The organism is Zobellia sp. B3R18 (genome assembly GCF_018860715.1).
GTDB classification, from domain to species: Bacteria; Bacteroidota; Bacteroidia; order Flavobacteriales; family Flavobacteriaceae; genus Zobellia; species Zobellia russellii.
This window is the reverse complement of sequence record NZ_JAHKQG010000005.1, coordinates 211,151-268,821: the sequence shown is the minus strand read 5'-3', so window position 1 is coordinate 268,821 and position 57,671 is coordinate 211,151. Positions and strand designations below refer to the sequence as shown.

The window sequence follows — 57,671 nt, the reverse complement described above, 5'->3', positions numbered from 1 at the left end:
TCATTATTGAAAATATTACTTACCAATCACTGTATTTTTGACTGTGCCTATTGCGTGACTCGTAAAAGCAATGATGTTAAGCGGGCCGCTTTCAAAATTCAAGAGGTGGTAGATTTGACCATCAATTTTTATAGACGCAATTATATAGAAGGTCTTTTTCTTAGCTCGGGCATTTTCAAAAGCCCAGATTATACTATGGAAAGATTGGTTGCCGTGGCCAAAAAATTAAGATTGGAGGAGAATTTTAATGGGTACATCCACTTAAAATCCATTCCCGGTGCCAGTGATGAACTTATGCGGGAAGCCGGTCTGTATGCAGATAGACTCTCCGTAAATATTGAGGTCCCTACCATTTCAGGGTTAAAACTATTGGCTCCCGACAAGAAGCACGAAGACTTCACAAAACCTATGCTAAAGGTCAAAAATGAGATTATTCAATATAAATCAGAGAAGAAAATAATTAAAAGCACACCCAAATATGCTCCTGCAGGACAAAGCACCCAAATGATTGTTGGTGCAACCGGGGAATCGGATAAGGATATTATGTACTCTGCTACCCATTATTATAAAAATTACAATATGAAGCGGGTCTATTATTCCGGTTATGTTCCCGTTGCCGAAGACAGCAGGCTTCCGGCTATTGGAACCCAAGTGCCCATGCTCCGTGAAAACCGCTTGTACCAAACCGATTGGCTTTTGCGCTTTTACGGGTTTGGTGTTCAGGAAATTCTAAATAACGACCACCCTAATCTAGATATGGATGTAGACCCCAAATTAGGCTGGGCCCTACGTAATATGCAATATTTTCCTGTTGACATCAATAAAGCGGATAAGAATGTATTGGCCCGTGTGCCTGGCTTAGGAATGAAATCGGTACATAAAATTATTCATGCGCGTCGTTTCAGAAAGCTAAACTGGGACCATTTAAAGAAAATAGGTGTGGCCTTGAACAGGGCGAAATACTTTATTGTTTGTGACTCCAGTAGATGGGAGCACAAGGATATGGAAGGAGCCAAAATAAAGGGACTTATACTCCAAAACTCCGTTGGAAAATTTAGAAAGGAATATAGTAATCAATTGCAGTTATTCAGTTGATTTTTGGTTGACAGAAACAGTTTACGAACAGAACAAAATATAGAACTATGAATGCTACAAAAACTTTAATTTACGATGGAAGTTTCAACGGATTTTTGACAGCTATTTTTGTAGCTTTTGATGAAAAAGTTCAAATAGCGGATATTCAAAAGAACACAGCTTCACAAAGCGGACTCTTTTCGGAAACTGAGACTATTTTTACCCAAATGGACAAGGCAAAACGGGTCTGGAACGGTATTGACAAAAAGAGCCATACCGCTATTAAAGATGTCTATTTTGCTTTCTTAAGCGAAACCAAAGGAATTGAGCTGTTATTGTACCGTTATATTCGAAAGTTATTTGCTTCCGATAGTTCTGTAGCGTCTGATTATTCGGATGGGGTTGTTCTAAAGATTAGTCAAACTGCAAGGTCCGTTGGTCGCGAAAAGCACCGCATGGAAGCTTTCGTTCGGTTTCAGTTGACAAAGGACGGCATCTATTTCTCCAACATAGAGCCGGATTTTGATGTATTGCCATTAATCTCAAAACACTTCCGGTCCCGTTACGCTGATCAACAATGGTTAATTTATGATGTAAAGCGTAAGTATGGTATTTTTTACGATTTGGACAAAGTAGAAGTTGTATCTTTGGATTTAGAGGACATCTACACGAATAGCTTAAAAAAGAGTGCTCATTTTACTGATATTGAGTATGATTACCAAGACCTTTGGAACATTTACTTCAAGAGCACAAATATTAAATCACGCATCAATTTAAAGCTGCACAAACAACATGTTCCCAAACGTTATTGGAAATATTTAAGCGAGAAAAAAGCAGTCTAATTACACATTCCAATTTCTCAAATGGGAGTAGCTAATGAAATTGGATTCTATCCAATAAAATTTTACTCCATTTACCTATTATCACCTGCAACTGCACGTTCTTCAAGGGTTTCCTTAACATAGATATAAGTAACGGGACTTTCTTTGTTAAAGGTCAAAAACGTACCTTTGCAACTTTGCTATAGAAAATGATAGATTACGAAGAAAATATTGAGGTTCAGGGCGCTCGGGTCCATAACCTTAAAAATATAGATGTTACCATACCTAGAGAGAAACTGGTGGTTATAACCGGTCTTTCGGGAAGTGGGAAGTCCTCACTTGCTTTTGACACGATTTATGCCGAAGGGCAACGACGTTACATTGAAACGTTTTCGGCCTACGCCAGACAGTTTCTAGGTGGCCTGGAAAGACCCGATGTGGATAAAATTGATGGTCTATCTCCCGTTATCGCCATTGAACAGAAGACCACATCAAAATCTCCCCGTTCCACAGTAGGTACAATTACCGAAATTTACGATTTCCTCCGCTTACTTTTTGCACGTGCCGGAGATGCTTACAGCTATAACACCGGAGAAAAAATGGTGAGTTATAGTGATGAGCAGATAAAGGAACTTATCAAAAAAGATTACAACGGCAAAAAGATAAATGTACTAGCTCCGGTCATTAAATCCAGAAAAGGGCATTATAGAGAGCTCTTTGAGCAGATTGCCAAGCAAGGTTTTGTAAAGGTTAGAGTTGATGGCGAAGTAAAGGATATTACCAAAGGGATGAAAGTGGATCGGTACAAGACCCACGACATTGAAATTGTCATAGACCGTCTTAAAGTAAGTGATTCCGAAGAGATGGATAAACGTCTCTCCGAAACCCTAAACACCGCCATGTATAGCGGTGACAATGTGCTTATGGTGCTGGAAGAAGGAGAATCTGTGGCACGGTATTTCAGCAGGGACCTCATGTGCCCCTCAACCGGTATATCCTATCCAGTTCCTGAACCGAACACTTTTTCTTTTAACTCCCCAAAAGGTATGTGCCCCAACTGCAACGGATTGGGTCATGTCTACGAAGTAAACGAGAAAAAGATTTTCCCCAATAAAAAGTTATCCATAAAGTCCGGGGGAATTGCTCCGTTAGGGGATTATAAAAAATCATGGGCCTTTAAGCAGATAGAGACCATTGCACAACGGTACGGATTTGAACTTACGGATCCCATTTCCAAAATTTCGGATGAAGCTATTAATATATTGCTTCATGGAGGGCATGAAAGTTTTGAGGTAGACTCCAAGACGTTGGGAGTTAAACGAAACTATAAAATTGACTACGAAGGTATTGCCAATTTTATCAAAAACCAATATGAAGAGGCCGGTACAACAGCTCTAAAGCGTTGGGCCAAGGAATATATGGATAAAGTTTCCTGTCCTGTATGCGAAGGTACCCGCTTGCGTAAGGAATCACTTTATTTTAAAGTTGATGAAAAGAATATAGCTCAATTGGCCCATTTGGATATTGCCGAACTAGCCCTTTTCTTTAAAGGGTTGGAGAAAAAACTGGAAGGTAACCAACTGAAAATTGCCGAGGAAATCATCAAAGAAATCAAGACCCGAATTCAGTTTCTTTTAGATGTAGGCCTGGATTATCTTTCCTTGAACCGAAGTTCAAAATCCCTTTCGGGAGGGGAAGCACAACGTATACGATTGGCTACCCAGATTGGTTCCCAATTGGTGGGTGTCCTCTATATTTTAGACGAACCTAGCATTGGTCTGCATCAACGGGACAATACCCGTTTGATTCAATCGCTGGAAGCACTAAGGGATATTGGCAACTCGGTAATTGTTGTGGAACATGATCGTGATATGATAGAGTGTGCCGATCATGTTATAGATATTGGCCCAAGGGCCGGAAAACATGGAGGTGAAATTATATCTCAAGGTACTCCGGAAGGCCTAAAAAACGAAAATACACTCACAGCAGACTATATAACAGGAAAAAAACAGATTGCTGTTCCCGAAAAACGGAGAAAAGGAAACGGAAAGAAAATTACACTTTCCGGTTGCACAGGGAACAACCTCAAGAATGTATCCATATCATTACCGCTAGGCCAAATGATAGGTGTTACAGGAGTTTCGGGCAGTGGAAAATCCACTTTAATAAACGAAACGCTCTACCCTATTATGAACGCCCACTATTTTAACGGGGTAAAAAAACCTATGCCCTATAAAAAAATAACGGGCCTAGAACATATAGACAAGGTAATTGATATTAACCAGTCGCCAATAGGAAGGACTCCTAGATCAAACCCAGCTACCTATACAGGTGTATTTGGTGAAATCAGGTCTTTGTTTGCAAAAACACCCGAAGCTGCCATACGAGGTTATAAACCTGGTAGGTTTAGTTTTAACGTAAAAGGTGGTAGATGCGAAACATGTCAAGGTGGTGGCCTACGGGTAATTGAAATGAATTTTTTACCGGACGTTTATGTAGAATGCGAAACCTGTAACGGGAAACGTTTCAATAGAGAAACCTTAGAAATACGTTACAAAGGCAAGTCCATAGCAGACGTTTTGGAAATGACCATCAACGAAGCCGTTGATTTTTTTGAGCTCATTCCAAAAATTCATAGAAAATTAAAAACCATTCAAGACGTGGGTCTTGGTTACATCTCTTTAGGCCAGCAATCCACTACACTTTCAGGGGGTGAGGCGCAACGGATTAAGTTGGCTACGGAGCTCTCAAAACGGGACACCGGTAACACATTTTATATTTTGGATGAGCCTACTACAGGTCTTCATTTTGAAGATATTCGTGTTTTAATGGAAGTTTTGACCAAATTAGTAGACAAAGGAAATACCATATTGGTAATTGAGCACAATATGGATGTCATTAAAATGGCCGATTACATCATCGATATTGGTTACGAAGGTGGTCGCGGCGGCGGAAAAGTCGTAGCAAAGGGAACTCCTGAAGAAGTGGCACAAGACAAAAAAAGCTACACGGCAAAATACTTAAGGCCCGAGTTAAACATCCCCGATTAAGGGAAGATTCAATTATAATTGAGCCTAGTTTACGTAGAATGAAATAAAAGCAATAAATTCATTCGCTGTAATAAAAAGAAGAAATAAAAATAACATACACTTAAATCTCTATCAAAACCGTTAGCTGTTTTGTGAAGTGGATTATTTTAGACAAATAATAGGAATTATACATGAGAAAAGAACAACACCATAAAGGTTGGAACGAAATAAAAACTAACGATTCTTGGGCCATTTTTAAGATAATGGGCGAGTTTGTAATGGGATTTGAAAAGATGGGGAACATAGGTCCCTGTGTTTCCATTTTTGGTTCCGCTCGTACCAAGGAAGGCGATAAATATTATGAATTGGCCGTTAGTATTGCTAAAAGCATAGCAGAAGCCGGATATGGTGTAATTACTGGAGGTGGCCCTGGTATTATGGAAGCAGGGAATAAAGGAGCCCATTTGGCAGGAGGAACCTCAGTAGGTTTGAACATAGACCTTCCTTTTGAACAGCATGACAACCCATTTATTGATTCTGACAAGAGTCTGGATTTTGACTATTTTTTTGTTAGAAAGGTCATGTTCGTAAAATACTCCCAGGGTTTTGTGGTCATGCCCGGTGGTTTTGGAACCTTAGATGAACTGTTTGAGGCCATAACACTTATCCAAACCAATAAAATTGAAAAGTTCCCTATTATTCTTGTTGGAAGTGAATTTTGGACGGGTCTTATGGACTGGATTAAAAACACAATGTTGGAAGTAAAAAACATAAGTGCCCATGACCTGGACCTTATTAAAATTGCCGACACTGAAGATGAAGTTGTAGATATTATTGATGCATTCTACAAGGGCCGAAACTTGAGTCCTAATTTTTAATAGTATACTTGAAAATCAAATCCCTCATATTTTATTTTTGCCTTGGAACCGTTTTGTTTAACGGTTGTCAACAATTGGCGGCACAGCATGAAAATGTCCTGACCGCCACTCTTGACGGAGAAAGCAAGGAAATACAAATTCAACAGGAATTTACGTATAAGAACAATTCCAATGTAACGTTGAGCACCTTGTATTTTAATGACTGGGCCCATGCTTATGCCAGTAAAAATACAGGCTTGGCCAAACGCTTTTCAGAGGAATTCAAGAAAAGCCTTCACTTAGCCAAAAAAGAAGAAAGAGGGTATACGAGCATCATGAGTGCTGTGGACGATGAATACAGAGGTCTTCATTGGAAACGCACCACGGGTGAGGACATTTTAAAAATTGATTTAAACAGCCCGCTACCTCCCGGTGAATCTGCAAAACTCTTCTTAACGTATACGATTAAACTTCCTGAAAACAAGTTTACGCCCTACGGGTATGACAAGAGGAAAAACAGTTACTACTTAAAAGACTGGTATTTAACACCAGCCTATTTTGATGGAGCTTGGCATCTGTACTCCAATAAAAATTTAGAGGACCTATATACCGGCGTAACAGAAACCACGGTAAATTTTGTCTACCCAAACAACTTGAACTTGGCTTCCAATTTTACCGTATTGGGCAATAACTCCATTTCAAACGGACAAATGGCTCAATTGACTGCAGAACAGCAAAAAAACTGCGAAATTTTGCTTAGCCCGGAGAAGCGATTTATGACTCACGTTACTCCACAAATAACGGTAATAACTGATATTGAAGCGGTCAAGTACGAGGATGTTTTTAAGGGGTTGTCCATTAACAGAGTTACTGAGTTTATAGAGAATAATTTAGGACAATACCCTCATCGTCAGCTTTTGGTAAGCCAGCTTGATTATGAGAAAAATCCACTTTACGGTATCAATCAATTACCGTCGTTTATTCGCCCTTATGAAGAGCAGTTTCAATTTGAAATGAAGTTCTTAAAAACGGCGCTTATCAACATTTTGGAAGAGACTCTTTTCTTAGACCCAAGAAAAGAGCAATGGTTAAGTGATGCTATTGCCAACTATCTTATGATAGAATTTGTAGAGCAGTATTACCCGGACCAAAAATTACTTGGAAAATTATCCAAAATTTGGGGCATACGGAGCTTCAATCTAGCTAAAATGGATTTCAACGAGCAGTATCCGTTCTTATACATGCTTACCGCACGTACCAATTTAGACCAACCATTAAGTACTAGTAATGATTCCCTTATCAAATTCAATCAAAAAATAGCCAATAAATATAAAGCTGGGCTTGGTCTCGCCTATTTGGCCAGTTATATAGGAAAAGATAAAGTAGATAAAAGTATAAAGACTTTTTACAAGCACTATAGGCTTAGTCAAGTAAAAACGTTGGATTTTGAATCCATCCTAAAAAGGGCCTCGGAAAAAGATATTGACTGGTTTTTTAAGGATTATGTAACCACGGACCGTAAAATAGATTTTAAGATTAAAAAGGTAGAGAAAACCGAAGACTCTTTGCGCGTAACCATAAAGAATAAAAAAGGCACAAATGTACCTATTTCTCTGTTCGGGCTTAAGAACGATTCTGTAGTGTCTAAATATTGGTTTTCCGATATAGGCGATATCAAGACCGTTACCATTCCTAAAAATGAGGAAAAGCGTCTTGTTCTAAACTACGACCAGAAAATTCCGGAGTTCAACCAGAGGGATAACTGGAAATCTTTAGGAGGTTTTTTCTCGGGGAATAAAAAGCTGAAGTTTACTTTCTTTAGGGATTCTGAAAACCCGTATTACAATCAGGTTTTTTATGTCCCAATTCTAAACTTCAATATTTATGATGGCTGGACTCCAGGGATGCGCCTGTATAACAAAACATTACTGGAGCGCCCTTTCGTATACGATTTTGCCCCCTCCTATTCTTTTAGGGAAAAGTCTTTTGTAGGTTCGGGAAGAGTTTCATACCGTAAATATCTTAGCAAAAGCGGGCTTTATCTAGCCAATTACAGCCTAGGAGGTTCAACGTATCATTTTCAAGAAAACTCCAGGTATTCTACCATAACCCCTTCCATCACTTTTGGGTGGAGACCGGCAAACTTGATTTCCAATAAGCGGGAGTTTCTACGTTTTAGATATGTGAATGTTCTGCGGGATAAGGCCGAAGAATTAGGTGACTTTGAAACTCCGCCGGATTATAGCATTCTTAACGTAAGGTACACCAATAGAAACCCTGGGATTATTGACTATGTTTCTTGGTTTGCAGATGCCCAGCATGCCAGTGATTTTACAAAAGTAGCCTTTGAATTAGAGTACCGTAAACTGTTTGAAAACAACCGACAGTTCAACTTTCGTTTTTATGCCGGTAAATTTATACGTAATAAAACAACGGATTATGCAGACCCTAATTACTATAGTTTTGCGCTAGACCGTCCTACGGATTATTTATTCGATTATGGTTATTTGGGCCGATCGGAAGACTCAGGAATCTATAGCCAGCAAATAATTATTGCCGAGGGTGGTTTTAAATCCTTTCTCCCTGAAGAATATAGGTTTGCCAATGACTATCTAACTACCATAAACACTAGTGTTAATCTTTGGAAATGGATTGAGATTTATGGAGATTTAGGTTATGTTAAAAACAAAGGTCTTAGCGGAAAGTTCGTTTATGATTCAGGGGTTCGTTTAAACCTTCTAACCGATTATTTTGAACTTTACTTCCCTTTATATTCCAATAATGGCTGGGAAGTATCCCAACCATTGTATGGGGAGAAAATTAGATTTATTGTTACCGTAAGTCCAAAAACTCTAATTGGCCTATTTACCCGAAAATGGTTTTAGTATTTGATTGTTGAATTCTTAATATAATCTTATTATATCAAACTTCAATTATCAATATACTATTGGTTTCCTTCCTTTTTTAAATATATTTTGATCAACTAAGTTCTGCAAGCATTGTAAAAATGCTAGCAGTTTGCTATTTTTGTAAAAACTCATACAGCTTAATGGATACATCGCCTAAAACCAGTAATGATATTACGTTTGATGATTTCAAGACCCAAATTATAAGCGATTACAAAATTGCTGTTCTTAGTAGAACATGTAGCTTATTGGGTAGGAAAGAAGTTTTGACCGGAAAAGCAAAATTCGGAATCTTTGGAGATGGTAAGGAACTACCACAGTTGGCCATGGCCCGATCTTTCAAGGACGGAGATTTTAGAAGCGGCTATTACCGTGACCAGACGTTTATGATGGCACTGGGCCTTCTTACTCCAAAAGACATTTTTCACGGACTTTACGCCACTACGGATATTGAAAAGGAACCTATGAGTGCCGGTAGGCAAATGGGTGGGCATTATGTAACGCATAGCCTTAATGAGGATGGAAGCTGGAAAAATCTAACCGAACAGAAAAATAGTAGTGCAGATATTTCCTGTACGGCAGGACAAATGCCCAGATTACTTGGCCTAGCACAAGCTTCTAAAATGTATAGGAACCTGAACAATGTAGACGCCACTAACTTTTCCAACAACGGCAATGAAGTAGCTTGGGGCACCATTGGAAACGCAAGTACCAGTGAAGGAATGTTTCTAGAGACCATTAATGCCGCAGGAGTGCTTCAAGTACCTATGGTAATCAGCATTTGGGACGATGATTATGGTATTTCCGTACCTGCGGAATATCACACTACAAAAGAGGATATTTCCGAAATCCTAAGTGGTTTTAAGCGAACCGAAGAACAGGAAGGCTATGAGCTATTAAAAGTTAAAGGGTGGGATTACACTGCCCTGATGCATGCCTATGAAAACGCTTCGGACATAGCACGAGAGGAACATGTACCCGTTATTATTCATGTAACCGAGCTTACCCAACCGCAGGGACATTCTTCTTCCGGTTCTCACGAACGTTACAAAGACAAAGCCCGACTGGAATGGGAAAAAGAGAATGATTGCAACAAGCGTTTCCGCGAATGGATTTTAGAAACAGGTATTACTACGGACGATGAGCTTAAGGCTATTGAAAAAGCCATTGTACGAGAAGTTAGATCTGCTAAAAGAGAAGCCTGGTCAGAATACTTGGAAAGTCACAAGACTCTTAAAAAACAATTGGCAGCTATACTCGACAGGGCATCGGCAAAAAGTCAGAATAAAAATTTTATCGCCAAAGTAAAAAATGACCTCATAGCGATAGAAGAGCCCATTAAAAAGGATTTAGCCGTTAGTTCAAGAAAAGCGCTTAGATATCTCATAGGCGAGTCCTTTCCTGAGAAACAAGAACTCGTAGAATGGACGAATACCTTTCTTGCCGAAACACAACCCTTATATAGCGCTGACCTTTATAATGATGGGCCTACAGGGGCGTTAAGCGTAGCCGAAGTAAAGCCTAAATATGCGGACAACACCGAAAATGTTGACGGCCGTATTATTCTCCGGGACAATTTTGATAAAATATTTGAGAAATACCCAAATGCCATAGTTTTTGGTGAGGACAGCGGAGCCATTGGAGACGTAAACCAAGGTCTTGAGGGTTTACAGGAAAAATATGGTAAGTTCCGCGTTGCGGATACCGGTATACGGGAAACAACTATTATAGGACAAGGTACAGGCATGGCCCTAAGAGGACTTCGCCCTATTGCTGAGATTCAATATTTGGATTACATATTCTATGCACTGGCAACCTTAACGGATGATGTGGCCTGCTTACGCTACAGAACCTTTGGAAAGCAAAAAGCACCTTTAATTGTACGTACAAGAGGGCATCGCTTAGAAGGTATTTGGCATTCGGGCTCTCCTATGGGAACATTGATACATTCACTTCGCGGTATGTACATTTTATCTCCTAGAAACATGACCCAAGCGGCCGGTTTCTATAATACACTGTTAAAGACCGATGAGCCTGCTCTAGTAATTGAAAGTCTTAACGGCTATAGGCTTAAAGAACCAAAACCGATTAATTTAGGGGAATTCTATACGCCAATAGGAAAAGTTGAAACCATAAAACAAGGAACCGATATTACCATTGTTTCTTATGGATCTACGCTAAGACTTGTGTTAAAAGCTGCAGAAGAACTAAAAGAAGTTGGGATTGATGCAGAGGTTATAGATGCACAAACACTGTTGCCCTTTGACGTGTATCATGATACCCTAGAGAGCATAAAGAAGACCAATAGGGTTCTAGTGGTAGACGAGGATGTGCCAGGAGGATGTTCCGCTTACATACTCAATGAAATCATAGAAAAACAAGGGGCATATGCTTATTTGGATTCTGCACCACAAACGCTTAGCGCGCAGGCTCACAGACCTGCTTATGGTACGGACGGCGACTATTTTTCAAAACCTAATATAGAGGATGTTTTTGAAAAAGTTTACGCTATCATGAATGAACTAGACCCTGAAAGCTTTCCTAAATTACGCTAACCTATTCGTAATCAACAGAGTTCAAATGTGACGTGTTTTGACAAAAATATTTATTGCAAATGTATTTGGGCTAATTCATAAAAAAGAATACTTTTATCTTTAATGTAAACTCAAAATAACATGTCAAATTCCCTTTTGAAAGATATTGGCTTAGCTCTATTACGAATTGCAGCGTCAGCTATGATGGCTGTTCACGGATATGGAAAATTGCAAATGTTAATCAACGGTGTAGAATTTGGTGATCCAATAGGAATGGGCTCCACTCCTTCTTTATTTTTAGCTGTACTAGCGGAATTGGTTTGTCCTATTTTAATCATTTTTGGTTTTAAGACCAGATGGGCTGCAATTCCAACGGCAATTACTATGGCTGTTGCCGCATTTATCGTACACGGTGCGGACCCTTTCCAAAAGAAAGAGCTGGCCCTTATTTATTTTGTGATATTTGTGGCAATTATCTTATTAGGTCCTGGAAAATACAGTGTCGACAAAAGATAATTTAGATAATCTTTACCAGAAGTTCTTTCAGTAGGTCTTCCTGAGAGTTAACATTGGCCCCTACCCCTTTGGCCTTTAAATCCATTTCTCTTAAAGCGGAAACGATACCGCTCACCTTTTTCATAGGATAGTTACGTGCGGCTGTCTGAAATTCCCCCACGAAATAAGGATTAATACGTAAAGCACTTGCTACACTTTTGGGCGAATGATCCTTTAGCCCGTGATATTGTAAAAGCTGAGAGAAAAAAGTATGCAACAAAGTAACGGTCAACACAAAAGGGTTGTCTTTTGGATTTTGAGCAAAGTAATTTATAATACGTGTTGCTTTAAGCACATTTCTTTCGCCAATGGCTTTTTTCAGCTCAAAATTGTTATAGTCCTTGCTAATACCAATATGAGCTTCAATTTCGGCAGGCGTAATTTCACTCTGCTTTGGTAATACCAACTGTAACTTTTCTATTTCGTTGTTTATTCTACTTAAATCCGTTCCTAGATATTCAGTAAGTAATATGGCCGCCTTGTGAGAAATACTATATCCTCTACCCTGCAAGTTTTTCCTTATCCAATCGGAAACTTGGTTTTCGTACAGCTTCTTGCTTTCAAAAAGAACACCTGCCTTTTGTACGGATTTATATAATTTTTTCCGCTTGTCCAGTTTCTTATATTTATAACAAACCACCAATACCGTTGTCATTTGGGGGTTGTCTACATAAGCCGTTAAATTCTCTATGGTGCGCACAAGATGCTGTGCTTCCTTAACGATAACGACTTGCCGCTCCGCCATCATAGGATACCGCTTTGCATTTGAAACAATATCGTCTATACTAACGTCCTTACCGTACAGGACCATTTGGTTAAAACCTTTTTCTTCTTCAGCTAGAACATTTTTCTCAATGTACGAGGCAATGGCATCAATATAATAGGGCTCTTCCCCAAATAAAAAATAAATGGGTTTGATTGTACCGTTCTTAATATCGCTAACTATTTGTTTTGCTTCATCCATCCAAAAAAAATCATCAAATTTGCTATATGGAACCCCTTAATTTTCCGGAGTATAAATTCCGTTTCAAAAGTAGCGAAAATAACGTGCTTATTTTTGACAGTATACGCAAAAAATTTGTTGTGCTACAACCAGAAGAATGGGTAAGGCAACACGTTGTTAATCATTTGCTCTTTGAGAAAAAGTATCCTATCAGCCTTATAAATGTTGAAAAACAACTCACTATTAATAATATTAAGAAGAGATACGACATTGTTGTTTTTAACTCTGATGGAAGTATTCATATTTTAGTGGAATGCAAAGCGCCTAAAATTACCATAGACCAAACTACTTTTGATCAAATAGCACGCTATAACCTGCAACTTAAAGCAGATTACCTAATGGTAACCAACGGGCTCAACCATTTTTACTGCAAAATGAATTTTACTTCAGAAAAATATATGTTTCTCAGGGATATTCCTGATTTTAGCCGTTAATTTGCCATCGTTTTGCGCATTGCTATAGTCATATTAAACTGGAACGGAGAGGTACTTCTTGAAAGATACCTTCCCTCTGTTGTACAGTATTCCCAGGGTGCTGACGTTTATGTTGTAGATAACGCTTCTACTGATGATTCCGTGGCGTTTATAAAAGCAAACTATCCTACCATACAAATTGTTCAGAACAAAGAAAATGGTGGGTTTACCAAAGGGTATAACATTGGACTAAAAAATATAGATGCTGATGTTTATTGTCTTCTAAACTCCGATGTAGAGGTAACCGAAAATTGGTTGCACCCAATATTGGAAGTTTTTTCGAAAAACAAAGATGCTGCAATCATACAACCCAAAATTTTGGATATGATGCGTCCGGAATATTTTGAGTATGCCGGAGCGGCAGGAGGTTTTATAGATAAGTTGGGATACCCTTTTTGCAGGGGACGCATATTTCAGGAATTGGAAAAAGACAACGGGCAGTATGATGATGTTTTAGAAATATTTTGGGCCACAGGGGCATGCATGTTCATTAGAAAAGAGGTCTTTTGGTCTGTTAACGGTTTTGATGAACACTATTTTGCCCACCAAGAGGAAATAGATCTATGTTGGAGAGCCAAAAACAAAGGTCACAAGGTATTTTATGTTGGTGCTTCTAAAGTTTATCATTTGGGCGGATCTACTTTAAGCAATATGAACCCAAAAAAAACCTATCTGAACTTTAGAAACTCCCTTTTTTCCATAACAAAGAATTTACCTCGGAAAAAAGCCCTGACTATTATAGGATTTCGTCTCTTACTGGACGGAATTGCAGCATTACGTTTCATTTTTCAGTTTAAGTTTAACCACTGCTTTGCAATTCTAAGAGCTCATTTAAGTTTCTATAGGAATTTTGGAAAGATGTATAAAGTGAGGGAAAAAGCTAATTTTATCCCAAAGTATTACCTTACGAAGTCCATAGTATGGCAGCATTTCGTACATCATGTAAGGAATTTTAACGATTTAGTAAAACATTAACTAATTTTACAAATACTAAATTTGGCGATTATCTAATTTTGTCGCTTATTGACACTAATTAAAATCAAATAACAATCATTAAATACTTAGTAACTCTCATTATGAAAAAATTAATTTTAGGCTGTTTAGGAGTGACCTTGTTGTTGTCTTCATGCGTATCACAAAAGAAGTATTCGGATTTAGAATCAAAACATAAAGAAGCACAAGATCTTTTGAATTCCGCAACGGTTAAATTGAACGATTGTTTAGAGGAAAAGGCAACTGCTAGTTCTCGTCTAAAAACATTACAAGACCAAAATTCATTCTTAAAAGCTAACAACCAAGAGTTGATCAATAACATGGGCAACTTAACTACTCTGACTTCAAAAGGTGCAGAGAACCTTGAGAAGTCTTTGGAAAGCTTAAAAGAAAAAGATCTTACTATTCGTAAATTACAAGACGCAATCACTAGAAGAGACTCTGTAAACCTTTCTTTGGTTCAGAGCTTAAAAGGTGTGTTGGGTAACTTAGATGACGAAGACATTGAAATTAGCGTTGAAAAAGGCGTTGTCTTTGTTTCTATCTCAGATAAGTTATTATTCAGCAGCGGTAGCTACAATGTTACTAGCAGAGCTAAGGAAATCCTTGGTAAAGTTGCACAGGTTGTGAACAACAAGCCAGATTTTGAATTTATGGTAGAAGGTCATACTGATGATGTACCTTACGGAAGACACGGTGTTCTTTTAGACAACTGGGATTTAAGTGTTAAGCGTGCTACAGCAGTTGTAAGAATTCTTCAAAATGATTACAATGTTGATCCTAAGCGTATGACAGCGGCCGGTAGATCAGAATATGTTCCTGTTTCTACTACTGAAAAATCAAAGAACAGAAGAACTCGTATTGTTGTTCTTCCTAAAATTGATCAGTTCTACAGCATGATCGAAGAAGGCATGAACGACCCTGCCATCAATAACTAAGCAGTTAATATTAGAGATACAAGAACCGCAACTTTAGAAGTTGCGGTTTTTTTTATATCCTTTTTGTAGTTTCGATTAAATATTTAGAAAATATCCAAACTTCCCTTTCCCTCCCTTAAAACAGTAGGTTCCCCGTCTGACAAGTCTATTACCGTAGATGCCACGTTATCTCCATAACCACCGTCAATTACTACATCAACTAAATTATCCCATTTCTCATAAATAAGTTCTGGATCCGTAGTATATTCCAACAAATCGTCATCATCCCTAATAGATGTAGATACTATGGGGTTACCTAAACCTTCTACGAGCGCTTTTGCTATTGAATTATCTGGAACCCTTATACCTACCGTTTTTTTCTTTTTAAAGTCTTTAGGCAGATTAGTATTTCCAGGTAAAATAAATGTGTAAGGGCCCGGAAGCGCTCTTTTCAAAATTTTAAAGGTGGCCGTATCTATTTGTCTGACATAATCCGATAGATTGCTTAAATCAGCACAGATAAAGGACCAATTGGCCTTGGCAAGTTTAATACCTTTAATACGTGCAATTTTCTCCAAGGCCCTAGAATTGGTAATATCACACCCAAGACCATATACCGTATCCGTAGGGTAAATGACCAACCCTCCTTTACGCAAAACATCAACAACCCTCTGTATTTCCTTTGGATTGGGATTTTCCTCATATATTCTTATAAATTCCGCCATAGTCTATCACCTTTCGTTCACTCCGAAATTAATACATTTTTTTTTATCCTATTAGCTATCCTGCTTTACATGAGCGCTCTATTAAAAAGCAGTCAAAATACAGAAAACCGTTGGTCGAATTATTTCAATAAAATCTTTATAACATCGTTCAGGGATTTGACAGATTTACATAAAAAACATAAGTGTATGAAATTTTCCTCCCTAATTGCCCTATCTGCATGTTTTCTGCTATTTTTTGTTTCCTGTTCCAAAGATTCCGATGAGACCGAAGAAACACAATCAAAAAGCGACAAGAATGAACTTCTAGAATTTAGCATAAGTATTCAAGACACAAAAAAACAACTGATAATCAATTCTAACGAAATTCGTCACGCATTCCCTTCTACTGTTGACCTTACGAGTTTAACTCCTGAGATCACCATTTCTGAAAAAGCCACAATTTCTCCAAAATCAGGTGTTGCTCAAGATTTTTCCAAGGAAGTAGTTTATACGGTTACCGCCGAAGACGGGTCTACTAACAGATATAAGGTTATTCTTAAGAATGAAGACGAAGCAGCAGAAAACACACATGTAGCTTTTAGTTTCACGAATCTGCCTGAAGGTAGAAGTAATTTTAATCATGTTAAACAACCGGAAGCTGAGGCTGACTCTATTCAGTTTCGTATTCCGTACCTAAGCAATATTCCTGCGTTGAAGCTTCATCTTAATCTGCCTGAAGGAGCCACTAGTGTTCCTGAGTCTGATGAAACCTTAGATTTTACCAAACCAGTTACTTATACCGTTACTTTTAACTCAGGAGACACTAAAAAATATATTGTTAGCGTAGACAATCGTCTTGATCAGGTTGAATTGCCTCCTTTTAGTATAAATATGTTTGCCGATAAAGCACCTGGCGAAACCATTACTTTTAACGCCTATCCTACTAATCCAGTTTTGGACAGTGTTAAGGTCAATTTGATAAACAGCCATACCCGTGAAAGCATACCATTAATTGTTGAAAAAATTGAAAATGTATCCTATAAAAGTGATGCCGTCACAGCAAGGTTGCCGGAATCATATTTAAATGGAAGGTATGAGATTGAAATTTTTATAGAACATGATAATAGCACAGAAACCAATGATAGCGACCTTCGTTTTACCAAAGGAACACCTAATTTTAGCTATGCTAGTGTTAACGGCGAATTAGACAGGGTTATAAGCCGACCTGGCGCTCATATTTCTGCAAATTTATACTTAGATCATTCTCGCTTAGAAGATTACACTTTTAGCCTCAAAAAAGATGGTATAGTATATGAATTTACGAACGCAACCTATAGCTCTGGGTCCGGTAATGAGAGTTTTGTTCTTACCCTTCCTGACCTGGATACTGCAGACGCGCCCAATGGCACCGATTACAAATTTGCTATTCATCTAGATGGAGAAACGTATGAGTACGATCTTATTGACTACTGGGGAGAAGCCATACCAGTGGTTTCCGGAGGAAGTCCAAAAAATACATCCATTAATAAAACCATTTACACAAAAGGTGATATGCTAACCGTTACCGGTGAAAACCTATATTTTGAGAATAAGGGGGAATATATATTTAGAGAACTATCTGAAATTGTTTTAATATCTACAGAAGCTAGCGGAAAAGACCTTTTGTATCGCTTAGGAACAGAATCAACTAGCGAAAATAGCCTGAGCGTTCGGATTCCAGACGAAGTTCAAAGTGGTAGTTATGAACTTAGATTAAGAAATAATCTAATTGGATATAATAACAATAACGATGCTGAGACCGGTATAGAAATTGAAGTATTACAACCTGCATCAACACATCCAACTCTAATTATTACCGAAGCTATAATAGGGATTAAATCCGATAAAGCATTCTACAAACAAGCAAATATAACGTTCAACCAAAATATTGAAGGGCTCCAGGTTAATGAAATTCTTTTTGTAGAAAACTCATTGAGCGTCAAAAACTTCCTTACCCACCCCAACTCAATAGTTACTGGTCAAATAGAAGATCAATACCTAAGTCAAATGGACGATAAAAGTGATGGCAAGGTCTTGGTTACGGATAATGGAGTAACCTATGAAATCCCTTTCTCAATTGTTTTTCAACATTAACATACCCCATTCACATATACATCTATAACAAATAGAAAAGCCCTAAGAATTGACTTTTAGGGCTTTTTATTTATTCTAAAATACCTCAAGGCATTTAATCTCAATTATCGAAAAATGATTAAGAATTAACCTACCACCTCCAACTTAGCAAAGCGAAGCAACAATTTTTTTATATCTCCTTTTACAAACTGTATTTCAGCTTTTCGGTCATTACCCATTCCTTCAATCTTTAACACTTTACCTTGACCAAAACGCGTATGGTTAACAATACTGCCTTCGGCTAAATTAGGATCTACCGAATTTGTATTGCCTACAGGCGTAGCTAGTTCCGGTTTTAACTTTCTTAACTTCCTAAGCTGACTTTCATTAGGCCCTTTCCGGCTAGGAGGTGTACCTCCCACAGGTTTAACCTGCCGCAACTTACTTTTATCAACTTCACCAAAAATATCACTGTCCACCAAAGGTTTATACCTATAACCCGTATCTATTGGAGTAAGGTTTTCTACATATTTATCATCAATCTCCTCAAGAAAACGGCTTGGTTCCGCATCTATTAATTTCCCCCATCTATATCGGTTCTGTGTATAGGTTAGGTAGGCTTGCTTTTCGGCACGCGTAAGTGCTACATAAAACAACCTTCGCTCCTCCTCTAGCTCACTACGGGTATTCATACTCATACCGGAAGGAAAAAGGTCTTCTTCCATCCCAACTATATATACATACGGGAACTCAAGCCCCTTGGCTAGGTGGATTGTCATTAGGGCCACACGGTCATCATCACCTTTATCATTATCCAAATCGGTAGCCAAGGCTACATCCTCTAGAAACTCACTTATACTTCCCGTGGCATCGGCAATTTCTTTTTGTCCTTCAACAAAATCCTTTATACCGTTCAAAAGCTCTTCTATATTCTCCATCTTACCAATACCTTCTGGCGTCCCGTCCTTTTTAAACTCCAAAAGGAGACCGGACTTTTTGGCAACATGTTCGGCCAGAACGAAAGCATCGGTAGTTTCGTTCATGATTTGAAAACTTTGAATCATGGTCGTAAAATCCTGAAGCTTTCTTTGCGTACCCGCATTGATCTTTAAATTGATTTTGTCCAAATTCTGGATTACCTCAAAAATAGAACGGTTGTAATGATTTGCGGCAACGGTCAACTTGTCCAAAGTGGTTTGCCCAATACCTCTTGCCGGAAAATTAATGATTCGCTTAAGAGCTTCCTCATCTTTAGGGTTTATGACTAAACGCAGGTAACTTAATACATCCTTAATCTCTTTTCTTTGATAGAATGACAGTCCGCCATAGATACGGTACGGAATATCCCGTTTTCTCAAAGCATCTTCAATAGCCCTGGATTGGGAGTTGGTACGGTAAAGTACCGCAAATTCACCATTACCCAATTGTTCGTTCATCTTATGGTCCCAAATGGAACCTGCCACGAACCTGCCTTCTTCGGCATCCGTAGTACTCCTATGTATTTTTATACTACCCCCATCATCATTTGAAGTCCAAACTACTTTTTCTAACTGCTCTTTATTGTTAGCAATAATGGAGTTGGCAGCGTTTACAATATTTCGGGTAGAGCGGTAATTTTGCTCAAGACGGTACATACCCACATTATCATAATCTTTCTGAAAATTAAGGATGTTGCTAATGTTCGCTCCGCGGAAAGAATAAATACTTTGGGCATCATCCCCTACCACACAGATATTATGATAGCGGTCTGCAAGAGCCTTTACAATTAAATATTGCGAATGGTTGGTATCCTGGTACTCATCTACCAAAATATACCGGAAACGGTCTTGGTACTTGGCCAAAACCTCTGGAAAACGGTTTAGAAGTTCATTGGTACGGAGCAAAAGGTCATCAAAATCCATTGCACCGGCCTTAAAACACCGGTCTACATAATTTTGGTATATCTCCCCCATTCTTGGGCGTTTGGCCATAGCATCGGCCTCTACCAAATCTGGGTCGTTTAGATACGCCTTAACCGTAATCAAGCTATTTTTAAAGGAAGATATACGGTTCTGTACTTGTTTGTATTTATAAATATCCTTGTCTAGTCCCATTTCCTTAATAATGGAAGCCAACAAACGCTGTGAATCCTGAGTATCATAGATAGTGAAGTTACTTGGAAAGCCAAGTTTGTCCCCATCATACCGCAGTAATTTGGCAAAAACGGAATGAAACGTTCCCATCCAAAGGTTCTTGGTCTCCGATCTACCTGCAATTTTAGCGATACGCTCCTTCATTTCACGTGCCGCCTTATTGGTAAAGGTAAGCGCCAAAATATTAAAGGGGTCTACCCCTTGCTGCATTAAATAAGCAATCCTAAAGGTAAGCACCCTGGTTTTACCGGACCCAGCTCCTGCAATAACCATTAACGGCCCATCTTTATGTAGAACCGGTGCTCTTTGGGCATCGTTCAATTCATCTATAAAATTCTTCAATGTACTAGAGTGTTTTTTAGAGTCGTGAATTTAACCATAAATAGGCTTATCCTAAAATGATGTTGATTTCTTTTATAAACAAGAAGTTCTGTTATATTCTAAAATTGATAAAGACCACATAAGGCATACCCATGTGGTCTTAAAATCATTGCTGCCCCTAAAGGATTGGCAACATTATTTCTTAATGTCCTAAAACTATACGTTGAACCTAAAGTGCATGACATCGCCATCTTTAACGATGTACTCCTTACCTTCAACACGCATTTTACCGGCTTCTTTTACCTTTGCTTCACTACCATACTGCACGTAGTCATTATACGCAATAACTTCCGCACGAATAAATCCTTTTTCAAAATCGGTATGAATAACACCAGCGGCCTGTGGAGCGGTTGCGCCAACAGGAATGGTCCATGCACGGACTTCCTTAACACCAGCGGTAAAATAAGTTTCCAAATTCAGTAACTTATAAGCTCCACGGATTAACTTGGCAGAACCTGGCTCGTCCAACCCAAGGTCTTCTAAAAACATTTGGCGTTCTTCATAGGTTTCCAATTCGGTAATATCCGCCTCTGTTCCTACGGCCAACACAATTACCTCTGCATTTTCTTGGGCAACGGCAGCTTTTACTTTCTCCACATAATCGTTTCCTGTAGCGGCAGCACCCTCGTCTACGTTACAAACGTACATTACGGGCTTGTCCGTTATGAATTGTAATGGCTTTACAAATTCATCCCTTTCATCATCAGAAATATCTATGGCCCGTACAGAAGTTCCGGCTTCTAAGCCTTCTTTTAACTTTAAAAGAACGGCTTCTTCCTTTTGTGCTTCTTTATTTCCGGTTTTTGCAGCGCGTTTTACCTTATCTAATTTCTTCTCAACAGTTTCAAGGTCTTTTAACTGCAGCTCCATATCTATGGTTTCTTTATCCCTAATAGGGTCTACGGAACCATCTACATGAACAATATTATCATCGTTAAAACAACGTAATACATGAAGAATAGCATCGGTTTCCCGAATGTTTCCCAGAAACTGGTTTCCCAGCCCTTCGCCTTTACTCGCTCCTTTTACCAAACCGGCAATATCAACAATTTCTACAGTTGCCGGTAGAACGCGCTCTGGATCTACTAAGGACTCTAATTTCTGTAATCTAGAGTCGGGTACATTTACAACACCTATGTTAGGTTCTATAGTACAAAAGGGGAAATTAGCACTTTGTGCCTTGGCGTTGGAGAGACAATTAAAAAGGGTTGATTTTCCTACGTTTGGCAACCCTACTATACCTGCTTTCATGTATTTTAACGTTAAATTTTAGACGCTATGGATTTGTTCGGTCTTTTATTTTTTCTTTTTCAGGATGCAAAGATAACGTATAAAGCCATATATAGACCCCAAAAGTTAAGAAACAAAAAAACCCGGACTATGCCCGGGTTTTCATTTACGATCCTAAGACCAATACGTTTTTACATATTAACCATCTGGGTGCATGAATTTTTGCTTGGCCAAAAGGGTCTCTTCAGACTCTACATGGTCCTCATCCGGCACACAACAGTCTACAGGACATACTGCGGCGCATTGAGGTTCTTCATGAAAGCCCATGCATTCCGTACATTTATCAGGTGCAATGTAATATATCTCATCACTGATCGGTTCTTGAACTTCATCAGCGTTTACCGCTTTCCCATCAGGAAGCACTACATCGCCCTCTAGAGAAGTCCCGTCATTATAGCGCCATTCATCGGCTCCTTCATAAATTGCAGTATTCGGACATTCCGGCTCGCAAGCTCCACAATTAATACATTCATCCGTTATAACTATTGCCATATTATTCAATTTAAGCTGAACAGGTCTAAAAGCTGTTCGTTATATTTTCATTTCGTATTCAAAAAGAAAAATCAATTCAGTATTCTTACTTTTGCACAAAGGTACTTCGGAATACAATTTTGAACAAATATATGAACGACCATCATAAAACTTTTATTGCATTTGTTAAACTGGGCCACTTTCTTAGAGAGTTTGTTACATTGGAAACACCAAATGACGAATGGTCTCAAAAATTAGAGGACGCCATTGCGCTGTCCAAACATAAAAATGGTTGGTTTACCCGCGAGAACGTAATCCATGCGTTGGAAAGCTGGGGGCAACTCTTAACGGAAGAAAAACTTTTCGATTGGCTAAAGTCATACGACCTGGACAAAAACAAGCCTAAAAAAGTAGCGCTTATTATGGCAGGTAATATTCCACTGGTTGGTTTTCATGATTTTCTGTCCGTTCTAATTACCGGTAATAAAGTCCTTGCTAAATTATCTTCAAATGATAATGCACTTATTTTATTTATAAAAGATTATCTTATTTCAATTGAACCTTTACTTAAAGATACGATTGAAATTTCAGATGGTAAAATGGAAGACTTTGATGCCGTTATAGCCACAGGTAGCAACAACACTTCTCGCTATTTTGAGCACTACTTTAGCAAAGTGCCCAATATTATTAGAAAAAACAGAAACTCCATAGCTGTTCTGACAGGAAGGGAATCAAAAGAACAAATCAACGCCCTAGGTGAAGATATTTTTAGGTATTACGGGTTGGGATGCCGTAGTGTTAGCAAAGTTTTTGTGCCCGAAAACTATGATTTCGCTACGCTCTTTGAGGCTGTCTATTCCTATCATCCGATCATAGAGCACGTAAAATATGCCAATAATTATGATTACAATAAAGCAGTTTACCTGATGTCCGAATTTAAAATACTGGACAATGGTTTCCTCATTTTAAAAGAGGATAAGAGTTATAGCTCCCCTATTGCCTCCTTATTTTATGAGCGTTATGACAGTCTAGACAATTTAAAAGAACGGTTATCACAAGACACGAACGAGTTACAATGTATTGTAGGCGAAGGCGTTATTGACTCTGAAATTGCTTTCGGAAACACTCAACAACCTTCTTTGACAGATTATGCGGACAATCTAGATACTGTTGATTTCTTGTTGAGAACGTAATAGAAATTTTTGTTAATAGGGAGATGCGTTTCCCTTAAATTCAAGACCTTTATCCCTTAATTTTTTACAAACCTTATGAAAAAACATAATTTTAGTGCCGGCCCCTGTATATTACCTCAAGAAGTATTGTTGAAATCTTCTGAAGCATTAATGGATTTTAATGGTTCCGGTCTTTCCCTTATTGAAATTTCTCATAGAAGCAAAGACTTTGTAGAAGTAATGGAAAAGGCACGTAGCTTGGCCCTTGAACTTTTAGGTCTAGAAGGAAAAGGTTATTCCGCTCTTTTTCTTCAAGGAGGTGCCAGCATGGAGTTTCTTATGGTTGCCTATAATTTTCTGGAGAACAAAGCCGGATACCTGAACACAGGCACGTGGAGTGAAAAAGCCATTAAGGAAGCCAAAATATTTGGGGATGTTATTGAAGTTGGCTCTTCAAAGGATAAAAACTTTAATTACATTCCCAAAGGATATACGGTGCCTAACGACTTAGATTACCTTCACCTTACCTCTAACAATACCATTTTTGGAACCCAGGTAAAGGAATTTCCAAGAACCAATGTACCGTTGATATGCGATATGAGTTCCGATATTTTCTCTCGTCAGCTTGATTTTTCTCAGTTTGACTTGATTTATGCCGGAGCACAGAAAAACATGGGCCCTGCCGGAACAACCCTTGTGGTCGTAAAAGATGATGTACTTGGAAAGGTATCCAGAAAGATTCCTAGCATGCTAGATTACCAAGTGCATATTTCAAAGGATAGTATGTTCAATACCCCACCTGTATTTGCCGTTTACACCTCTATGTTAACATTGGAGTGGCTTAAAAATTTAGGAGGGATATCCGCTATTGAAGAAATTAACGAAAAGAAAGCTCGGTTACTGTATTCTGAGATTGATTTAAACCCTGTTTTCAATGGGTTTGCCAACAAGGAGGATCGTTCTAACATGAATGCTACCTTCAATTTAGCCGATGATCGATTAAAAGATACTTTTGACGCACTTTGGAAAGAAGCGGGTATTAACGGCCTAAACGGTCACCGTTCAGTTGGTGGGTACAGAGCATCTATGTACAATGCCCTTTCATTGGAAAGCGTAGGCGTGCTTGTAGATGTAATGAGCGAAATGGAAAGAAAAGGGTAACCTGCCCAATTCATTAAACATAAGAATTCGTCCGTTGGCCAACCGCTAACGGACGCTATTTTAATATACTATAGTACTAAATAAATTTTCCGAATAGAATGAAAATACTTGCAAATGACGGATTGGCCCAATCAGGAATAAAAGCGCTTGAAAACTCTGGTTTTGAAGTGATAACTACACGGGTTGCCCAAGAACAGTTACAAAATTTCATAAACGAAAACGGAATAACCGGATTATTAGTGAGAAGTGCTACCCAGGTAAGAAAGGAGCTTATAGATAATTGCCCCAGCCTTAAACTCATTGGAAGAGGCGGTGTTGGCATGGATAACATAGATGTGGTACATGCCAAAGAAAAAGGTTTGCACGTAATAAACACCCCTGCAGCCTCATCATCTTCAGTGGCCGAACTGGTTTTTGCCCACCTTTTTGGAGGGGTTCGTTATTTGCATGATGCCAACAGAAATATGCCACTTGAAGGGGATAGCAATTTTAAACAACTAAAAAAAACATACGGGTCTGGAACCGAGCTTCGCGGAAAGACTTTAGGTATAATCGGTTTTGGAAGAATTGGCCAGGCTACCGCAAAAATAGCTCTAGGTGTTGGTATGAAGGTTATTTACCACGACCCCAACCTAGATAAAGCTTCAATTGAAGTTCCTTTTTTTGATGGACGATCCATAACTTTTGATTTTGAATCGGAAAGCAAAGAAACGTTGGTTTCCACATCGGACTTTATTACGCTGCACGTGCCTTCACAAAAGAACTATATTTTAGGAAAAGATGAGTTTGAAATGATGAAACCAGGTGTTGGTATCATAAATGCTGCCCGTGGCGGTGTTCTTGATGAAGTTGCCCTAGTTGATGCCCTAGAGAACGGAAACGTAATTTTTGCAGGGCTTGATGTATACGAATCCGAGCCTAAACCGGAAATTAGAATTCTTATGCACCCCAATATTTCATTAACTCCACATATTGGCGCAGCTACCGGTGAAGCACAAAACCGCATAGGAACGGAATTAGCGGAACAGATTATCACACTTTTAAAGTAGCCTTACTTTATAACCATATCAAAACCTCGTTGAGCAGATAGTTGCACAACGAGGTTTTCTGTTTTTTATATCTGCACACAAACTTGCTTCGTTTTAATTTAAAAATTCACATAAAAACACATAACAAACTGTAATCTAACAATATAATACTAAATCAACTTGTTGTTTTCTTGCGCTATTAAGCGGTTCTTTTTTAATATCTCCTCCGTTTTGACCGAATCTTTTTTGTAAATTGTTGTCCAATTATAAAACACTAAACATTATGTCAGGATTATTAGACCTACTAGGCAGCCCAATGGGCAAACAATTAATAAGTGGTGTAGCTGGCCAGACCGGTAATTCAACCGATCAAACCGGAAGCGTATTAAGCATGGCCTTGCCTATCTTAATGGGTGCAATGAAGAAAAATGCAGCAACACCAGAAGGAGCACAAGGGTTAATGAGTGCTTTATCAGGAAAACATGACGGTAGCATCTTGGATAACCTAGGTGGACTATTTAACGGAGGAGTTGACCAATCCGTTATGGATGACGGCGCTGGAATACTAGGTCACGTTTTAGGCGGAAAACAAGCTACCGTAGAAAATGCACTAAGTCAGAAATCTGGAATGGATGCAGGTTCTATTTCTACCATATTAAAAGTAGCGGCCCCTATTCTTTTAGGATATTTGGGCAAGCAAACCAAAGAACAGAATGTTAGCGACTCTAACGGAATAGGTAATCTTCTTGGTGGTCTTATGGGTGGCGGCGATTCCGGCAACCAACAACAATCCCTTATAGAATCTTTCTTGGATTCAGATGGAGACGGTAGCATCCTTGATGATGTAGCCTCTATGGCCCTTGGTGGTAATAAAGGGGGTATTGGCGGTCTTCTAGGTGGCTTATTTGGCAAATAGAATCCTGATTACAAAATAGTATACCTAAGCCGCTTGTTGATTCAAGCGGCTTTTTTTTGTAAATTGGAATAACAGGTCTCAATAGTTATGAAAATGAAAAGAATATATATCATATACAGTGCAATCGTGCTCGTAGCAACTGTAATAGCCAGTAGTTGTTCCAGTACAAAAGAAACGGTTACTATTTCGGAAGATGAAAAGTCAGCTTTTCATCAAAAAGAGGGAGATACCGTGAAAATTGCGAATGAAGAAACGGAGTACGAAATAATAATTATTGAGCCAGGCTTTAATTTTTGGCTTCAAAGCATAGCCAGACCCCGTAATTTCTATTCGCAATCGTATATGGAGAACCGAAATCAAATTTTTGTCACCAATTATAACCAAAGAGTGATGCAACCTTTAAGATATAACCCCGACCTTTATGAACTGCAAATTAACTATGACCCCCATACGGACTATGGCTACGAGGTAAACTACAAACTTTACAACTACTTCATTTATTTTCAACGAAAATACAATCAACGCTTAGGACCTTTTGTACCCCGCATATAAAAAGTATATTTGCCGAATTCAATAATTACCATGCAGAAATTAAAAGAGCGCTGGGACGTTACCAGCAATTTTCAGTTGATTATCATCTTTATCGTTTTCGCCATTACCGGCTCTTCTTCCGTATATGTAGCAAAACCTTTTTTGAATTTAATTGGCTTACATCAAGCAAATTTCTCCGATTCTTGGTGGGGAAGCACACTTTATTGGATTTTACGAATTTTACTTATTTTCCCCTTTTATCAAGTGTTATTGGTAATTTATGGCTGGTTGTTCGGGCAATTTAAGTTCTTTTGGGCCTTTGAAAAAAAGATGCTTAAGAGAATTGGGCTTGGTTTTCTATTTTAAATGGTTTTGTTAGGTCTTATTTAACACTCAGTTCTACTTCTTTTAGTATTTTTGCGCCGTGAAGAGTTCAATATTTAAATATTTCTCTGTATTTGTATTGTTTAGCCTTATACTTGTTAAGGTTACTTCTTTTCACGTCTACGTTCACCAAGATGACCCGGCCGATACTATAGAAAACTGTAGTATTTGCGATGTGGCCATTCAGAATCAAAATTCTGAATTCACTTTCGCCCCCACTTTCTTGGTACTGATTCTTTTACCTCTCATCATTCATACAGATAAAAAAATTTCGTCTTTAGTTTCTTCTAAGACTTCTTCATTTTACGTTCCGTATACACGTTTTGGCAGGCCTCCTCCTTGTCAAAATTAGAACGCCACATCCTTTAAAAATAAATCGATTTATAGTCTGAATCGATATCTTTTTCGTGCAAAACTTATATATGAAGTATTATTTATTTGTTTTTGCAATCTTTTGCAGTTCAATTATTTACGCGCAAGATTGCAATTCAATATTACTAGGAGAAATAGTTGATTTCCATGACAACAGTCCGCTGAGTGGCGCAACTATTTCTATCACTGGAAAAAACGTTTCCACTGTATCCGGAGAGAACGGAAAGTTCAGCTTTAGAAATCTCTGCGATGGTGTGTTGGAATTGGAAATATCTCATCCAGAATGTACCACAAAATTTCATGTGGTTACCGTAAGTGGCGATACCTATTCAGAGATTAGACTTGAACATCATTTAGAGGAGCTAAAGGAAGTAAAAGTAGTAGGCAATGTACCAAAAAACACAAACTCCGGTCAAGAAAACACCCTTTCTCAAAAGGATGTTGAACGTAACAGTGGTAATAGTTTAGGTGATGCCCTAAAAAAGATTTCCGGGGTATCTACCTTAAATACCGGTGGCAACATTGTTAAACCCGTTATACAGGGGTTAAATGGTAGTAGAATCTTGATTCTGAACAACAACGTTAGAATGCAAGATATGGAATGGGGAGAAGAACATGCTCCCAATGTAGATGTAAACGCAAACCAGAACATCAGTGTAATTAAAGGTGCGGCCGCCATTGAGTATGGTGGTGATGCCATTGGTGGGGTTATTGTTTTAGAACCCTTACCCATTATTAGAACCGATTCTTTATTTGGAAAAACACAACTGAACCTTTTCTCCAATGGTCGTGGCGGTAATATCACATCATCCATTACAAAGTCTTTTGAATCCGGTCTCTACATAAAAGCACAGGGCTCTTACAAAAAACTGGGAGACTTAGAAGCTCCGGACTACCTTTTATCCAATACAGGCATAAGGGAAAGTGGATTCTCTCTTAACATTGGAAAACGAGATTTTGTGCAGGGTTGGGAAGGATATTACTCCTATTTTAATTCTGAAATAGGAATCTTAAGAGCTTCCCATATTGGCAATGTAGATGATTTAATATTATCCATAAATAGCCAGACACCCAGTATTGTAAACGATTTCACTTATAATATAATCCACCCCAACCAAGAGGTAAGCCATCATTTGGCAAAACTAAATTACTATAGAAGGTTTGAAGGTTTTGGAAAATGGACCGTTCAATATGATTTTCAAAAAAACAGAAGATTTGAGTATGACATTCGCGTAGGAGACGATGCGGACAAAGCTTCGTTAGACCTCCAACTAACCACACATTCTGTTTTATCCAACTTAAAGTTGGATGCAAAACAAGGCTTAGATGTAAAAGTTGGGGTCATGGGAAGGTTTCAATCCAATTTTGCAAATCCGGATACCGGAGTTAGAAGATTGATTCCTGATTATGATAAATATGATTTTGGATTATTTGCCATTGGAAGCTATGAACTAAATACCGATTGGACCTTAGATGCGGGAGCGCGCTACGATTTTAGTCGGATTGATGCAAAAAAATTCTATAGGGAATCTCGTTGGCAAGAAAGAAGTTATGATTTAGATTTTGCCGATATAGTCCTAGAAGATCTAGGAACCCAGTTGCTTACCAATCCGGTATTTGATTATCATAATTTTTCGGGTACGGCAGGTTTTCACTATGAAATTAACCAAAAAGACCATTTACGGTTTAATTACGTTTTTTCACAAAGAGCTCCTAACCCATCCGAACTATTTAGTGATGGCTTGCATCATTCCGCTGCTCGTATAGAACTTGGCGACCTTAGAATCAAAAGTGAAACATCATCCAAGCTCTCAGCCTCTTTGGAAAGAAACACGGATAAATGGGGATACACTTTAGCACCTTACTTGAATAGCATTAGTGATTTTATATTATTAGAGCCTACAGGGGTTGAATTCACAATTAGAGGAGCATTCCCTGTATGGAGTTATCGGCAAACCAATGCCGTATTGGTAGGAATTGATGCGTTCTTATACAACAATTGGTCGTCCCATATAAGAACGGACCATAAATTTGCCTGGGTAAAGGGTACGGATAAAGAAAAGGACATCCCACTAATAAACATACCTGCTGCCAATTTCACTAACAGTATTAGCTATACAGATCCTAAATGGAACAATTTTTTGGTGAGCTTAGAGAGCCAATTTGTATTTGAGCAAACCAGGTTCCCACCTAACATAGAGGTGTTTTCACCACAACAACAAGAAAATGTGGTTTTAGATATAAACACCCCTCCAAATGCTTATCATCTACTGTCTTTAAATACAGAGGTATCTTTTACTCTTAAAAACCCAAACGATTTAACCGTAGGCTTAAGTGCCGCCAACCTGTTGAATACCAAGTATCGTGATTACTTAAATCGCCAACGGTATTTTGTGGACGATATGGGTAGAAACATAAGCCTGCGCCTAATTTTCAACTATTAATATAATTTAAACCAAAAAGTAACAACTATGAAAAGTAACAACGTATTAAAAACAGTTCTAGCACTAAGCTTAATGGCATCAGTAATGACATCATGTTCTAGTGATGACAACAACCCGGATGCCGTAGATGAAGAAGAGGTAATTACCACAATAAAGGTGGCCCTTTCAAGTGAAGGTGGAGACACTGCTTCACTTCAATCTCAAGATTTAGACGGAGACGGCCCAAACCCTCCAGTAATTACAGTGGATAATCTAATGGCAAACTCCACTTACACCGGTACGATAGAATTATTGAACGAAACGGAAACACCTGCAGAGGATATTACCGCTGAAGTAAATGAAGAGGCAGATGAGCATCAGTTTTTCTTTGATGTAGATGGATCTATTACATCAACTTCATATGGAGATACTGACGAAGATGGAAACCCACTTGGTCTTTCCTTTACCCTAATGACTGGTGATGCCGGCGAGGGAACCTTACAGATTACATTGCGTCACGAGCCTAAAAAACCAAACGATGGTACTTTGGCCGATGCTGGTGGGGAAACTGATATTGCACAAACCTTTACTCTAACGGTAGAGTAAGACACTTTTATCAAAAGAAAAAAAGCCTTTAGATCAATCAATCTAAAGGCTTTTTCTTTTGATACCTAAAACCATGAACCATTTGCCCTAGAAAGGTTTTAGACATTTTAGTATCACCTTCATACCCCAGTGGAACAAGACCGCTATCTTCAGGAATATAGTCGGTTTTAAAAAGGTAATCCCACATACTGAGACTAATACCATAATTTACCCCGTTCTTTCTGTCTTCAGGAAGCTCATAGGCATGATGGTACAAATGCATTACAGGATTGTTGAAAATATATTTTAATGGTCCCCAAGTTAATTTGATGTTGGCATGATTTAAATGACCAATGGCAATTGCGAAAAAATGGACAATATAAGCCTGCTCAGGCTCAAATCCTCCTAAAACCATTACAGCAAATGTTTTTAGCGGTTTGTAAAAAATATTTTCCATCCAATGGTATCGCATGTGCGCGGCAAAACCCATTTCCTTTACACTGTGGTGCACTTTATGAAACTCCCATAAAAACGCATACCTATGAAGTAACATATGGGTAAACCACTGTACAAAATCCAAGAGTACAAAAAACACGAACAATTGTAAAATAGATGGCCATTCCGATAGGTTTATAAGAGCTAAAGAATGTATTGCAACATTAAACTCTAAAAACAACAATTCCAAACACTTATAAAATCCACTTATAGCAATTGTGAACAAGAAAAAATTAAAAAATATATAGAACGCATCCAACCAAAAATCTTTTCTAAAAATAGCTTGATTTTTACGCCACGGGAACGCTATTTCCAAAAACCATACTATTAGTGAAAGTAGAATTATTCCATAAAAATAATTGGTATACCAAGGAACTTCAAACACTATGGATTTATGGGTCCAACTTAATGTACCCATAAAGGAATTTACAAATGCATCAAAGTATTTTTCCATTACTCTTTGGCTTGCCAGACATTGGTCGGTAGAAAGTATTTAATCTTTCAACTCATACCAATCAATATCGGTCAGAACTTCCCTTCTACCCTTCTTCTTTGGAGGATAATTGGTAACGAGATAGTCAATAATGACATCTTCGTTCGCTCCCAAATCCCAAAGGTTTTGGGTTTCTTGCATCCATTTTATGGTAGTCTTCCACCTTTCTTTGTTCATACGGTTCTGCATAACCAATTTAGCGGAATGACAATTGGTGCAGTTTTGAACGGTTTCCATCATCCCTGGAGCATCAATAAAACCGGTACGTACGTGAATCCCATTTTCTACTTTATCATAGTCATCATCATCAACTGGCACAGCAACCAGTTCCGTATCCGTTTTTTTACTTTTAAAAGAAGTTAAATTAGGGTCTACCATTAGGTAAACCATGGCTACGGAAAAAAGAGCTACGATTACACAGGAAAGGACCAGTATTCTGTAGAACCCCCGAAACTCATGCTTCAGTTTGTCGTGATTTTCCTTTTTCATCTATGCAATTTTTACGGCTATCCTATGACATGCATTGTTTAAATATCCTTTAGGGTTCCAGCCGGGCAATAACATAGGCTGAGCAAACCCGTTGGAATCCGTGGCCTTTGCCCAAACCTCGTAATAACCTTCTTGAGGAAAGTCTACTTCTGCAGAAAAATGCTGCCATGCCAAGCGATTTACAGGCTTTTCTAGTTTACAGGTTTTCCAAGTGGAACCAAAATCTATGGAATACTCCATTTTAACTACTTCCAACTCACCTGCCCAAGCGTGTCCTCTAATGTTTAATTTTTTTCCTTTGGGAATCTTTGCTCCGGATTTTGGATAAGTAATAAGGGATTTTACCGGCATAGACTCTATAATGCACATATCTTCGTCGGCCACTTTTTCTCCAGGAGCTACAGGTTTACAAGGCACCCTGTAGGCAGTACCCGTCATTTTAGTGCCGTCGTGCACTATATTTCTAATACTTATGCGTTGCAACCACTTACCGGATACCGAAGCAGGCCAGCCACCAGCAATTACACGAAGCGGATAACCATGTGCCAAAGGAATATCCTCTCCGTTCATCTTAAACGCCAATATCGTTTCATCTTGAAGCGCTTTTGCCATTGGAGCTCCCCTGGATATAGGTTCTTTAGAAGGGTCCCTACTCAAATGAATATCTGCCGCGTGGTAACCAAAATAAACGGCATCATCCTTTATTCCCACATCTTCTAGAACATCCCTAAGTCGTATCCCTGTCCAAGTTGCACAATATACCGCACCAACCGTCCACTGGTTTCCTTTTGCAGGTGGATCAAACTCACTTCTGCCGTTGCCACCACATTCCAACGTTAACTGGTAGGTATGTTGTTTAAACTTTGATTTAAGCTCTTCTAAAGTATAGGTCTTTTTTTGTTTAACGGATTCACCATCTATAGTAAGCGTCCAGTTTTTTACATCTATTTCTTCCGGTATGAGTCCGTTGTTACGAACAAAAATGTATTTGTTGGGCGTAACCTTATCATCCAATAAATGAGCTTGGGCCTCCATATTCCATGGCTTGTCATTTAAGACAACCATTTCCTTATCCTTATTAAACAATTTAAATGGATCGGGATCTTGTAGAGCTAACGGAATATAATTAGCTGACATTTTGGAGCCATAAACAATATCAGCTCCTACAATACTGGCCAGAGAGGCAAGTGCAGCTTTTCCAATAAACTTTCTTCTTTGCATAAAATTTTGGTCTGGGTTTAAACCAAAGTTAGAGATATTTGATGTACTCCTCTATGCTATTTTATGAATTTAATTTTTTTTTAAGGGTTTGGTTGGTGAATTTACAATAAAGCTTAAACAAAATTAAGAAGTAAGGCTAAGCCCTTTAAACAAAGGGTTTCCCAGCATAGTCGTGGCCCTGCAACTTAAACTGCTAGAAATGAGATTTGTAGAAAATCCCTACTAATTCTATAGATTTTTAAGACCATTCTTGTTCCGTAGAATCAAGGCCCTTATTTATCTTTTAAGATAAATTAAACATTTACCTCTATGGTTTCCGTTTCACTGGATTTTTTAAAAACATAGGTATACAACCACATTAAAGTAAAGGTGGGTATTACATCTAATCCAGGCACAATTTCCTCCAAAAAAGTAATAAGTCCAGCGCCCTGCCCAATTTTGCCCTTATACATGCGGATCATAAGCCAACCGGCCAGTGGTGCCCACACAATATCCGAAAATTCACCTACAAACGGAATAGCAAAAGAAAGCATGCCAATTCCATCAAAAAGTAAACCTAGAAGTAGTTTTTTATATTTATCGTCTTTAGTTTTTGACATAATGAAAAGTATTTATTCATACTATCAAAAGCAATAAGAATGCCAAAAAAACAATCCAAAAGTACCGTTTTGCAGAAGCCGATAAAAAGAAGCCTCTTACGATAGGTCCGAACTGATTAACTTAAGGAATTCATTCCTAGTTTCCTGTTTCTCAAACTGCCCCCTAAATCCAGAAGTTGTTGTAACCGAATTCTGCTTTTGAACCCCACGCATCATCATGCACATGTGAGATGCCTCAATGACCACAGCAACACCTTTTGGTTTTAACGTATTATTGATACATTCCAAAATATCATGTGTTAAACGCTCCTGCACCTGTAAACGACGAGCAAAAACATCTACCACACGTGGAATTTTACTTAACCCCACAATATGACCATTGGGAATATAAGCTACGTGGGCTTTTCCAAAAAACGGCAACATATGATGTTCACAAAGCGAATACAGTTCAATATCCTTTATGATAACCATATCATCATAATCTTCCTTGAACATGGCTCCTTTAAGTATCTCTACCGCATCTTGCTGATAGCCCTGTGTAAGAAAGAGCATAGCCTTGGCCGCTCTCTCAGGTGTTTTTACCAACCCTTCGCGAGTAACGTCCTCCCCTATTCCATCAATAATTTTTGAAAACCGGTCTTTTACCTCTGTGGTAATTTCCAAATTGTACTCTTCTAAATTTCTATAGGGTGCCATAAAGCTATCTTGTTTATTGTAATGGTAAAAATAGTGAACAAAAGTACGGTTTTCTGTACCAAACCGCCAATTTAATCTTTTTGGACCAGAAAATGGTTTTTCCTACTATCGGTTCGTAAACATCAATTTTCATTACTTTTACGATTCATAAATTTCCTGAACAAGATTCGATATATGATCAAAGCCAATAATATTAAAAAATTTTACGGTGATTTGGAGGTACTTAAAGGTGTTGATCTTCATATTAAAAAAGGCGAGGTCATTTCAATAGTGGGTGCTTCCGGAGCGGGGAAAACCACTTTACTGCAAATTTTGGGAACGTTAGATGTGCAATCCAACCCATCCGATAGTAGTCTTTTGATAAATGATACCGAAGTAACGCAATTGTCCGATAAAAACTTGGCCAAGTTCAGAAATGAACATATTGGTTTTATTTTTCAGTTTCATCAACTACTACCGGAATTTACAGCTCTGGAAAATGTATGTATTCCTGCTTTTATTAAAAAAACACCAAAGGCCCAAGCTGAAACAAAGGCTAAAAAATTATTGGATTTTTTAGGACTTTCTGCCCGTTACAATCATAAGCCCAGTGAACTTTCCGGTGGAGAACAACAACGTGTGGCCGTAGCCAGGGCCCTTGTAAATGACCCATCAATTATTTTTGCCGATGAGCCCAGTGGAAATTTAGATTCCGAAAGTGCGGATAACCTTCATAAATTGTTTTTTGAGCTTCGGGATGAATTTGGACAGACCTTTGTAATCGTTACCCACAACGAGCAATTGGCCGATATGGCAGACCGTAAACTGGCCATGGTAGACGGTCTTATAGTTAACAAAGAAGTAGTTATTGATACTTTGGAACACTAAGAATTTATCTTTCAATCCATATTTGATGAATCGCACAGAACTAAAGCAGTTTTTAGACGCCAAGGTATTGGAATATGAACACCCAAAATTCTTGGAAACCGACCCGATTCAGATTCCTCATAAATTTTCCCGAAAAGAAGATATTGAAATCAGTGCTTTTCTTACGGCAACCATTGCTTGGGGCAACAGAAAGAGTATCATTAACAACGCCAATAAGTTAATGGACCTCCTGGGCAACTCACCCTATGATTACGTTTTGGAGTATACTGAGGATAACAATGAAGAGCTCTCGACCTTCGTACACCGGACATTTAATGGTGAAGATTTAAGCTATTTTATACGAAGCTTGCAAAATATTTATGTTAACCATGGTGGATTGGAAGCTGTTTTTGCAAAGCATGCCCAAGAGCAATCTATGCAACTTGCTATATCGGCCTTTAAAAAAGTTTTTTTTGAGCTTTCCCACCCATCACGCACGCAAAAGCATGTAAGTGATCCTTTAAAAGGTTCTGCTGCAAAGCGTATAAATATGTTCTTGCGATGGATGGTACGTTCCAACGCTACTTCAGTAGATTTTGGTATCTGGGAGCGAATTTCTCCCAGTCAATTATCCTGCCCTTTGGATGTGCATTCCGGAAATGTAGGTAGAAAATTAAAATTACTTACTAGAAAACAAAACGACGCAAAGGCACTGGCCGAACTGGATAAAAATTTACGCAAACTAGACCCCAACGACCCGGTAAAATATGATTTTGCCTTATTTGGCCTTGGCGTTTTTGAGAAGTTTTAGGCTTCTCTTTTTATCAAACTTAAACTCCCTATAAATAGCGTTTCTTAAACTCTAAAGGGGTGGTTTGGTTTTTTGCCTTAAATACCCTTGAAAAATAGGCGTAATCTTCGTAACCCAATGATTCCGCAACTCGGGACAAGGGATTTTCTGAGTGTACAATAAGTCGTTTTGCTTCTAAAAGAATACGTTCCGTTATCAGTTCAGTAGTAGTTTTTCCTAGGGTTGTTTGTGTTACGCGGTTTAAATGTTTCGTTGTAATATTCAGCTTATCCGCATAAAAATGTGCTTTTTTTTCAGTTTTATAATAGCGTTCAATAGTATGTTCCAAATCTGAAAGGATTTTTAAATAGGTAGACGAAAGTGTATTTTCAGAGACATCAAAAGCGTACAACCTACTCAAATCTATGTAAGTCAGATTGATAAGACTGACCAGCTTTTGCTTTTTGTAAACCCCATTACCTTGGTATTCTACATTAATTTCCTTCAACCTAGTTGCTATTTTTCCCTGTTCCGAAGTTGATAAATTTAGATGCGGAGGATTCTTATAGGAGTAATAGAATGGAAATTGATTCAACTTTACATCAGCAACACTTAATTCAAAAAATGATTGGGTATGAAAGAAAATATAACCTTGCGGCGGAGCATTGAATGACCAACTATGGGTTTGTCCCGGTTTAAGGAAAAACAAACTTCCATCATTTATAGGATACGAACTGAAATCTATTTCATGGGTGCCATTTCCCTTTTCAAACAATACACAAAGAAAAAAGTCGTGCTTATGTGGCCTGTGCACAATTTTTCTGTTTGTTTCTAAATGCTTGGACAAATCATTACTATAAAACTCAACCAAAGCATTTTCTTCTTTGAATTGCTCTATATGTAATACCGGTACAATTTGCATAAGACTTAATTATGTCCTAAAAATACAAAAACCTGCGATAATTTAGCATGGATATAACATGGCGAAGTCTTTAAATTTGTGCGGTGACAGAACAATCTCTATCACAAGTGACAATTATAAGGTTTTAAAAGTGCAACGAAACCCTTTTAAACTAATTACAAATAAATTAAGAAAGAGCATATGGAACTTTTAAAAGGCACTAAAGTGTATAGCATATTTACGGGAACCTGTCCTGTTTGTCAAAATGAAAGCATGTATCTGGAAGCCAATCCTTATAAAATATCCAAAACTCTAAAAATGAAGGAGCGTTGCAGCCATTGTCATACCAAATACAAAATAGAACCTTCATTTTTTTATGGAGCTATGTATGTTAGTTATCCTGTGGGTCTCATTTTTGCCAGCGTAGCCTTGTTTCTTTGCTTCATTATCTTTGATATGAGTCTACTGAACACCTTTTTTGTTATCGTAATAGAAATGATATTGGTTCTACCCATAATACTACGTTTATCCAGAAATATCTGGATTAATTTTTTCATGCATTACGACGTACACTTAAAAACTAAGCAAAGGGCTTAAGAGTTAGGACAGACGCTATTTAAGAAGTAAATTTTCCAGTATCTCCCTAGTGTTCTTAGAATTCCAGTCAGTTGAGCCTGTTTCTTTAACCACTATAGTACCCTCTTTATCAATGATATAATTAGTAGGTATGCTTTTTTCAAAAAGCGCTTCTGGAGCACTCATTTTGGGAATATACACAGGTAAATTGAATTCCTTCTTATGTAGAAATTTTGTTATAACCTCCGGCTCTTCGTTAGTTAACAGTATAAAGTTGACCTTATCTCCATAATCATTATACAACTTTTGAATACTGGGCATTTCCGCAATGCAAGGCGGACACCAAGTTGCCCAATAACTTATAAAGGTTACTTTATTTTTTCCTATACCCAAAGTAATATTCTTTCCATTCAAAGTTCTTACCGAGTAGTTAAAAGGCTGTATAACTTTCCTGTCTTCGTTTTCTAATACAGATGGAGAAAAAAACTGTAATTTAATTTGGTTCAATGCAACTTGGATGGGCTTTCTAGTCTGCGGAATAAGCAATAGCAATAAAAAAACCAGTAGCAGAACATCACCAAAACTTAATTTTCTTTTTTTCATTTGAACTACTTTTGAAGGGAAAAATGAAATCCTGCGGACACTAATTTAAACTATGGCTATTATTATTGATTGGATTCGTTCAACTTTTTGAACTGCCTATAAATCCACTGTTTTTCCTTTAGCGAAAATTCCTTGTTCTCAAACCAATCGTGAGCTGCTATTTTCTCATTTTCTATTTGTGCCTTTCGTATGGCCTCAATGGAAACCAAGTGCCAATGTACCCCTTTTTGACGATTGACCGAATAACCAATGCTCTCGGTTATGTACGATATTTTTGGTCGATTAATCAGCTTTACGCCATTCCTTAAAACGGCTAAAGTTTTAGTGAGCTTAACGACTTCCGAAAAGGAATATCGCACAAAATCGTTAAAACCTTCTTGCTTAGTGTTATATAGTTTGTCGCCTACTTTAAGTTCTTCCATGGTCTAAAAAGCAAGTAAAATTAATGGCTTCAAATGGTTTTCAAAGAATTAGAATGTCAGAAATTATCAACAAATCTTGTTTGTAGCAGATAGAAGGTTGACTACTAATCATCCACAGAAAAAATAAAGGATGTTGACACAATAGCATCAACATCCTAAAAAAAACATTTACTTAAAACTTTTAAACCTAGAATTTATAAGTGACCATTCCGTAAAAACTTCTAGGATCCGTTTGGTTGATGAAACGGGTACGATACGCGTTGTAACCAATTTCATCAAAAATATTATTCAACAACACACGAACACCCCAATTTTGGTTAAATTCATAAGCTACCTGTGCATTTACAAGCGTATATGCTTCAACATCAAAAGGCTCTTGACGAGGAACAATTCCCTCATGCGTAACAGGCCCAGCACTCCAGTTGTTTATAGGACGTTCTCCCGTATAGTATGCTCCGGCTCCTACCGAAAGCCCTTTTAAATTGTTTTTGAAGGAGTAGTTTCCATAAACGTTGAAGGTGTGTTTAGGCGTGTTTAAAGGCGCTGAACCGTAAACATAAGACGTGTGTTCCTTATATTGCGCATCAATATAGGAATATCCCGTAATGACTTCAAAATTATCAAGAATACGACCCGTAAGTTCTACTTCAACCCCTTGGCGTTGATCGTTACCTCCTTTTTCGTAAAAACCTGTAGCCACCCAGTTTTCATCGTACACCGGAAGGTTCATATCTTTATTGTTAATTTTAAAATATGTAAGATTAAAACGTAATCTACTATCTAACCAGTTGGTTTTTATTCCTGCTTCCAATTGATCGTAGCGCTCATTACCAAGCTCGCTTCCGTCTGCGCTTAACCTAGTTCCATTTCTTGGGTATGAACTGTTGGTATACGAAGCAAAAACGTTCACGTTTTCCAAAGGAGAAATGATAATACCCCCGAGTGGGTTAAAGGCGTCGCTATCTGTAATTTCTGCCGCTGTGCTGGTTTCCGTGGTACTGTAACGGAATCCTAAAAAGGACTTTAACCAGGAGTTAAAAGTAATTACATCTTGAGCCACAAAGCCAATAGACCTAGACTCCGAGCCTCCTATTGCATCACCTGTCAACTCAATATTATCTGGCGTGCTATTTGAAATAGTGCCAAAAACATCTAGAGTATCTACCACGGCCGCACTGTTACTGAATGTGCTAAATGTTGTTTTTCTATAATCCATTCCTACCTGAAAAGTATGACTGATGCCTCCTGTTTTTACTTCGTCTCCAATAAGGTCAATTTGTAAAACACTGTTCTTATCGTCTCTTGTAGAGGTAGCATAACCTCTTTTTCTTAGGTTATAAACAGGATTTCCATCAGCATCATTAACAACACCGCCAATACTGGCATTCTTAACATCAAGATCTAACTTAGAAGCAAAATATGCTGCATTTACACTTAACTTGTCATTAATCTTCTTTTTGAATCGTGCGGAATATGTAGTATTCTGAGTAAGGTATTTATCCTCTTTATAACCCAAAAACTGTTCATGCGGTAAATCATAGATAGAATTGGTGTCATCTGCACTTAGGTTAACAGTACCTGGATCCGGAGTTCTACTATCATCAAAGTAATCCATTTCAAGGGTTAGGCTCGTACCCTCATCAATTCGCCATTCAAAAGAGGGGTTGATATAGAAACGTTGGGATGAAACACTAGCACGGTAACTATCTGACCTTTCTAAAGCACCGTTAATACGGAATGCCGTGTTTTTTTATCGTTCAAAGGTCCGTAAACATCAAAAGTAGGCCTTACTTGCCCAAAACTACCGCCACGTAAAGAAGCCGAACCTCCATATTGGTATTTTGGGGTTTTGGTTACGATATTAATAACCCCACCTGGGCTACCCAAATCTGTAGCTACACCTTGAGTAATGGAAGCCGCACCCTTTAAAACTTGAATATTATCTACACCTTGCATATCGGTTAAAATACCTTGCCCTCTAAAATCTGAGTGTACACGCACGCCATTTTTAAGAATGGGAATTCCTCTAAATCCACGAGAAGACATACTTTCACTGCGATTTCCATAAGTAGCAAAAGAATATACACCGGGAACATTCTTGGTAGCGTCGGCAATTGTTAAGTTACCTTGGTTTTCAATTACTTTTTCAGAGATTACGGATATACTCTGTATCTGATCATAGGTCGCCAAAGGTAATCGCGTTAAAGCCTCTATTTTATCCGGATGCTCGTATCGCGAACCGAATACTTCTACTTCATCCAATTCGGAATCCATACGGACAATAAAATTCAAGGTTACGTTACTATTAGTAATAGTTACTTGTTTTTTAAGCGGTTTAAAGCCCACTGCACTTACATAAAGTTCATATGTACCTGATGTTACTCCCGAAATCTTATATACACCATTCTCATCTGCAGCGGCACCATTCTTACTTTTTACCACCGAAACATGGGCATAAGCAACGGGGTCCCCGTCACCGGTAGTTACTTTTCCTTGAATTGTATATTGTTGTTCTTGAGCATAGCCAAAAACTAAGCTGAACATAAATAGTAAGAGTGTTGGTTTCATTAAATTTTATTTAGACTTGTTATAAATAATTTCGATGACACAAATGTAAGTCACGATCAATACTTGACCAAGTTATTTATACTCAATCTAAATAGAAGAAAAATAAGTGCTTGATTTATAAGTTTTAAGAACCTAAATTTTAACAATTAAACCATAAAAAAACCACGATCATTTGACCGTGGTTAATAATATGTATTCAATTTGTTTTAGTTGAAATCAAACTTTTTTAGTCCTTCATGACTCACTTTAATAGCCTCCAAAGGTTCCATTTTAAAGGTTTTATCCTGCTCTACCATATAGTACTTCATACCTGAGAGTTTCTTTTGTGCTAGAATCCGAGCAAAATCAATACTTCCCGTTCCTACGGGTGCAAACCACCCCTCCTCGTTCATATCTTTAACATGCCAAATCTTAAACCGTTTTGGATACTTTTTAAAGTAAGCTACTGGGTCTGCTCCCGCTTTTGTAACCCAAAATAAATCCATTTGAAAATTCACCAACTTAGGGTTACAATTTTCTAAAAGATAATCGATTACCACTACTCCATCATCATCTGCCTTAAACTCAAAATCATGGTTATGATAAAGAAGTTTTAATCCTGCTTTTTTACATTTAGCACCTAATTCATCAAGAATGTTCGCTAAGTTTTCAGCACCTCCGGTCATTCCCATTTTCATACCTTCTTCTTCAAAAGTAAAAAGTCCCATTGGAGGGATAGGAATAACAAAATATTTAAAACCTACCGCTTTTACATCCGCTATCATAGCATCTGCATTCTCAAGAGTTACTGTTGATTGATGACTGCTTATTGGCTTTAAGCCCATTTCTTTAAGAGTGCTCTTGAATTCAGCAGGGGGCATTCCATAGAACTTTCCGTCATTATAACCCGCGGCTTCAATGTATTTATAGCCTGCATCCGCTACGGCCTTAAGCGTAGTTTTTGCGTCTGAGGCCATATCATCCCTTAAGGTATATAAAGCCAAGCCTCCATAAGTGTCTTGAGCATTGATAATCGTAGTCGCCCCCATAAGAAGACAAAAAAGTAATAACTTAATTTTTTTCATTATTGTTTGTGTTTTGTGTAGCCGACTAATATACTATATCTCTTCAAAAATTTAATGGCTAGGGATGCTAAAATATTTTAGGTCCTAATTAATTTAAGAAATTGTATGTAAGTCTAATTATATTAGCTCCTAAAAGGTAAACCCATAGTCTCAAAGAAGCTACAAATGAAATGTCCTTGCAACCCTAATGTAATGTACAGTGTTTGCTGTCAAAAAGCTCACGCAAATATTAACAGTGTGGCCACTGCCGAAACCCTTATGCGATCGCGCTATAGTGCCTTTGTACTTGCTAATATAGATTACTTGCAAAAAAGTCACCATAGTCTAACGCGTCCCAGTAAATCCGAAAAGCGTAAGATTGAGGCTTGGGCAAAATCCGTTAACTGGGTGAAATTAGAAATCTTACGTACGTCACAAGGAACTAATAGCGATACAGAAGGTACTGTAGAGTTTAAAGCGTATTATATAGAAAACGGACAAATGGGAGTCATTCACGAAAACTCAAATTTTAAAAAAGAAAATGGGCATTGGACCTATATAGACGGCTTGCATAAACCGTAGTAATTCTAGAGCTTAAAAATTCACATAGCGCTGCCTACCTTAAATCCATGTGTTTTTTCATTAAACAGAGTTACACATCTTCTATACAACACCATATTTGACCAATATAGACTATCAAAAACTAACCACATCTCCTAATTTTAAAAGACCAATAAATTTGTCTCTTTTAAAATGAAAAAGTTCATCTATTGCATTCTATTCTTACAACTGTTCCCTTCGGGCATTTTAGCACAAGATGCCCCCAATATCTTATGGATTATAACGGAAGATCATCGGCCAGACGCCATTGAAACGTACAACCAAGCTACAACTGGTAAAAGTGAAAGCCCTTTGGGCTATGTATCCTCGCCCAACATTGATAAATTAGCAGAGGAGGGTACAATGTTCGTAAACGCTTTTTGTAATTCCCCCGCTTGCGGCCCTTCTAGAGGTTCGATAATTAGTGGAAGATATCCATTTAGAAATGGGCATTATGCATTTGAGCAGACACATCAAAACCCAGATTTTGTAAAACCCACCTTCCCACAAACACTTCAAAAGGAAGGTTACAATACAGCCGTTTTTGGAAAAACCGGTTCCTACATTTACAAATGGGGACCAGGGCAGGGTTTTAGGGATGCAGGTCACTACAATCATGTGATGCACTTTAAACATAGTTTGCAAAAAAATGGAATTGGAGACCTTTGGACCGTTAGCCCCTACAAAGTGGTTAATGGTAAAGGAGCGTACCAAGGTGTGCAGGAGCATGTGAAATTTGCAGATGGAAGAACAGAGCGTTACTACCTTTCCAAAAAGGAGGGGGCTATTACCAATGAAGATATTGTCAAACGTAAAGCAGTAGAAAAGGAGCTTGGCATTTTACGTTCATACACTAGGTATAACAAAAACCTGATTATTGGCGGGCAGAATCCTATGCCTGCCGGACAAACGGTTGATGCGAAAATTGTGGAAGAATTCAAAAAATATCTTTCTAATAGCAACTCAAATTATATTACCAGCTATGGGGAACAAGTAAAAGGTGCAAACAATCAGAAACCCCTTATGGTCAATTTAGGATTTCATCTGCCACATACCCCAATTTTACCACCAAAAAGCTATCGTGATGAATTTCGGCAAAAAACCTACAAGGTGCCTGAATTTGATGAAAATGAGCTCGAAAAATTTACTCCACAGCTCAAGCAGTTGCATAGAAATTTAAATATGTCACAAATGACCGATGCCGAAAAGCAGCAGGCCATTCAAGATTACTACGCATTTTGTGCTTATGGCGATGCCCTGATCGGTGAAGCGGTTGAAGCCTTTAAAGAATATTGCAAGAAGAACAGCCAGGAATACTTAATCGTCTTTACCGTAGGTGACCATGGTTGGCAGTTGGGCGAACAGGGTATAGAGGCCAAATTTGGGCCTTGGAAACAATCTACCAATGGAGCCATAATTATGGTGTCATCTGACAAAAACAAGGTTCCAGCAGGAAAAATCAGTCAACAATTAATAGAATATGTTGATATTGCCCCAACCCTACTTTCTACCGCCGGAATAGACATTCATAAAAGTGAATACGATTATCTAGATGGACTAAACCTTCTTGATTTTATTAAAGACCCTAAAGAAAAGCGAGATTATACTGTGGGAGAAATTAATTTAGTTGCCGGACCAAGAGCATATATGAGAAGTGAAAATTTCTCATTTTCTATGCGAACTAGACCAACGAACAGAATAGATCTAAACAAAGACATAAAATGGGCATTGGAGTGCCCTACCGAAAAAGCCGAACTTGCTTTGTACGACCTTAGAGTAGACCCATTGGAGCGGAATAACATAGCTATGAATGGAGATTACCGGAAATTGGCTGACTGGTTTAGAAATAAATTAGGAAGTATTGTATTAGGAGACGGTCGTGTGGAGTGCGATTGGTCTAAAGCCAATACTTACGACATAAGCAACTTTGCAAAAGGAGCACATGACCGCCGTCTAAACATACCCAAAAAGTTGATTCCGAAATTGTAGATGACCGGTATTCAACAACTTAATCCTTTTGCAATAAACCAACGTTTGCAAAAAACCAGCTTTCTACTTAAAAAAGAAAACCCCGTAAACTCACGTTTACGGGGTTTTTTATGCGGAGAAAGAGGGATTCGAACCCCCGGAGGTGTGACCCTCAACAGTTTTCAAGACTGCCGCATTCGACCACTCTGCCATTTCTCCTGAGTGCCTCATCAGGTATTCCCTGAATGCGGGTGCAAATATAGCAACCTTTTTCTAGTTGGTAAAATGTTTTTTTATTTTTTATTCTGAACAATCAAAAATGGACATCAATTTTCCTAAATTGCCACCTATGCAACAGCCTCTTGTTAGTATTCTTATCCCGTTTAAAAACACGGAATCATTTCTAAGTCAATGCCTTAACTCCATAGTAGAACAGGAATACAGGAATTGGGAGGTTCTAGCGATAAATGATAAAAGTTCAGACGGCAGTCGTAATTTGGTGAATTCGTACGCAAAAAATGACCAGCGCATACAGCTCTTTGATAATGAGGGAGGTGGCATCATTGAAGCGCTAAGAACAGCGTACAAACACAGTAAAGGAGAGTTCATTACTCGCATGGATTCTGATGATATTATGACAGCGGAAAAGCTAAAGGTCATGGTAGAAGCGCTTTTAAATCACGGAGAAGGACACGTAGCTCTGGGGCAGGTACGCTATTTTTCTCATCGGGGTATTAGTAACGGTTACGAACGTTATGAAACATGGTTAAACAGCTTAACTGAAACGGGTAACAATTATTCGGAAATATATAAAGAGTGTGTTATCCCCTCCCCTTGCTGGATGGTTCATAAAGATGATTTGGACCTGTGTGGTGCTTTTAGACCCAATCTCTACCCTGAAGATTATGACCTTACTTTTCGGTTCTATGCAAACGGCCTTAAGTGCATACCTTCTTCTAAACTATTGCATCTGTGGCGTGATTATGACACCAGAACATCTAGAACCAGTGAACATTACGCTCAGAATTATTTTCTCCAAATCAAACTTCATTATTTTTTAAAGCTTAATTATGACCCCAAACGACCATTGACGGTATGGGGAGCCGGTGCCAAGGGAAAAGAAATTGCAAGGGCATTACTGGAACAGAATATAGATTTTTATTGGGTTTGCGACAATCCTAGGAAAATTGGGAAACATATTTACGATAAAGAAATGTTTCATTTTAGTAAATTAAAAGAGCTTCCTAACGCCCAGAGCATTATTAGTGTTGCAAATGCAGATGCACAGACCTATATAAAAAAGTTCTTCACGGGCCTTGACCATAAACCAATGAAAGACTATTTCTTTTTTTGCTAAAAACTGAGTATCAGGCTTAAATTATCGTTTTCAAAAATGAAGTAAAATATCTTTTTGACTACCGTAGCAATAAAGTATGAAATGCCTATCTTTGGCAACACAATTCAGGAAATGCAGTTTAAATATCCAGAACTCTTTTGGGCCCTTTTTCTTCTCCTGATTCCTATTTTCATTCATTTATTTCAATTACGTAGGTTTAAGAAAACGCCTTTTACGAACGTTAAGTTCCTAAAAAAGGTCGTCTCGGAATCCAGACAAAGCAATACGTTAAAAAAATGGTTGCTTCTTTTTACAAGAATGCTTTTACTCGCTGCATTTATTTTTGCTTTTGCACAGCCATTTTTTGCCAAAGAAACAGCACTAAAGTCAAAGGAAACGGTTATCTATCTAGATAACTCGTTTAGCCTAGAGCTAAAAGACGATGGTGCTACACTTTTAGAAAACGCCGTTCAAGAACTGATTAAGACCCTGCCCAAAACGGAGCGTTTTACACTTTTTACAAATACCAAAACATTCAGAAATACTACTTTGCCAGAAGTTCAGAATGAATTTTTAGCTCTTGCCGCGAGCAATAATCAGTTGCAACTAAACGAAATTTACTTAAAGGGAAACACCTTATTTTCTACGGATAATTCTACCGAAAAAAATCTGATAGTGCTATCGGATTTTCAGCAAAACATGGTCGGTTCACAGTTAGATAGCCTGCAAAATGTGAACGTCCATTGGGTAACCTTACGCGCTGAAGAAACAACAAACGTTGCCGTTGATTCCGCTTATATAGAATCTGAATCTTCTGAAAACTTGAATCTTTCGGTTAAGCTCTCCGGGTCTGGAAAGATAACCAACATTCCGGTTTCTTTGTTTAATGGCGATAAGCTTGTTGCCAAAACATCTACATCCTTCAACGAGTTCAAAAAAGGAACGGCCAATTTTTCCATTCCTAAAAACGAAGCTTTTGACGGTAAGATTGAAATAACAGATTCCGGATTAACATATGATAACTCGCTTTATTTTACGATTGCCGAAAAGGAAAAAATTAAAGTACTCGCCATAGGTGACACCCAAAACACTTTCCTTAACCGAATTTTTACAAAAGATGAGTTTGTTTACACTGCGAGCGAATTGAAAAGCCTCAATTACAGCAACCTGCCAGCTCAAAATTTCATTGTCCTCAATAATTTGGAACAAATTCCCTCATCATTGACTACTAGTTTAAAAGTGTTTACTGATAACGGTGGCCATTTGACAATTATTCCATCTACAATTAGTAATATAGACTCCTATAATGCACTGACTAGCAACTACGGCGCAACCGCTTTTTTACAAAATAAACGGGATGAGCGAGAAATAACCAACATCTCATTTTCTCACCCTCTGTATCGGAATGTTTTTGAAAAAAACGTAACCAATTTTCAGTATCCAAAGGTTTCAGCATATTACAAAATTAAAACCGTTGCCCCTACCGCACTGGCTTTTCAAGATAATGAACCCTTCTTAATAAGTAACAATACGTTTTATTTGTTCACCTCGTCCCTATCAACTGAAAACTCCAACTTTATTAATTCCCCAATAGTAGTCCCAACCTTCTATAATATGGCTTCGGGAAGTCTTAATTTACCCCCTTTATATTCGGTTTTAGGACAGTCTGTTTCAGTAGATGTCCCTACCTCCTTAGCTCAGGATGATATTCTTAAATTAAAGAAAGGGTCTTATGAGTTTATTCCACAGCAACAATCGCTCAGTAATAAGGTTTCACTTTCCTTTAACGAGAGTTTGAAGGAAGATGGTACTTATGAAATACGGCAAGACGAAAAAACTATAAAGAACATCAGCTTTAATTACGATAGAAACGAGAGCAATCTCACTTATTTAAACATTCAGGACCAAAAAACCGCATCTACATCAACTTCTATATCTTCCTTGTTCCAAACCATTGAAAAAGATAGCACGGTAACCGAGCTTTGGAAATGGTTTGTTATTTTAGCGTTGGTGTTGCTGTTTATTGAAGTACTTATTCAAAAATATCTTAAATGAACATTCTCTTAAAATCGGCAAAAATTATTGATAAGCATAACGAATCGCTTCATTTAAAGACTCGTGACATTCTTATTAAAGACGGAATAATAGCCAAAATAGCTGCAAAAATAGAGCCCGAAAGTAAAACCCAAGTGGTTAAGCACAAAAACTTACATGTTTCCGTTGGTTGGTTTGATAGTAGCGTTTCTTTTGGCGAGCCGGGTTACGAGGAAAGGGAAACCATAGAAAATGGATTACGCACTGCAGCCTTGAGTGGCTTTACGGATGTTGTACTTAATCCAAGTACGCACCCCTGTCCGGATAGCAGTTCGGATATTGTATACCTTAAAAACGCAGCAGCTGGGCAACTCACCAATCTTTATCCACTTGGTACTTTAACGATGAAAGCGGATGGCAACGATTTGGCCGAGTTGTACGACATGAAAAATGCTGGAGCGGTGGGTTTTTATGATTACAAACTCCCCATGACTAATGCAAACCTCCTAAAAGTGGCCTTGCAATATGTACAAAATTTTAGTGGATTGGTTTATTCCTTTCCTTTGGATACCAAAATTGCGGGAAAAGGCATTGTAAACGAAGGAGCGGTCTCTACCCAATTGGGATTAAAGGGAATTCCGGCTTTGGCAGAAGAACTCCAAGTAGCCAGAGACCTTTTTATTTTAGAATATACCGGAGGTAAATTGCATATACCTACAATTTCTACGGCCACTTCTGTTAAACTCATTGCAGATGCGAAGAAAAAAGGATTGGACGTGAGTTGTAGTGTTGCCATTCATAACCTGGTCTATACAGACTCCGTTTTAGAAGAGTTTGATTCTACGTATAAGGTGTTGCCGCCTTTGCGCACAAAACCTGATGCCAAAGCACTTTTAAAAGGTCTAAAAGACGGTACTATAGATTTTGTCACCAGCGACCATACCCCTATGAACATAGAGGAAAAACGGATTGAGTTTGATAATGCTTCTTACGGAACTATTGGTTTAGAAACAGCCTTTGGCAGTCTTAACCAGCTTTTAGATATAGAAGTTGTAGTTAATCTTTTAACCAAAGGACGTGAGCGTTATGGCCTAAAATCACCTGAAATAAAAGAAGGGGAAACCGCTTGTTTAACGCTTTTTAACCCGGAAGGAAGCTCTACCTTTAATGAAGAAGATATTGAGTCTACATCCAAAAACAGTATGTTTTTAGGCTCTGAAATGAAAGGTAGCGTATACGGAAGCATCAACAATAGCATACACTTAACCACCAATACGAAATAACACAAAACAACAACATTATGGACCACAACACCATTGAAGAAGGGAAAACCATGGCCATCATAAGCTACGTAACGCTAATTGGCACACTTGCAGCTTATTTTATGAACAGGAATCAGAAAAATGAATTTGCCACTTTTCATATAGGCCAAGCACTTAGAGCATGGATTACAGGAATAATCGTATCATTTATAGCCGCTTTGCTGATTATGTTTACCGGCATTAGTGCGTTGAGTTATTTGCAATATGCAGGCTTGATCTTAGCAATCATTGGCGCTATAAATGCAATGAACGGTAAAGTGGAAAAAATTCCTTTAGTAGGGAATATAGGCTAGATGACCTAAATTAAAGCATTCACAAAGAGACCCGAAACAGAGTCTCTTTTTTTTGTGCAAGACTACAGCTTAGATTAACTTTGCCGCCATGAACACAGCAAAGGAAGGAAAAACAGCAGCTATAACGGCCTATTTTACTATAGTAGGTTCGCTTATTGCCATTAGCATGAACTCTGAAAGCAGAAATGAGTTTGCTCGTTTCCACATTAGACAAGCATTAGGATTACATTTATTTTTTATAGGATTTGCCCTATTTTTAAGCCAATGGTTCAATGAGTATGCTTGGTACGGCTTGTACGTTTCTTATTTTGTGCTATGGTGGTATGGCTTTATAGGTGTACTAAAAGAAGTAAAACAATCCGTTCCACTTGTTGGCGCTTTTTTTCAAAAATGGCTTAAATTTATCTAATGACTACGGCTCCCCTTTCCTTAGAACACCTGATCAGACCTTCCACTGTAAAAGAAGGCGAAGCCCCGGTTTTATTTATGTTTCATGGCTACGGAAGCAATGAAGAAGATTTGTTTTCCTTTGCCCCGGAACTACCAGAAGAACTCTGTGTAATTTCAGTTAGGGCACCCTACCCTATGGAACCTTATGGTAACGCTTGGTACGCCATTAATTTTGATGCGGAAAAAGGCAAATGGAGCGATGACGAACAAGCAAAACAGTCTAGGGATAAAATCATAGCCTTTATTGATGAAGCCTGTAACACTTATGGCCTTGATGCCAGTAATGTGACTATTCTTGGTTTTAGCCAAGGCACCATATTAAGCTATGCCGTAGCCCTTTCCTATCCCGAAAAAATAAAAAATGTAATTGCCCTAAGTGGCTATATTAACGAAGCAATTTTAAAAGAAGGCTACAAGGAAAAGGAGCACTCCCAATTAAAAATATATGCGTCCCACGGTCAAGTAGACCAAGTGATTCCTCCGGAATGGGCGCAGCGAGCACCAGAATTCCTTAAAAATTTGGGTATTGACCATGTTTACGAAGAATTTCCAGTAGGACATGGTGTTGCCCCTCAAAACTTCTATTCTTTTAAAAAGTGGCTGGAAGACAAAATTTAATTATTGGCTTCGTGTGTACAGCAGGTGGTCAAGCAGGGTGAAATCTACACCTAAATCATCTTTAAGCTCATACTTAATAAGAAGCTCTCCCCAGTATTTTCCATCGGAGAAGTCGGTTAAAATCCATTTATGGTTTAAAACCTTTATTTTATTTATTTTGAAGTCGTTCTCCATACCTTCATAAGGCACAAGGGGATTATTGCCTTTAGTTTCATTGGTTTCCAACAATTTATCGGCAATGTATCTAGATGGGTCATTAAGATCCAAGTGATCATAATAAGCCAATGCATCGTCATTGTTTTCTAAAGAGAAATATTGCATTTCCAGCACCTTTAACTGCGTGTTCTTTACTGAATCTTGCAACTGAACTATTTCTGCTTCCAGCTTAGCTATACGTTCATCCTTTACGTTTGCCATCTTTCCGTTACTTACAAAAAGGTAAAGACATATAAGAGATACAAAGATTAACAGGTAAAAAACTATTCTACTTTTCATAAATGAATGTGGTTTGTACTTTAAACTGTAATGGTTAGATTATCGTATGCCAAATGTACATTTTTAGGCAATTTTTTCTCAACTTCCTCATGAAAACCCAGCATATGGCTAATATGCGTGAGATAAGCCGTTTCCGGTTTTACTTGTTCTATGAAAGCCAAGGCTTCTTCTAAATTAAAATGCGAATGGTGTGGCTCCTCACGTAATGAATTAACCACCAGTACTTTTGAGTTTTTCACTTTTTCCATTTCCACAGATGTCATGGTCTTTACATCCGTTAGGTAGGTTAAATCCTTAATTCTAAAGCCCAAAACTTTTATACGGTTATGACTTGCCTCAATGGGTGTCACCTTTATTCCTCCAATAGAAAAGGGGTGGTCCTTATCAATAAGGTTTACAGCTACTGCAGGTGCCCCTGGATACCTGTTTTCATCGGCAAAAATATAATCAAATCGTCTTTTTAGGGAATCTGCAACACGTTTATGGGCATATATAGGTACATCTCCTTGTCTAAAAAAGTAAGGCCTAATATCATCCAAGCCGGCCGTATGATCAGAATGTTCGTGGGTAAATAAGATACCATCTAATTTAAGCACCTCATTTGCAAGCATCTGCGCTCTAAAATCAGGACCGCAATCTATTACATAATTATAGTCCTCCCATGATACCAGAGCGGAAACTCTAAGTCTTTTATCTTTTGGGTCAATACTCTTGCAAACCGGGTGATTGCTGCCTATTACTGGGATTCCTTGAGAAGTGCCCGTACCCAAAAAAGTAATTTTTAACGTATTGCTCATCTAGAATCAAATTTATAACTAAAAAATTTAATAGGTAACCCGAACTTGTTAACTTTGTTAAAAGCAAAATCGACCAAATGGCTTCAGTTTTAAAACGAGACACTGTATTTGAGAATATCCCTTCAATCAAAGCCAAGACTTTGAGAATCAACTTAAATCCAGACATTTACGGAACGTTTTCCGAAATAGGTGCCGGCCAGGAAACGGCGCGTCATTTCTTTCGCTCCGGAGGTGCGTCAGGCACCATTGCCAAGGCAATGAGCGCGTATGACAAGGATTTTAGCGATGCCATTTATGGTATTGAAGATGATGGGCGTTATGTAACACAATCGCGATTAAAAAAGATGCTTTCGCATGAGATGACACTCATGGAAGAACGTATTAGCCGTGAAACGCACCCAGAGCGACTTTTCTTTTCGTACGCTAACACTGTGGCTACTATAGATTTCTCCAAAAGATATAAAGGCCATGGCTGGGTTGGAATTCGATTTCAATTAGACCCCAACCAAAAAGAGCTTGATGAAATTATACTTCACATTCGTTTTAAGCAGAACGAAGCGCGTTTACAGCAAGAGACTCTTGGTATACTAGGTGTTAATCTAATTTATGGTGCTTTTTACAAATACCATAAACCCCGAAAAATGCTGAAATATCTTTATGACCATATTGATAAGGATACCGTGGAGATTGATATGGTGAACTTTTCTGGGCCTAACTTTAAAGAAGTAGACAACAGGTTGATGAGTCTTCAGCTGATTCGTAACGACATGACCGATGCGGTTATGTTCGGACCTGACGGCAATAACTTTTTACCTGCCGCAGCGCTTTACAAAAAGAACATTTTGGCATTGCGCGGAAGCTTTAGACCGGTTACCAAGGTAAATATGGATATGTTCCATAAGTCTTATGACATATTTGTTCGCGATCCGGCCGTAAACCAAGAAAGTACCATGGTTATTTTTGAAATAACCCTTTCTAACCTAAAAGCATCCGGAGAAATTGACGAACAAGATTTTATGGATCGTGCCGAGCTATTATGTTCTTTAGGGCATACGGTAATGATATCTAAGTTTCAAGAGTATTTTAGGCTTGTGGAATACTTCAACAGGTACACAAAGGCCAAAATTGGCCTTACTATGGGCGTCAACAATTTGGTAGATATATTTGATGAGAAGTATTACAGGCATTTATCCGGAGGTATTTTGGAAGCTTTTGGAAAACTGTTCTTTAAAGATCTTCAGGTTTATCTTTACCCAATGAAAAATGCGGAAACCGGTCAGATTATGACTAGTAACAATATTAAGGTTCATCCAAGAATGAAAGAGCTTTACAAGTTCTTTAAGTATAATGGCAAAGTAATGGACATTATAGATTATGATCCTGAAATTATGCATATTTTCTCCAGGGATGCCCTTAAAAAACTGATAAACAATGAAGAAGGATGGGAAGAAATGCTTCCTGAAGGTATACCTCAGATAATTAAGGATGAAAACTTGTTTACCAGGAAATTACTTAAATCAGAAAAAGAAGATAAGGTAGAATAAAAAAAAGGGGCTGAACCCCTTTTTTTATCTTTTAAAGTAGCAACTAGCTCTCCAGTAACTGAGCTGCGTGATCTTTGGTCTTTACTTTATCTATTACTTTAGTAACAGTAGCCGCTGCATCTACTACAAACGTTTTTCTGTGAATACCATCATATTCACGCCCCATGAATTTTTTGGGTCCCCAAACACCAAAAGCATTTATTACCGTATGGTCTTCATCTGCTAATAGCGGAAATGGAAAGTTATATTTGTTCTTAAAATTGGTCTGTCTTTTTTCAGAATCGGCACTTACCCCTAATAGTTCGTAACCTTGAGATTGGAGTTCCTCATAATTGTCTCTCAAATTACATGCCTCAGCGGTACAACCAGGCGTACTTGCTTTGGGGTAGAAAAAGACAATTAACTTCTTGCCTTTATAATCGGATAATTTAATTGTATTGCCATCTTGGTCTTTAGCTGAAAAATCGGGTACTTTGTCTCCTACTTGCAATGTATTCATAGCACTTCTTTTTTGTGTGTTTCAATTTTCATTGCTAAAATTAGACAAAAATGACAAAAGCGGAAAAGGTTGATTTTACTATTAAGACCCTAAAGGAGATTTACCCCACTATACCGGTTCCTTTAGACCACAAAGACCCCTATACTTTATTGATTGCGGTTTTATTATCCGCCCAGAGTACAGATGTTAGGGTTAACCAGATTACGCCATTGTTGTTTGAAAGAGCGGACAATCCTTATGACATGGTAAAACTATCGGTAGAAGAAATCCGGGAGATTATAAAACCCGTTGGGCTTTCACCTATGAAATCAAAAGGAATTCACGGGCTATCTAAAATGTTGATTGAAAAGTACGAGGGTATAGTTCCGCAGGAAATAGAACTTTTAGAGGAGTTTCCTGCCGTTGGGCACAAAACCGCAAGCGTTGTGGTGTCTCAGGCTTTTGGGATTCCGGCATTTCCGGTAGACACCCACATTCATAGACTAATGTACCGCTGGGGCTTTACGAATGGAAAAAATGTAGTACAAACAGAAAAAGATGCCAAACGTCTGTTCCCAAAAGAAATTTGGAACGACTTGCATCTTCAGATTATTTGGTACGGTAGAGAATATTCTCCAGCCAGGGGATGGAATTTAGAAAATGACATCATTACCAAAACTATTGGAAGAAAATCCGTCATAGACGAATATTACAAAGCAAAAAAGACCCGTTAAAATCGGGTCTTATATATTTAGTTCAAGCTATTTTCAAATTGAAAATTATTGTACTCAACTATGTGAAATTGCTTTGAAAAACTAAGCAATAAGTTGATTGTTTCTTTTGTGGCTTGAATAGTTGCACCTCTTTCAAGATTCTCAGAGTAAATTTTTTCCATAATAGTAGTATTGTTATACAAAGGATAACGCAACTAGAATGGAAATATTGTTATGTATTATTAGTGATCTATTAATTAGTTAACACTATGTTATTCTTGTCTATGATTTTTCTAAGGTTAATTAACGCGTAACGCATTCTACCTAAGGCAGTATTGATACTTACTCCAGTATTTTCGGAAATCTCTTTGAAGCTCATATCTTTATAGATACGCATTACTAAAACTTCTTTTTGATCATCCGGTAATTCTTCGATCAAGTGCTTTAAGTCAGATGTTATTTGGTCTTTAATTATCTGTTTTTCAGCATTTAATTTATCATCACCTATTACAGAAAAGATGTTAAAATCATCGCTTCCTTCAAACATTGGCATTCTTTTGTTCTTTCTGAAATGGTCAATAATTAAATTGTGTGCAATACGCATTACCCATGGTAAAAATTTACCTTCTTCACTATAAGACCCTCTTTTTAAAGTTTTGATTACTTTAATAAAGGTATCTTGAAAAATATCTTCAGTAACATCTCTATCTAAAACCTTAGAGTAAATAAAGCTAGAAATTCTTTGGTTATGACGGTTAATTAAAACTTCAAGCGCTTTTTCATCGCCGCTAATGTAATCTCTTACTAGTACTGAATCTTCGATCTGTGAACTCATGGTGTAGGGTTTTTAGTTTTAGACTTGAGACTTTCTAAAGAAAGGCTTTTGTTATTTAGTTCTTTTTGAGTGTTTTGTTATCCTTTGGTGGATGACCTTGTTGTTAATTATGATATAAAACTAGATAATAGAGGCCTCTAGAAAAAAACATTGTTGTAAAACCGCTAGTTTTTGATGTGAAATGCTACTTTTCTATTTTTCTGCAAAATAAAATGGATTGAAGTGCGTTAGCCACACAAAATCAGCTCTCTGTAGAATACCTCAGAACTACCTTGCTAATGCCAACAAATGTTACTAATAGGACATAACGTATACCTTACGCTATAAAAACAGCTATTTACACTAGTTATTTCCTACAAAAAAGCCCTGCCAATTTTCATTGACAGGGCTCTATATACTTTAAAGGAACTAAGCTTAGTTCAAATTAGATTCAAATTGTAGGCCGTTTGCTTCAGTAATTTCTAAAGCTTTTGAATAATCCAATAGAAACTTTACTGTTGAAGGTTTTGCTTTAGCCAATCTACATTTGTCCGATTCTGTAGCGTAAATTTTTTCCATATCTATTTTAGTATTGTTACAATGGTATAACGGCACTAATATAAACATAATGAATAGCTTCGACCTATCGCCTATTAATTCGTTAAAACAATATTGTGCTGTTCTATTATCTTCCTTAGGTTAATAAGGGCATAGCGCATTCTCCCTAATGCCGTGTTTATACTAACACCGGTATTTTCCGAAATCTCCTTGAAACTCATATCCTTATAGATACGCATAATCAACACCTCTCTTTGGTCTGCAGGCAATTCTGCCACCAGCACCTCTAGGTCACAATCTATTTGATCTTTTATCAATTGGCGTTCTGCATTAAGCTTATCATCGCCAATTAAAGAAAAAATGTCAAAACTATCCGCTCCTTCAAACATAGGCATGCGACTACTTTTTCTAAAATGATCTATAATAAGGTTGTGCGCAATACGCATTACCCAAGGCAAGAACTTACCTTCTTCATTATACGCTCCGCGGCGTAATGTTTTTATAACCTTAATAAAGGTATCTTGAAAAATGTCTTCAGTAATATTACGGTTGTTTACTTTAGAATAAATGAAACTACTTAACCGCTGATTGTGCTTCTCAATCAGAATTTCCAATGCCTTTTCATCACCGGAAACGTATTTTTTAATAAGAAGGGAATCTTCCGTCAATATATCCATAACAATTACTTTAATGGTTAAAACGAGACGCCTTCCCTATGGAAAGGTCTTGTAGATAATGTTTTAAACTTTCTAAAAGTAATTTTTTGCTATAGGCGTATTAACATTTTATTAGGGCTCAAATATAGAAAAAATTAAATGACTTTAGAAAATTTCTATCGTTATGCACACATTTTTTAATGCCATTCATACAATTTTAGTTATTGAATTCTCCATATTGTATCTTTGCATACTTAGATATGAAAATGGCCGAAATAGTAGATGTAAACCCCAAGCACAACATTATAATAAAGGGTGCAAAGCTGCATAACCTAAAGAATATAGATGTTGTTATACCCCGTAATAAATTAGTTGTTATAACCGGTCTTTCCGGATCAGGAAAGTCTAGTTTGGCTTTTGACACACTCT

At 37.9% G+C, this 57,671-nt stretch carries 55 protein-coding genes and 1 tRNA gene (2 of these 56 running past the window's edge); 33 read left to right on the top strand and 23 right to left on the bottom strand.

Annotated features, from left to right (window positions below; genetic code table 11):
• The 7 genes from KO513_RS03530 to KO513_RS03500 form a co-directional block, all read left to right on the top strand.
• Positions 1-1,095, top strand: partial view of a putative DNA modification/repair radical SAM protein gene (locus tag KO513_RS03530; RefSeq protein ID WP_215912312.1) — the 3' portion only. It extends 174 nt beyond the left edge of the window; the window shows 1,095 of its 1,269 coding nt (coding positions 175-1,269); its start codon lies off the left edge, out of view; it ends in the stop codon at positions 1,093-1,095.
• Between the two features lie 47 nt (positions 1,096-1,142).
• Complete coding sequence (locus tag KO513_RS03525; RefSeq protein WP_215912311.1) at positions 1,143-1,916, top strand: TIGR03915 family putative DNA repair protein; 774 nt, start codon at positions 1,143-1,145, stop codon at positions 1,914-1,916.
• A 188-nt stretch (positions 1,917-2,104) separates the two neighbouring features.
• Complete coding sequence (gene uvrA / locus KO513_RS03520; RefSeq protein WP_215912310.1) at positions 2,105-4,945, top strand: excinuclease ABC subunit UvrA; 2,841 nt, start codon at positions 2,105-2,107, stop codon at positions 4,943-4,945.
• A 170-nt stretch (positions 4,946-5,115) separates the two neighbouring features.
• Positions 5,116-5,802, top strand: coding sequence for a TIGR00730 family Rossman fold protein (locus KO513_RS03515; protein ID WP_215912309.1), 687 nt, complete (start codon positions 5,116-5,118; stop codon positions 5,800-5,802).
• Positions 5,803-5,810: 8 nt separating this feature from the next.
• Positions 5,811-8,666, top strand: a complete 2,856-nt coding sequence (locus KO513_RS03510) for a metalloprotease (protein WP_252735663.1) — start codon at positions 5,811-5,813, stop codon at positions 8,664-8,666.
• A gap of 164 nt (positions 8,667-8,830) precedes the next feature.
• The gene (locus KO513_RS03505) at positions 8,831-11,242 is read left to right on the top strand and encodes an alpha-ketoacid dehydrogenase subunit alpha/beta (protein WP_215912308.1); all 2,412 of its coding nucleotides are present in this window, start codon (positions 8,831-8,833) and stop codon (positions 11,240-11,242) included.
• Positions 11,243-11,362: 120 nt separating this feature from the next.
• Entirely contained in the window at positions 11,363-11,737 is a 375-nt protein-coding gene (locus tag KO513_RS03500; protein WP_215912307.1) for a DoxX family protein, read from the top strand.
• 1 nt (position 11,738) lies between these two features.
• Here KO513_RS03500 and holA read toward each other — a convergent pair whose 3' ends face one another.
• Positions 11,739-12,740, bottom strand: coding sequence for a DNA polymerase III subunit delta (holA, locus tag KO513_RS03495; RefSeq protein WP_215912306.1), 1,002 nt, complete (start codon positions 12,738-12,740; stop codon positions 11,739-11,741).
• Between the two features lie 26 nt (positions 12,741-12,766).
• On the opposite strand from holA, the gene KO513_RS03490 reads away from it, so the two are divergent.
• From KO513_RS03490 to KO513_RS03480, 3 genes are all read left to right on the top strand, one after another.
• The gene (locus KO513_RS03490; protein WP_215912305.1) at positions 12,767-13,213 is read left to right on the top strand and encodes a type I restriction enzyme HsdR N-terminal domain-containing protein; all 447 of its coding nucleotides are present in this window, start codon (positions 12,767-12,769) and stop codon (positions 13,211-13,213) included.
• A gap of 12 nt (positions 13,214-13,225) precedes the next feature.
• Entirely contained in the window at positions 13,226-14,227 is a 1,002-nt protein-coding gene (locus tag KO513_RS03485) for a glycosyltransferase family 2 protein (protein WP_215912304.1), read from the top strand.
• Between the two features lie 101 nt (positions 14,228-14,328).
• Complete coding sequence (locus KO513_RS03480; RefSeq protein ID WP_215440487.1) at positions 14,329-15,183, top strand: OmpA/MotB family protein; 855 nt, start codon at positions 14,329-14,331, stop codon at positions 15,181-15,183.
• A gap of 83 nt (positions 15,184-15,266) precedes the next feature.
• On the opposite strand, the gene KO513_RS03475 is transcribed toward KO513_RS03480, so the two are convergent.
• Positions 15,267-15,887, bottom strand: a complete 621-nt coding sequence (locus tag KO513_RS03475; protein ID WP_215440488.1) for an L-threonylcarbamoyladenylate synthase — start codon at positions 15,885-15,887, stop codon at positions 15,267-15,269.
• Between the two features lie 186 nt (positions 15,888-16,073).
• Between KO513_RS03475 and KO513_RS03470 the strand changes: the two genes are divergently transcribed.
• A complete protein-coding gene (locus KO513_RS03470; RefSeq protein WP_215912303.1) occupies positions 16,074-17,999 on the top strand; it encodes a DUF5018 domain-containing protein in 1,926 nt (641 codons plus the stop codon).
• Positions 18,000-18,124: 125 nt separating this feature from the next.
• Here KO513_RS03470 and KO513_RS03465 read toward each other — a convergent pair whose 3' ends face one another.
• The 3 genes from KO513_RS03465 to KO513_RS03455 all read right to left on the bottom strand — a co-directional run bounded on the left by KO513_RS03465 (position 18,125) and on the right by KO513_RS03455 (position 22,273).
• Positions 18,125-20,452, bottom strand: a complete 2,328-nt coding sequence (locus KO513_RS03465; protein WP_215912302.1) for an ATP-dependent helicase — start codon at positions 20,450-20,452, stop codon at positions 18,125-18,127.
• A 195-nt stretch (positions 20,453-20,647) separates the two neighbouring features.
• Positions 20,648-21,742, bottom strand: a complete 1,095-nt coding sequence (ychF, locus tag KO513_RS03460; protein ID WP_215912301.1) for a redox-regulated ATPase YchF — start codon at positions 21,740-21,742, stop codon at positions 20,648-20,650.
• Positions 21,743-21,919: 177 nt separating this feature from the next.
• On the bottom strand, positions 21,920-22,273 hold the full coding sequence (locus KO513_RS03455) for a 4Fe-4S dicluster domain-containing protein (RefSeq protein WP_215440497.1): 354 nt from the start codon (positions 22,271-22,273) through the stop codon (positions 21,920-21,922).
• Between the two features lie 131 nt (positions 22,274-22,404).
• On the opposite strand from KO513_RS03455, the gene KO513_RS03450 reads away from it, so the two are divergent.
• The 8 genes from KO513_RS03450 to KO513_RS03415 all read left to right on the top strand — a co-directional run bounded on the left by KO513_RS03450 (position 22,405) and on the right by KO513_RS03415 (position 30,845).
• On the top strand, positions 22,405-23,445 hold the full coding sequence (locus KO513_RS03450; protein WP_215912300.1) for an acyl-CoA reductase: 1,041 nt from the start codon (positions 22,405-22,407) through the stop codon (positions 23,443-23,445).
• Positions 23,446-23,520: 75 nt separating this feature from the next.
• Entirely contained in the window at positions 23,521-24,585 is a 1,065-nt protein-coding gene (gene serC, locus KO513_RS03445) for a 3-phosphoserine/phosphohydroxythreonine transaminase (RefSeq protein ID WP_215912299.1), read from the top strand.
• Between the two features lie 98 nt (positions 24,586-24,683).
• A complete protein-coding gene (locus KO513_RS03440; RefSeq protein WP_215912298.1) occupies positions 24,684-25,634 on the top strand; it encodes a D-2-hydroxyacid dehydrogenase in 951 nt (316 codons plus the stop codon).
• Between the two features lie 262 nt (positions 25,635-25,896).
• Complete coding sequence (locus tag KO513_RS03435) at positions 25,897-26,529, top strand: DUF937 domain-containing protein (RefSeq protein ID WP_215440504.1); 633 nt, start codon at positions 25,897-25,899, stop codon at positions 26,527-26,529.
• Positions 26,530-26,622: 93 nt separating this feature from the next.
• The gene (locus KO513_RS03430; protein ID WP_215912297.1) at positions 26,623-27,081 is read left to right on the top strand and encodes a DUF6146 family protein; all 459 of its coding nucleotides are present in this window, start codon (positions 26,623-26,625) and stop codon (positions 27,079-27,081) included.
• A 30-nt stretch (positions 27,082-27,111) separates the two neighbouring features.
• On the top strand, positions 27,112-27,426 hold the full coding sequence (locus tag KO513_RS03425) for a DUF6787 family protein (RefSeq protein ID WP_215440508.1): 315 nt from the start codon (positions 27,112-27,114) through the stop codon (positions 27,424-27,426).
• Between the two features lie 440 nt (positions 27,427-27,866).
• Positions 27,867-30,260, top strand: a complete 2,394-nt coding sequence (locus tag KO513_RS03420) for a TonB-dependent receptor (protein ID WP_215912296.1) — start codon at positions 27,867-27,869, stop codon at positions 30,258-30,260.
• 27 nt (positions 30,261-30,287) lie between these two features.
• Complete coding sequence (locus KO513_RS03415; protein ID WP_215912295.1) at positions 30,288-30,845, top strand: type 1 periplasmic binding fold superfamily protein; 558 nt, start codon at positions 30,288-30,290, stop codon at positions 30,843-30,845.
• 37 nt (positions 30,846-30,882) lie between these two features.
• Here KO513_RS03415 and KO513_RS03410 read toward each other — a convergent pair whose 3' ends face one another.
• From KO513_RS03410 to folE, 5 genes are all read right to left on the bottom strand, one after another.
• Positions 30,883-31,773, bottom strand: coding sequence for a sterol desaturase family protein (locus KO513_RS03410; protein WP_215912294.1), 891 nt, complete (start codon positions 31,771-31,773; stop codon positions 30,883-30,885).
• Positions 31,774-31,812: 39 nt separating this feature from the next.
• Entirely contained in the window at positions 31,813-32,301 is a 489-nt protein-coding gene (locus tag KO513_RS03405; protein ID WP_215440515.1) for a monoheme cytochrome C, read from the bottom strand.
• On the bottom strand, positions 32,302-33,522 hold the full coding sequence (locus tag KO513_RS03400) for a sulfite oxidase (RefSeq protein WP_215912293.1): 1,221 nt from the start codon (positions 33,520-33,522) through the stop codon (positions 32,302-32,304).
• A gap of 293 nt (positions 33,523-33,815) precedes the next feature.
• Positions 33,816-34,121, bottom strand: coding sequence for a hypothetical protein (locus tag KO513_RS03395; RefSeq protein ID WP_215912292.1), 306 nt, complete (start codon positions 34,119-34,121; stop codon positions 33,816-33,818).
• 96 nt (positions 34,122-34,217) lie between these two features.
• A complete protein-coding gene (folE, locus tag KO513_RS03390) occupies positions 34,218-34,817 on the bottom strand; it encodes a GTP cyclohydrolase I FolE (protein ID WP_215440519.1) in 600 nt (199 codons plus the stop codon).
• 174 nt (positions 34,818-34,991) lie between these two features.
• On the opposite strand from folE, the gene KO513_RS03385 reads away from it, so the two are divergent.
• A complete protein-coding gene (locus tag KO513_RS03385; RefSeq protein WP_215912291.1) occupies positions 34,992-35,684 on the top strand; it encodes an ABC transporter ATP-binding protein in 693 nt (230 codons plus the stop codon).
• A 25-nt stretch (positions 35,685-35,709) separates the two neighbouring features.
• The gene (locus KO513_RS03380) at positions 35,710-36,474 is read left to right on the top strand and encodes a TIGR02757 family protein (RefSeq protein WP_215912290.1); all 765 of its coding nucleotides are present in this window, start codon (positions 35,710-35,712) and stop codon (positions 36,472-36,474) included.
• 28 nt (positions 36,475-36,502) lie between these two features.
• Here KO513_RS03380 and KO513_RS03375 read toward each other — a convergent pair whose 3' ends face one another.
• Positions 36,503-37,375 (bottom strand): AraC family transcriptional regulator, encoded by an 873-nt coding sequence (locus KO513_RS03375; protein WP_215912289.1) that lies wholly within the window; start codon positions 37,373-37,375, stop codon positions 36,503-36,505.
• Positions 37,376-37,555: 180 nt separating this feature from the next.
• Here KO513_RS03375 and KO513_RS03370 point away from each other — a divergent pair, with 180 nt between their 5' ends.
• Positions 37,556-37,951, top strand: a complete 396-nt coding sequence (locus KO513_RS03370) for a DUF983 domain-containing protein (protein WP_215912288.1) — start codon at positions 37,556-37,558, stop codon at positions 37,949-37,951.
• A gap of 15 nt (positions 37,952-37,966) precedes the next feature.
• On the opposite strand, the gene KO513_RS03365 is transcribed toward KO513_RS03370, so the two are convergent.
• From KO513_RS03365 to KO513_RS03350, 5 genes are all read right to left on the bottom strand, one after another.
• Positions 37,967-38,533, bottom strand: a complete 567-nt coding sequence (locus KO513_RS03365; protein WP_215440528.1) for a TlpA family protein disulfide reductase — start codon at positions 38,531-38,533, stop codon at positions 37,967-37,969.
• Positions 38,534-38,595: 62 nt separating this feature from the next.
• On the bottom strand, positions 38,596-38,955 hold the full coding sequence (locus tag KO513_RS03360) for a pyruvate kinase (protein ID WP_215440530.1): 360 nt from the start codon (positions 38,953-38,955) through the stop codon (positions 38,596-38,598).
• A 187-nt stretch (positions 38,956-39,142) separates the two neighbouring features.
• On the bottom strand, positions 39,143-40,570 hold the full coding sequence (locus KO513_RS19625; RefSeq protein ID WP_252735662.1) for a TonB-dependent siderophore receptor: 1,428 nt from the start codon (positions 40,568-40,570) through the stop codon (positions 39,143-39,145).
• Positions 40,571-40,671: 101 nt separating this feature from the next.
• On the bottom strand, positions 40,672-41,523 hold the full coding sequence (locus KO513_RS19620) for a carboxypeptidase-like regulatory domain-containing protein (RefSeq protein WP_252735661.1): 852 nt from the start codon (positions 41,521-41,523) through the stop codon (positions 40,672-40,674).
• Between the two features lie 206 nt (positions 41,524-41,729).
• Positions 41,730-42,587 (bottom strand): sugar phosphate isomerase/epimerase family protein, encoded by an 858-nt coding sequence (locus KO513_RS03350; RefSeq protein WP_215912287.1) that lies wholly within the window; start codon positions 42,585-42,587, stop codon positions 41,730-41,732.
• Between the two features lie 165 nt (positions 42,588-42,752).
• Between KO513_RS03350 and KO513_RS03345 the strand changes: the two genes are divergently transcribed.
• Together KO513_RS03345 and KO513_RS03340 are read left to right on the top strand one after the other, a co-directional pair.
• Positions 42,753-43,148 (top strand): YchJ family protein, encoded by a 396-nt coding sequence (locus KO513_RS03345; RefSeq protein WP_215912286.1) that lies wholly within the window; start codon positions 42,753-42,755, stop codon positions 43,146-43,148.
• A gap of 171 nt (positions 43,149-43,319) precedes the next feature.
• Complete coding sequence (locus KO513_RS03340) at positions 43,320-45,155, top strand: sulfatase-like hydrolase/transferase (protein WP_215912285.1); 1,836 nt, start codon at positions 43,320-43,322, stop codon at positions 45,153-45,155.
• Positions 45,156-45,268: 113 nt separating this feature from the next.
• On the opposite strand, the gene KO513_RS03335 is transcribed toward KO513_RS03340, so the two are convergent.
• Positions 45,269-45,353 (bottom strand) — tRNA-Ser (locus KO513_RS03335).
• 130 nt (positions 45,354-45,483) lie between these two features.
• Here KO513_RS03335 and KO513_RS03330 point away from each other — a divergent pair.
• The 6 genes from KO513_RS03330 to KO513_RS03305 all read left to right on the top strand — a co-directional run bounded on the left by KO513_RS03330 (position 45,484) and on the right by KO513_RS03305 (position 51,187).
• Positions 45,484-46,491 carry a glycosyltransferase family 2 protein gene (locus KO513_RS03330; RefSeq protein WP_215912284.1) on the top strand — a complete coding sequence of 336 codons (1,008 nt, stop codon included), beginning with the start codon at positions 45,484-45,486 and terminating at the stop codon, positions 46,489-46,491.
• A 54-nt stretch (positions 46,492-46,545) separates the two neighbouring features.
• Positions 46,546-48,525 (top strand): BatA domain-containing protein, encoded by a 1,980-nt coding sequence (locus KO513_RS03325; protein WP_252735660.1) that lies wholly within the window; start codon positions 46,546-46,548, stop codon positions 48,523-48,525.
• Positions 48,522-49,787, top strand: a complete 1,266-nt coding sequence (locus tag KO513_RS03320; RefSeq protein ID WP_215912283.1) for a dihydroorotase — start codon at positions 48,522-48,524, stop codon at positions 49,785-49,787. Before KO513_RS03325 ends, KO513_RS03320 begins: the two co-directional genes overlap by 4 nt.
• Before the next feature lie 17 nt (positions 49,788-49,804).
• Complete coding sequence (locus KO513_RS03315) at positions 49,805-50,119, top strand: DUF4870 domain-containing protein (protein WP_215912282.1); 315 nt, start codon at positions 49,805-49,807, stop codon at positions 50,117-50,119.
• Between the two features lie 88 nt (positions 50,120-50,207).
• Complete coding sequence (locus KO513_RS03310; RefSeq protein ID WP_215912281.1) at positions 50,208-50,528, top strand: hypothetical protein; 321 nt, start codon at positions 50,208-50,210, stop codon at positions 50,526-50,528.
• Positions 50,528-51,187 (top strand): alpha/beta hydrolase, encoded by a 660-nt coding sequence (locus KO513_RS03305; protein ID WP_215912280.1) that lies wholly within the window; start codon positions 50,528-50,530, stop codon positions 51,185-51,187. The genes KO513_RS03310 and KO513_RS03305 overlap by 1 nt, the downstream gene beginning before the upstream one ends.
• Here KO513_RS03305 and KO513_RS03300 read toward each other — a convergent pair whose 3' ends face one another.
• A complete protein-coding gene (locus KO513_RS03300; RefSeq protein ID WP_215912279.1) occupies positions 51,188-51,682 on the bottom strand; it encodes a hydrolase in 495 nt (164 codons plus the stop codon).
• A 20-nt stretch (positions 51,683-51,702) separates the two neighbouring features.
• Positions 51,703-52,479: an MBL fold metallo-hydrolase gene (locus KO513_RS03295; protein ID WP_215912278.1), complete on the bottom strand. Its 777-nt coding sequence runs from the start codon at positions 52,477-52,479 to the stop codon at positions 51,703-51,705.
• Between the two features lie 77 nt (positions 52,480-52,556).
• Here KO513_RS03295 and KO513_RS03290 point away from each other — a divergent pair, with 77 nt between their 5' ends.
• On the top strand, positions 52,557-54,023 hold the full coding sequence (locus KO513_RS03290) for a TonB-dependent receptor (protein WP_215440548.1): 1,467 nt from the start codon (positions 52,557-52,559) through the stop codon (positions 54,021-54,023).
• A gap of 43 nt (positions 54,024-54,066) precedes the next feature.
• On the opposite strand, the gene bcp is transcribed toward KO513_RS03290, so the two are convergent.
• Positions 54,067-54,522 carry a thioredoxin-dependent thiol peroxidase gene (gene bcp / locus KO513_RS03285; protein ID WP_215912277.1) on the bottom strand — a complete coding sequence of 152 codons (456 nt, stop codon included), beginning with the start codon at positions 54,520-54,522 and terminating at the stop codon, positions 54,067-54,069.
• 50 nt (positions 54,523-54,572) lie between these two features.
• Between bcp and KO513_RS03280 the strand changes: the two genes are divergently transcribed.
• A complete protein-coding gene (locus KO513_RS03280; protein WP_215440552.1) occupies positions 54,573-55,235 on the top strand; it encodes an endonuclease III domain-containing protein in 663 nt (220 codons plus the stop codon).
• A gap of 232 nt (positions 55,236-55,467) precedes the next feature.
• On the opposite strand, the gene KO513_RS03275 is transcribed toward KO513_RS03280, so the two are convergent.
• From KO513_RS03275 to KO513_RS03265, 3 genes are all read right to left on the bottom strand, one after another.
• Positions 55,468-56,049, bottom strand: coding sequence for an RNA polymerase sigma factor (locus KO513_RS03275; RefSeq protein ID WP_215440554.1), 582 nt, complete (start codon positions 56,047-56,049; stop codon positions 55,468-55,470).
• 414 nt (positions 56,050-56,463) lie between these two features.
• On the bottom strand, positions 56,464-56,607 hold the full coding sequence (locus KO513_RS03270; protein ID WP_215440556.1) for a hypothetical protein: 144 nt from the start codon (positions 56,605-56,607) through the stop codon (positions 56,464-56,466).
• Between the two features lie 74 nt (positions 56,608-56,681).
• The gene (locus tag KO513_RS03265) at positions 56,682-57,263 is read right to left on the bottom strand and encodes a sigma-70 family RNA polymerase sigma factor (RefSeq protein ID WP_215912276.1); all 582 of its coding nucleotides are present in this window, start codon (positions 57,261-57,263) and stop codon (positions 56,682-56,684) included.
• 245 nt (positions 57,264-57,508) lie between these two features.
• Between KO513_RS03265 and uvrA (KO513_RS03260) the strand changes: the two genes are divergently transcribed.
• Positions 57,509-57,671, top strand: partial view of an excinuclease ABC subunit UvrA gene (gene uvrA / locus KO513_RS03260; RefSeq protein WP_215912275.1) — the start only. 2,615 nt of this gene lie beyond the right edge of the window; 163 of the gene's 2,778 nt are visible here — the first part of the coding sequence; it begins with the start codon at positions 57,509-57,511; its stop codon lies beyond the right edge, outside the window.

Coding starts and splice junctions, on each gene's coding strand:
- ychF (WP_215912301.1), bottom strand. CDS start 21,742: ATGAAAGCAGGTATAGTAGGGTTGCCAAACGTAGGAAAATCAACCCTT.
- KO513_RS03295 (WP_215912278.1), bottom strand. CDS start 52,479: ATGAGCAATACGTTAAAAATTACTTTTTTGGGTACGGGCACTTCTCAA.
- KO513_RS03395 (WP_215912292.1), bottom strand. CDS start 34,121: ATGTCAAAAACTAAAGACGATAAATATAAAAAACTACTTCTAGGTTTA.
- KO513_RS03420 (WP_215912296.1), top strand. CDS start 27,867: ATGAAGTATTATTTATTTGTTTTTGCAATCTTTTGCAGTTCAATTATT.
- KO513_RS03375 (WP_215912289.1), bottom strand. CDS start 37,375: ATGCAAATTGTACCGGTATTACATATAGAGCAATTCAAAGAAGAAAAT.
- KO513_RS03320 (WP_215912283.1), top strand. CDS start 48,522: ATGAACATTCTCTTAAAATCGGCAAAAATTATTGATAAGCATAACGAA.
- KO513_RS03385 (WP_215912291.1), top strand. CDS start 34,992: ATGATCAAAGCCAATAATATTAAAAAATTTTACGGTGATTTGGAGGTA.
- KO513_RS03300 (WP_215912279.1), bottom strand. CDS start 51,682: ATGAAAAGTAGAATAGTTTTTTACCTGTTAATCTTTGTATCTCTTATA.
- KO513_RS03340 (WP_215912285.1), top strand. CDS start 43,320: ATGAAAAAGTTCATCTATTGCATTCTATTCTTACAACTGTTCCCTTCG.
- KO513_RS03330 (WP_215912284.1), top strand. CDS start 45,484: ATGCAACAGCCTCTTGTTAGTATTCTTATCCCGTTTAAAAACACGGAA.
- KO513_RS03275 (WP_215440554.1), bottom strand. CDS start 56,049: ATGAGTTCACAGATCGAAGATTCAGTACTAGTAAGAGATTACATTAGC.
- KO513_RS03265 (WP_215912276.1), bottom strand. CDS start 57,263: ATGGATATATTGACGGAAGATTCCCTTCTTATTAAAAAATACGTTTCC.
- KO513_RS03405 (WP_215440515.1), bottom strand. CDS start 32,301: ATGAAAAAGGAAAATCACGACAAACTGAAGCATGAGTTTCGGGGGTTC.
- KO513_RS03350 (WP_215912287.1), bottom strand. CDS start 42,587: ATGAAAAAAATTAAGTTATTACTTTTTTGTCTTCTTATGGGGGCGACT.
- serC (WP_215912299.1), top strand. CDS start 23,521: ATGAAAAAACATAATTTTAGTGCCGGCCCCTGTATATTACCTCAAGAA.
- KO513_RS03410 (WP_215912294.1), bottom strand. CDS start 31,773: ATGGAAAAATACTTTGATGCATTTGTAAATTCCTTTATGGGTACATTA.
- KO513_RS03455 (WP_215440497.1), bottom strand. CDS start 22,273: ATGGCAATAGTTATAACGGATGAATGTATTAATTGTGGAGCTTGCGAG.
- KO513_RS03365 (WP_215440528.1), bottom strand. CDS start 38,533: ATGAAAAAAAGAAAATTAAGTTTTGGTGATGTTCTGCTACTGGTTTTT.
- KO513_RS19620 (WP_252735661.1), bottom strand. CDS start 41,523: ATGAAACCAACACTCTTACTATTTATGTTCAGCTTAGTTTTTGGCTAT.
- KO513_RS03345 (WP_215912286.1), top strand. CDS start 42,753: ATGAAATGTCCTTGCAACCCTAATGTAATGTACAGTGTTTGCTGTCAA.
- folE (WP_215440519.1), bottom strand. CDS start 34,817: ATGGCACCCTATAGAAATTTAGAAGAGTACAATTTGGAAATTACCACA.
- KO513_RS03505 (WP_215912308.1), top strand. CDS start 8,831: ATGGATACATCGCCTAAAACCAGTAATGATATTACGTTTGATGATTTC.
- KO513_RS03450 (WP_215912300.1), top strand. CDS start 22,405: ATGAACGACCATCATAAAACTTTTATTGCATTTGTTAAACTGGGCCAC.
- KO513_RS03290 (WP_215440548.1), top strand. CDS start 52,557: ATGGCTTCAGTTTTAAAACGAGACACTGTATTTGAGAATATCCCTTCA.
- KO513_RS03415 (WP_215912295.1), top strand. CDS start 30,288: ATGAAAAGTAACAACGTATTAAAAACAGTTCTAGCACTAAGCTTAATG.
- KO513_RS03470 (WP_215912303.1), top strand. CDS start 16,074: ATGAAATTTTCCTCCCTAATTGCCCTATCTGCATGTTTTCTGCTATTT.
- KO513_RS03270 (WP_215440556.1), bottom strand. CDS start 56,607: ATGGAAAAAATTTACGCTACAGAATCGGACAAATGTAGATTGGCTAAA.
- KO513_RS03440 (WP_215912298.1), top strand. CDS start 24,684: ATGAAAATACTTGCAAATGACGGATTGGCCCAATCAGGAATAAAAGCG.
- KO513_RS03315 (WP_215912282.1), top strand. CDS start 49,805: ATGGACCACAACACCATTGAAGAAGGGAAAACCATGGCCATCATAAGC.
- KO513_RS03525 (WP_215912311.1), top strand. CDS start 1,143: ATGAATGCTACAAAAACTTTAATTTACGATGGAAGTTTCAACGGATTT.
- KO513_RS03515 (WP_215912309.1), top strand. CDS start 5,116: ATGAGAAAAGAACAACACCATAAAGGTTGGAACGAAATAAAAACTAAC.
- KO513_RS03480 (WP_215440487.1), top strand. CDS start 14,329: ATGAAAAAATTAATTTTAGGCTGTTTAGGAGTGACCTTGTTGTTGTCT.
- holA (WP_215912306.1), bottom strand. CDS start 12,740: ATGGATGAAGCAAAACAAATAGTTAGCGATATTAAGAACGGTACAATC.
- bcp (WP_215912277.1), bottom strand. CDS start 54,522: ATGAATACATTGCAAGTAGGAGACAAAGTACCCGATTTTTCAGCTAAA.
- KO513_RS03305 (WP_215912280.1), top strand. CDS start 50,528: ATGACTACGGCTCCCCTTTCCTTAGAACACCTGATCAGACCTTCCACT.
- KO513_RS03430 (WP_215912297.1), top strand. CDS start 26,623: ATGAAAAGAATATATATCATATACAGTGCAATCGTGCTCGTAGCAACT.
- KO513_RS03435 (WP_215440504.1), top strand. CDS start 25,897: ATGTCAGGATTATTAGACCTACTAGGCAGCCCAATGGGCAAACAATTA.
- KO513_RS03490 (WP_215912305.1), top strand. CDS start 12,767: ATGGAACCCCTTAATTTTCCGGAGTATAAATTCCGTTTCAAAAGTAGC.
- KO513_RS03425 (WP_215440508.1), top strand. CDS start 27,112: ATGCAGAAATTAAAAGAGCGCTGGGACGTTACCAGCAATTTTCAGTTG.
- KO513_RS03370 (WP_215912288.1), top strand. CDS start 37,556: ATGGAACTTTTAAAAGGCACTAAAGTGTATAGCATATTTACGGGAACC.
- KO513_RS19625 (WP_252735662.1), bottom strand. CDS start 40,570: ATGGATTACTTTGATGATAGTAGAACTCCGGATCCAGGTACTGTTAAC.
- KO513_RS03360 (WP_215440530.1), bottom strand. CDS start 38,955: ATGGAAGAACTTAAAGTAGGCGACAAACTATATAACACTAAGCAAGAA.
- uvrA (WP_215912310.1), top strand. CDS start 2,105: ATGATAGATTACGAAGAAAATATTGAGGTTCAGGGCGCTCGGGTCCAT.
- KO513_RS03280 (WP_215440552.1), top strand. CDS start 54,573: ATGACAAAAGCGGAAAAGGTTGATTTTACTATTAAGACCCTAAAGGAG.
- KO513_RS03380 (WP_215912290.1), top strand. CDS start 35,710: ATGAATCGCACAGAACTAAAGCAGTTTTTAGACGCCAAGGTATTGGAA.
- KO513_RS03310 (WP_215912281.1), top strand. CDS start 50,208: ATGAACACAGCAAAGGAAGGAAAAACAGCAGCTATAACGGCCTATTTT.
- KO513_RS03400 (WP_215912293.1), bottom strand. CDS start 33,522: ATGCAAAGAAGAAAGTTTATTGGAAAAGCTGCACTTGCCTCTCTGGCC.
- KO513_RS03475 (WP_215440488.1), bottom strand. CDS start 15,887: ATGGCGGAATTTATAAGAATATATGAGGAAAATCCCAATCCAAAGGAA.
- KO513_RS03500 (WP_215912307.1), top strand. CDS start 11,363: ATGTCAAATTCCCTTTTGAAAGATATTGGCTTAGCTCTATTACGAATT.